The following is a 57671-nucleotide window of genomic DNA, read 5'->3' on the forward strand; positions in this document are numbered from 1 at the left end:
AAACAAACCCATATTAATCGCTGGCTCATTACGCGAAGCTACAAAACTCGGTGATAAAGGCACATTACCGACTGCCATTAAAGGGATTTTTGATCAGATTGGCGCGTTAGTGGTCGTGATTCGCGTCAAAGAAGAAAGCGAGGAAGCTAAGCAAATCAGTGCATTAGTCGGTAATGGTCAGAGTGATCCACCCACTGGCATTTATGCCTTAACGGTGGCCAAATCCGTGGTGGGTGTGCAACCCCGTTTACTGATTGCACCCGGTTACAGTCAATTAGAGCCGGTGGGTAAAGCGCTGGACATGATCGCCAACCAACTCAATGGTATAGCCATCATTGATGGTCCTAATACCACCGGTGCAGAAGCCATTCAGTATAAAAACAAATACGACAGCCGTTATGCGTATTTAATTGATCCCTGGGTGCAGGTCTGGGATACCCAAACCCATCAAGCTGTAGATAGACCTCCGTCGTCGTATGTCGCCGGACTGATGGCTAAGGTGGATAACGATAAAGGCTTTTGGCATTCACCGTCGAATAAACAGATTAATGGCATTATCGGTACCAGCCGCCCCATTGATTTCACGTTGGGGGATGCCAATTGCCGGGCTAATTTACTGAACGAAAGCCATATCACCACCATTATTCAGGAAAATGGTTATCGACTCTGGGGTAACCGCACCACCTGTATTTCAGATCCGAAATGGGCCTTTGTTAATGTGGTGAGGACCAAGGCGATTATCGAAGATTCATTATTGCGTGCTCACCTGTGGGCGGTGGATCGGAATATTACCAAAACCTATTTTGCTGATGTGTCGGAAGGCGTGAATCGTTATTTGCGCACATTAACCGCGTTGGGTGCGATTTTAGGCGGTGAGTGCTACCCCAACGAAGAATTAAATACACCGGATAATTTAGCGGCGGGTAAAGTGTATTTTGATTTTGACTTTACCCCACCGGCACCGGCGGAACACGTTATTTTTAGGTCGTCGATGACCGATCGCTATTATCAAAACTTACTGGGGAATTAATCATGATAGCAGGCTATCAACTCCATAATGGCTGTCTGTGGCTGGATGGTGTCAGTATGCGTGGGGTGATTGAAGAAATTACACCACCGAAATTAACCGCAAAAACGGAAGACTTTTATGCGGGTGGCATGGATGGCCCAGTGCCCATTATAGTGGGCATGGAAGGATTCGAGCTCAGTTTTAGTATTAAGGATATGAATACCGCCGTGTTGGAAAACTTTGGCTTACAACAGGGTAATGACGGCTTGCCGGTAAAAATCAAAGGGGGCTTACAAAAAGGCAATAGCCACGAGGTGAAGCCGTTTGAAGTCATCGGTACTGGGTTAGTCACCGAAGTCGATATGGGTTCGTTAAAACCTGGAGAAATAAGCACCATGAGTGTCACCCTGAAACTCAATTACTACAAGTTAAGTATTGATAATAGTGTTAAGGCTGAGATTGATTTAATCAATATGAAGCGGGTGATTAACGGGGTGGATCAATTAAAACAAATGCGCGATGCGTTGGGTTTTTAAAACAAAATACTTACCATTAAATTAAATAATTTTTTTTTGGATGAATTGAATAAAAGGTAAAACTATGAGTGAATTAATACCCTTGAATTATCCCATTAACGTCAATGGCGAAACTATTTCAGAAATTAAATTACGCCGACCTACCGTCAAAGATATGAAGAATATCGACAAACAAGGTGGTACCGAGTTAGAACAAGCCATTGCCATGATGGCAGGTTTATCCGGCTTAAGTCAGCAGGATATTGAAAAAATAGACGGGGCTGATTTTAGTCAAATCAGTGAGGTGATCGCCGATAAATTTTTTCGTCATTAATTATCGACACTGTCAAACCATCGTCTTTGCCTTAGCCGCCCGCCTCCCTGGAACCCCACTGTCTGAATTTATCAACATGCCACTGGATGAATTAGTGGACTGGTTTGATGCTGCCCCGAAAGAGCCGATTCTATGAGTAAACTTGCCTTAAATATCGCTATTGGTGCGTTTTTAGATAAATCGTTGGGTAAATCCATTAAGAAAAGCCAGGCCTCGGCGGCGAAGTTGGGGAAGGCTTATCGTGAAACTAATAAACAATTAGCCGCTGTTAAAGAACTCAATAAATACAAAGCCAAACTTGCTGAGCTGAAAGGCAAACAAACCACGACGCGTCAATCCGCCCACCGCTTAGCCGAGCGAATTAAATCCGTTGAATTGCAGTATAAATCGGCGACACGCGCCGTTAAAAAGTATGGTATTGCCCTAGATAAATCAGCCAAGGCACAAAAGAAACTACAACGCAAAGCCGCCTTGCAGAAGTTCGGCACTAAGCTGATGCCGGGTGTGGGTAAAGTGGCAACCGGTATTAAACGGGGTGCAGGGGTATTGGCCGGTGGCGCAACTGCGGCGTTTGGCTTATCCGCCTGGACGGCCAAAAGATTAGACCCGATCGCTAAAACAGCGGATAAATTAGGGTTTGGTATTGAAGCCCTGCAGGAATTTCAATATGCCGCCGAGCGTTCAGGGGTATCGGTACAGCAGTTTAATTTGGGCACGCAACGAATGGTAAGACGCGTTGCAGAAGCCGCCAAAGGCACAGGTGAAGCAAAAAATGCCCTCGCCGAATTAGGGCTTAATGCACAATGGCTTGGGAAATTAAAACCTGAACAGCAGTATGAACAAATTGCGGAAGCAATGAGCCAGGTAAAAAACCAGAATGACCGTGTCCGTCTCGCCATGAAGTTATTCGACAGTAAAGGGGTTGATCTGGTGAATATGCTAAAAGGTGGTCGTAAAGGTTTGCAGGAATTACGAGTGGATGCCCGTGCCACCGGTAATGTCCTTGGCGAACAAGCTGCACGGGATGCGGAGAATTTTAATGATGCCTTGCTGAATGCACAGATGGCCTTGGGCGGTGTAAAGAACACCATTGGTGCAGCGATGATGCCCGCCTTCACTGAATTAATGAAACACTTTAAAGCTTGGGTGGTGAATTTCCAACCGCAAATACAAGCCTTTGCTAAAAATATCAGCAGCCGCTTTAAAATCTGGGCAAAAAATGTCTATGCCCTGGGTCAGGGCTTTTTTAGTGTCACCAGTGTGATTAGTGATTTTATTTCCACGACCATTGGCTGGAAAAACGTCGGTTATATTTTAGCGGGTTTAATGGGCGTTAAATTGGTTTCCTCAGTGTTCACGTTTGGTAAAGTGGTCTGGAGTTTAATTCCGATTATTAAAGCGGTCGGTACCGCCTTTTTAATGAATCCTATCGGTTTAGTCATCACCGCCATTGCGGGTAGTGCAGCATTAATTATTACTTACTGGGAACCGATCAAATCTTTTTTTAGTGAGCTATGGAGCACGGTAAAAGGGTATTTTAATCAGTTCTGGGACTGGGCAAAAAATATCTTTTTTAGTTATTCCCCGCTAGGGATTTTAATTAAAAACTGGGCACCGGTATCTAATTTTTTTAGTGAAACCTGGGATAACATTAAAGGACTATTTACGGGAGCGTGGGATTTAATTAAAGGTATTTTTAACAAATCCCCCATTGGCATGTTGCTCAAACACTGGAAACCGGGCTTTGAATGGCTGGCGTCCAAATTCAGTTGGATTAAGGACATCATCAGTAGTGTCTTTAACTGGTTTGGCGATGATGATGAGAAAGAGGAGAAAAACAATAAGCAAAAAACGAAGCCTAAACCCAAGCCCAAGCCCAAGCCATCATCGTATATTGCCCCACAACACCGAGGGCGGAGCCGAGGTATTCACTATGGAGTGAAACCTTATGCCATGGCGAATCGCCGTTACAACTATCAACACAAAACCAAAACACGAAACCCTGTAAAAGAGTCAGGACGTGTTATTTCCATTGCCAAAGCGCGTAATAATGAGAAGATACAGGACCAATTACAGGCTAAACGTAACCAACACATTAAAATACAAAACCAGTCGCGTACCAATATTAACGCCCCGATTACCATTCATGCGCAAGCAGGTCAGAACAGTGAAGAAATCGCTAAACGGGTAAGGGAAGAACTCAAACGGCGAGAATTTGAGGCAGAATCGGATCGTCGTGCATCACTTTATGATCAGGAAGGTTTGACGTATGGCTATTAGCACCTTACTGAAATTAGGGCCGTTTACCTTTTCCATTGAGACGGCAGCGTTTAATCAACTGCAACGTGCCTGGTCGTTTACCTGGTCCGAGCAAAAGCGCTTGGGCACTATCCCGCAATTGCAGTATACCGGCGAAGGTCAACAAACCATTAACCTGTCAGGCAGTGTGTTTCCAGGCCAATATGGTGCCGTCGATACCGTTGAGCAGATGGCAACACTAGGCAGGCAAGGTAAGCCATTATTACTGGTAGCCGGTACCGGCGATTTACTCGACTACTGGAGTATTACCAGCGTGGAGCAGACCAACAGTTACTTGGATCAACAAGGCCAACCCCGAAAAATCGACTTTAGCTTATCCATGAGTTACTACGGTGAAAACGATGCAGTATCGGACCAAACAAAACGACAGTCTTGATGCGATATGCTGGTACTATTATGATAAACCTCGTGAGGTCGGTTACTACGTCCAAAATGTATTAGCCGCAAACCCGGGCCTGGCTGAGCTGGGCCCGGTGCTTCCTGCCGGATTAACCCTCGACTTACCCGAAATTCCTCCCCCTGCCAATCCTACTGATAAGCTTTGGGATTAATATGCAACCTACTTTCAGTATTCACTTGGGTGACACTAACCTAACGCCGACCATTGATCCGTTACTCATTAGCCTAGAACTCACTGATGAAGCAGGTTGGAAGTCGGACAGTTTAACTCTCACCCTGGTCGATGATGGCTCGTTAGCCATCCCAAAAAAAGGTGTTCAATTATCCTGTGCCTTGGGCTATGTAGAAACCGGCTTAGTACCTATGGGCAACTATACGGTGGATGAGGTATTACTCTCAGGACCACCCAACCAAATGCAAATCAAAGCCCGTGGTGCGGATTTAAAAGGGCCTATCCGTGCGCCGCGTAGCCAAAGTTGGCATCAGGTGAAATTGACGGATATTGTTGGGAGTATTGCTCAACGCCATGGTTTAAATCCAAAAGTGGCCGAAAAATTCACTGACTTAATCATTCAGCATATTGATCAAACCGAAGAAAGTGACCTGCACTTTTTAAGTCGTATTGCCAACCAATATGATGCCATTGCCAAACCAGCGGGTGAACATCTGTTATTTGTGGAGCGTAATCAGGGAAAGACGGCTAGTGGTAAACCTCTGGAAAAAATTCACTTGTTGGCTAAAGATATCACCAGTTATCGAGGGAGCTTGCCCGAACGTTCAGGCTATAAACGCGTGATCGCAAAATACCACAACAGTAGTACAAGCCAAACTGAATCAATAACAGTAGGGCAGGGCGAGCCGGCTCGAACCTTAAGTATGCAATACCCCACACGCGAAGCCGCTCAAGCAGCTGCAAATGCTGCCATTAAAGGTGCTGAGCGCTCTAAATTCAGTTTGGAAATTACCTTGCCTGGTGATCCAAAGTTGGTGGCTGAAAGGCCTGTGATTATTTCAGGGTTACGGGCTGGTTTGGATGGTCAGTGGCTGATTAAAACAGCTAGACACCGGGTGAGTGGGGAGGGCTATGGGGTGTCAGTGAAGCTGGAGAAGTAAAAAGCCCACAGAGTGGGCTTAGCAAGAAAAATGTTTAGTATTTATTTTGGAGTGGTAATACCATTTAGTATTGCTTTGACTGTTTGTAGGTTTGAATTATCGAGCTTTAGGGTTTTAGACTCTGATAATTTAATGCCACCATAATTATCAACATAAATAATGTCATTTTTAGGTAAAATAATTTTTACCCTTAATTTATTACCTTCAAATTGACCACTAGAAGAAGATTTAAGAATTCTCATCAGTTTCTTAAAGCGAGGATCTGATAAGTTAGTCATGCCTAGATGCGTCGCTAACTCTTCAATATTATTTGGAGTCATTGCTCCGTAAGTTGCCACGCCAATGGGAATATAGTAAATCTTAACTTTATCTAATGCCTCACCTTTTCCAAAGCATGTGGTGGATAATATTGCTGTTAGCAAAATTAATAGTATTTTCATTTAATATTTAGTCCTGTTTATTATGAGTTATATAAATTTCTCTAAAATTCCCATTTTCTTGACGATATATTCTCAGTTTATTAATAATGCAGCCAAACCACCAAGAGCCACAAACTATCCAGTAAGTGTCCTCTTTCACCTCTGCAACCAAAAGTAATTGCACTGAAGAAATTCTAACTCCTCGCCTCGGTATCCGAAAAATTTTTGGATGTATTGTTGCCGCATTTAGACCTGAATCTTTAAGTCTCTTTTTTGCTGTTTTTTCAAAGTGCCGAACCTTTGGCATTATAAATGTCTGAGGAACTAATATAAATATGAATATCAGGAAAAAAGTGATATTGAATCCAATATTGTAGTTAAATATAGCTATAACCTTTCCTATAAAAATAGCAGCTATAGCTAGTATAATTGTTCGCATATCTAAACTTCATTAGCCATGGAGATAAGGTATCAATTTTATATGAAAGTCAGTAAATAGTTAAATGGATATTAATAATCTATACTGATCAAGATATTAATAGTGTTGGGCTATGTATGTGTGGACAATTTGCCCTTGGATCAGGGTTTGATTGGAGTGGCTTTTGTATTCGTCTGGATATTCGTGACTTAGTTTATGAAGAAGATAAATTACATTTTAGTGAAGGATTCAAACCTAGCCAGAAAATATCCATTGTTATTCAGCAGGATAAAGGCTATCAGTTATGCAATGCTACGTGGTCATTATTGCTTGAAGAGATAGATGATGGATTTAAATCTCATGCTAAATACGCAACATTCAACTCAAAGTCGTCGCGTTTAACGGAAAGTCCTGTTAGTAAGAAAGCGTTTAAGCTGTCTCGTTGTATCGTTCCTGCAAGCTCATTTGTAGAAGGGGATGGACCTAAAGGTCATCGATACTACCATCAGCTTACACCTACATCAGGCATGATAGCGTTTGGTGGGCTTTATCGAGAAGTAAAACAGGTGAGCTGTTTTATTCGACATCAATCATTACATTAGCAGGTCATCCTAAACTTAAGGATGTACATCAGAAGTCAATGCCTCTAATGCTACCACTAGATGAACCTACTTTAGCTCATGACTGGCTAAATCCTTCATTACAAGCGACTGAGCGTTTTAATGATTTATTGGTTCCTACATTATTTGATTCATTTGAGATCCTTCCAATTGATCGTCCTGGGAAAAGGTTACCCATTAGGGATAGATATTTTATTGAAAAGGATTAATGCTAATTAAAAAAAGAAGTCATAAGTCTCATGGTTTATTTTTACTAAGCATTCTCAGGAAGTTTAACCAATAGAAAGAATTACATCGCTTCTTTTATTCATGAGATCTGGGATTTCCTTTAATAGCCTATTTATCCTTGTTGAGATACTTTGATAAAGCACTGGATCGGTATTTTCTTCAGCCCAAGAAAGTACTTGTTTAAGCTCACTTAAAAATTGATCAACGTTATTTTTATCTACGACTAAGCAAATTGAAATATGTTCAACTAATGGTAGATTGTATTCTATTGCAGCAGCATGCCATACTTGCTTAAAAATACGCTCTGCAGCGATAGGTATTATATAAGTTGCTTCTTCGTCGTTAGCTGGATTATCAATGGATAGTTCTACAGACATTTTTAAGCTCAACCTGATTTTGAAGGCAAAACAGTCAGTTTTATATAGCTTTAACCACACGCAATTATACAAATAGCCGACAAACCTTGATGGAGTGATATATTTAATAAATTTTTTTCCAGTGGTCTTGTTCTTGATTATTTAACCACTCAGCTAAAGCTGGAAAGGGGTTTACTTCTCTAAACCAATACTCACCTGCTTCTTTTTCCCAAACTTCAATAAGATACTCATCAACTCGATAAGTTGTTATGGCAGGGCAGAAATTAAGAAGTTGTTGTTCCCAATCCTCAAGTTTATCTAGAATCGATGGCGTTCGCAGAATTGATGAATAAACCCATGGAGTCCATATTATTGTAACATTTCCTGTAAGCTCTCCAATTAAGTCAACAGTTGTATTTGGTAGTGTAAACTCAAAGCCACTATCATAAGTTTTACAATCCTCTAACTCTGTACTTGTTGCAGATTCATTGCCTGGAAGTTGTTGGTTAAATTTTTCACCAGGTATGTCTAGAATATATTCTACACTGTGTGCCATTAATATCGATTTCTAACTGAAATAAAGGAAACATATCTATGTACTAGATTAATGTCAGTGATAAAAATTAAGTTAGTCAAACTCTACACCAGTGGTAATAGCTTGTTTGAAATTAGTATTTTTAAGTAAACACTCTTCAAAAATGGCATATGCTAAGTCAGCATGGTTAAAGTTTGTATCACTTATTTCGGCATCGATAAACTCAGCTTGTGATAAATTTGCTCCTTCAAAATTACAGTTGCTGAATTTTGCTTTATAAAATGAAGACTTTATGAGAGTTGCTTTTTTAAAGTTACAATCACTAAATTTACTTTTACTAAAGTTGGCTGCGTATAGATCAGAGTTATTAAACGTGCAATTAACGAAAGTAGAATGTATTGCATTAATTTCCGAGATGTCTATCCCGCTAAAGTCATAATCTTCAATCATCGTCTCACTAAAGTCTGCAGCTTCTCCTTGAGTGCCATGACTAGAAATATACTGTTTATGTTGTTCCAGAATCTTTTTTACGCTTGATGAATCTAAGTGATTTTTATTCTGATGCATAATTTTTCTAACTATATCGATAAACTCTTATGGCTTTTTTAATTTATATAGATGCTTTTGCTAGAAGAAAAAGAATACACCAGTAGATTTACTGATAGCCAGCTCTAACTGTTTAGCTAATGCATTGACAATGGGGGTATTTATATAATGCTTATTATGTTGGGTAATGATCAGAGCTTGTTCTAGCTTTTCTCCAGTAATACTTTCGTCTTCGAAGTCATCAATTAATAGATCTAATTCCTCATTCAAATCATCTAGTACACCACTACTCCATAGTACTGAAAACTCTGAATCACTGAGTGTTAGCTCTTTTAGATCACCTTCAAGTGACTGATCAAGATCAAGTCTATGCATCGCTTCTTGAGTTAAGGGCACTGAAATAATTTTCATTCTTTTTCCTCAATTTTGAAGTGAGTGACTTCATTATATTCACTTTGGCTACGTCCTGCTTGTTTTCCATTTTCGAGAGTCTTATTGTTAGGAGTGTTACCATCCATATCTAGATAAGTACGTTTACCTGTTTTGCTAGGATCATAGATTCTAAAATACTTTCCATTAATGTCTTCTACTACCTGAACTCCTGTATTAGGGTTAGTGTAAATTTTTTTTCCTTTATCTGTTGTAGTTATTACTGGGTTGGATCCAGCAAATTTGTTAATTGCAGTTTTCAAGCTGGCTCTAGGCCAGTTGGAGGAAAATTTTGCAGCTCTAGCGGCTCCACCTTTAGGTTTTGTCTCTTTATTACTTGATGTTTTTTGTGTTTTAGCTTTAGTTTTAGACTTTACTGTCGTTTTTGTTTTTCCTTTACCCCCCAAAGGATTCATATAAAACACAGTGCCTTTTGGTAACCCTTCTCTGTTTAGACGCCGCCAGGCTCTTACTGACTGAGCGAGGATAACGCCTTCCAGTACTAGATCGGGATGCTCTTGCAAAAAACGGATAGGGTCAGATTTAATTTTGTTTTGAAGGATAAGTTGTTCAGTAACAGGCTCTATATGTTTTAGTGTCCAGTACAGAATATTGTCTTCATCCATACCGTTCTCACGGGTCATCGCTACATCTTTTAAGGGGAATATGCTGCCTGAACTGTTAATCTCATAAAGGTATTTATCAGGGCCTAGCTTGATGAGTGGACTTAGTGGAAACGACTCTGCTTGTGTATCTGTTTTAGTTAGATATTGGCTTGTCCAAATATCAATATCTGTGCGCATGTTTTGTAGTAATGCCAGATACTTACGATCCTGTGTGCTCAAATTGCCATTATGAAAAGGCTCTGAGATTCCCAAATGACGTTTAAGCGCTTTGACCACAGTAAGCATCTTTGCTCGATCTTCTACTATCCAAGCCGCTTTATGTTCTCTTGCTAAGCGTCTGGCATAGTCGTCATTACTTTCTCCACCTTGCTTTTTGTAGGGGGCTAGCTCTGGCTCTTCTGGGTCGGGGTGATCAGGGTAGAGTACGCGGACTTGTTCAATATTTTCTTCTAGTTCAATAAAGGCTTTCCCTTTAGCATCCAGCTGGCCTTTTTTGATCTGGGCTTCGGTATCCTGATCATACAACTCATAACTTGCATTAGGGACAGGAGCACCATCTTCAGTGACTAGCTCAAGTCTTACCCAGTTTTTAGCTTGTTCTTCTTCTTTTTGCTCTGCAGGTTTAGCTGCTTCAGTAAAGGACTGTGTCAGTGTCTCGGGGGTGGTATCAGGCGCAAACCCTGCGGACTGTAGTTGCTTAGGTTGGATTGCACTGCCTGTCCCCGTTCCTATTTGAAAACCTGTAGTGACTTTGGAGCTGCATGGACTGACGATGACATTACCATTACTAACCTGGCTACCGACAATAGCAGCAGGCTTACCATCTACCATGATTGTGGGATTACCCGTGGTGATAACACTTCCATCACTTAGCTTGTCACCCACACGAGCGACAGGTAGGCCCTGATCTTTCATGTTAGGGCTACCTTCAATGATGGTATTTCCTCGGTTGTCTTTATCACCCACTCGTGCCAGACGAAACACGATAGTACTCCAAATGTTGTCTACACAGTCAGTGTAGACGGAATGACAAGCGTGTTACGGAAATTAGTTTCGTCTTGGCTGTGTTATTGATGTATTGCTTCACAAGCTAAATAGCACGCCTCATTTAAATAGTGGATAAGAAATTAAATGCAGCGGTTGAATAACGCTTTATATAAAACACCATGTTTTTAAGTTCACTGAATTCTTCTTGGGGAATAACAACATTTTTATCCCTTAATGAAGTAGTCCTGATGATCAGAGTGGGCGGGGGTGAAAAATAAGTTGGATGAATATCAAAATTCTTTTTTGGGTCATTTAATTCTAGCGTGCTGCAATTTTCGTTTGGTTGATACTGCTCCCAAGGTTTTGTTCTAAACACCATAATCACTTCCTTACGACTTAATGTTTTGTACCAACGTCCTAGTCATAAAAGTGAAAATACGCGTAATTATTTGGGATGTAAATCTCAGTTTTCTGTGCAATAAATAAACATTTGGTATTTTTCTAAATAGCATTGGGATTCAGGACTACTTTTTTGTCATTTCTCTAAAAACGGGCATGATATTCATAGTAAATATTCATGCTACGTTCATAATTAAAGGACTATGAACAGAAGTATCAGAAGTAAACAGGAACGAAAAGCGATTGGACTTCGCTTGCGACAAGTCATCAATGACCACTCCCTGTCAGTAGAAGAGATTAGCCAGCAGACAGGTTTAACCGCTGCGCAAATTTATGATCGTATGAAATTGGGTAACCTGCGATTGAGTGAAGCCGCTGAGTTATGTTACGTACTTGAAATTGATTTGCAGTGGTTAGCAACCGGGTATGAACCTATTCCCTATATAGAAGGCTTAGCTCATAAACTATCAGAATTAAGCAAAACCAAGCCTGAGTTCGTGAATTGCCTTTTGCTGGCCATCGATCGGCTTTGGCATGAGGAAAGGGTAGGGAAACAACTGTAGGTTTTGGGTATAAGAAGGTTGCGCTATATAAATGAAAGTGGTTAAAAATGCACCACTCTTGTGCAGCTATGAATGGGTAAAAGGGTTTCTTGTGTGATTTTCGTGTGAATTGATACCCTAATTCTGCACATACATACACACCCCAAAACTTTAAGGTTTGCGTTTATGTGGTTGAAAACACTAGGAATTTTTTTGATTTTGGGAAGGGTGAAAGTGGTGGAGGCGGCGGGATTTGAACCCGCGTCCGCCAGTCCTCTGCTTTCGGCTCTACATGCTTAGCTTCCGTCTATTGGGTTAACCTTAGTCGGCCCGACGGCCAGGGCGAATAAGGCGAGCCTGCGAAAAGTTTAGCCAAGTTGATGCAGACAGTCTTCTCAGCGAGCTTACTAAATATGACAGTTACCACCACCCCGTAAGCTGGCTAGTGGAACTGCTAGCTGGGATTAAGCAGCTAGAGCGTAGTTTTCGTCGTTTGCGACTATTAATTTGCAGCTTTGGATTTACGAGATTGGCTGCCATCTCGACATGCACCAGAAAGGTTCGTAACCGTCGTCGAATCCAGATCGCCCCCGGTAGAAACCTCGTCTCTTCTTTAACTATGACCTAAATATAGGGTTCAGGTCAACCTAATTCAAGTACTTACTTTGCTAATTTTGGTCAATTTTATTTAGTTATATTATTATTTTTATACAACTACTGGCGCATTAAGCGTTGTTTTTGCCTTTGCCAGTCTCGCTCTTTTTGGGTTGCGCGTTTATCAAACTCTTTTTTACCTCGGGCAATGGCTATTTCACATTTTACCATATGCTTTTTCCAGTAAAGCGCAGTACAAATACAGGTTTGGCCTTTTTGCTGCACGGCGGAAAAAAGTTTGGATAGCTCTTTGCGGTGCAAGAGTAGCTTCCTATCTCGCAGTGGATCTGCGACGATATGTGTGGAAACTGTGGTGAGTGGTTGTATTTGTGAGCCAACTAACCATGCTTCGCCATCTTTTAAGAGAACGTAACTATCGACCAGTTGGGCTTTGCCTGCGCGCAGGCTTTTTACTTCCCATCCGGTTAAAGCGACGCCTGCCTCGAATTTTTCATCAATATGAAAGTCGTGGCGAGCCTTTTTGTTAAGAATAATTGTGCCGGACTGCTGGCCGGTGCCTTTCTGTTTTTTAGCCATGCGGGCTATTATAAATTTTTATAACAGTTTGTGCTATGACTATGTGCTACATGTTCTTGTGAGAAATTTACAGTTGGTTAAAATGTAACCTTTGCGCCAAATTAGAACAAGAAAAGAGGTAATAACAACATGGCAGAATCAACTGCATCAACGAGCGCTACCTGGGCCACGAGGTGGACATTTATTTTGGCCGCTACCGGGTCTGCTGTTGGGTTAGGAAACATTTGGAAATTTCCATTTATTACTGGGGAGTATGGGGGAGGAGCTTTTGTATTAGTTTATTTGTTATGTGTGGCATTTATTGGATTACCGATTTTAATGTCTGAGGCGCTTATTGGACGACATGCGCGGTGTAATCCAATAACTGCCATGAGTAATCTTGCCGCAGAGTCGGGTAAAACTCGAGCTTGGGGATTAGTCGGTTGGATGGGGGTATTAGCTGGCTTTTTTATCTTATCTTTTTATAGTGTTGTTGCGGGTTGGGCTTTGGACTATACCCTGGAAATTGGTCGGGGCACATTTAATAATGTTGCTTCTGGATCAACAGGGAAAATGTTTGAAGATCTAATTGGTGATCCCAAGCGCCTTATGATTTGGCATACCCTATTTATGGTTATTACTGCATTTATTATTGCACGGGGTATTCATAAAGGACTGGAAAACAGTGTGCGTATTATGATGCCTACATTGTTTATACTGTTGGTGGTAATGGTTGTTTATGCTGTTTTTAAGACTGATAAGTTCGCAGAGGGACTAAAGTTTTTATTTGCGTTTGATATGGAAAAAACCTTTTTTACTTATGAGAAGGTAGTAGATGGCGCAGTAACAGCTTGTAAATGGGCTGAAACAGGCTGTGACAGAGTATTTACCTCTAAACCCCTTATTGCAGCAATGGGGCATGCCTTTTTTACACTGAGCTTGGGCATGGGAGCGATAATGGCGTATGGTGCTTATATGCCTAAGCAAGCCAATATAGCCAGTACAGCAATAACGATTGTGTTTTTTGATACCGTTGTCGCGCTGTTGGCAGGTATGGCTATTTTCCCCATTGTTTTTGCTAATGGTATGGAACCATCTTCTGGTCCTGGCCTGCTATTTATTTCCTTACCACAAGCATTTGGTAATATGCCTTTTGGTCAAATCTTTGGTTGCTTGTTTTTCTTCCTGGTCACTATTGCAGCTTTAAGCTCAGCTATTTCGCTTATTGAGCCAGCCGTAGCCTATTTGACGCAGCGATTTTCTGTCGGTAGGGTAACAGCTACAATTGGTTTTAGCTTTTTAGTGTGGTTTTTAGGTATTGGCTCTGTTCTGTCCTTCAATGAGTGGGCAGATGTGAAACCATTTTTTGGCAAAACAGTGTTTGATTTTCTGGATTATTTGACAGCAAATATTATGTTGCCTCTTGGTGGAATGTTAATTGCTATATATGCAGGCTGGGCGTTAAAACGTTCTCTGGTTTTGAATGAATTAGCGTTGAAGAATCTGCTTTATTTCAATTTATGGCGTGCGACTTCAAGAGTCATTGCTCCTGTAGCGGTGTTTGTTGTATTCATAGTGACGCTTATTCAGTCTTTATAAGGTAAAGCATCAGTTAATGGCAGTGATAAATCGTTCAGCTCTGGTCATGTATTCGGCCAGAGCGATGTTTGACCTCATCAATGACATTGAGTCTTATCCTCATTTTTTGCCTTGGTGTGTTGGAGCAAAGGTTCATTCCAGGCGTTCCGATATGGTGGAAGCGAGCCTAGATGTTGCAAAAGGTGGTATCAAGCATTCGTTTACGACTCGAAATCATTTGTCGGAATGTGAATCCATAGAAATGGAACTGGTTCAAGGGCCATTCTCTAAGCTCAAAGGTAAGTGGCACTTTAAGGCGCTTGCAGATAATGCGTGTAAGGTGGAATTGGATATAGCTTTTACCTTCTCTGGTAAAATGCTAGAAAAGACACTTGGTGCTTTATTGGTGTCAGCAACCAGTTCAATGGTGGATGCTTTTTGTCAACGCGCAAAGGAAGTTTATGGCTGATATTGCAGAAGAACAAATCAAAGTTGAAGTAGCCTATGCTCTGGCAAATAAGCAAAAAGTAGTTGTACTTAATGTGCCAAAAGGCTCTTCTGTTTATGAGGCTGCAATTGCTTCAAAGCTTGATCAGGAGTTTAAGGGAATTGACTGGGATACAGCCAAAATGGGTATTTTTGGCAAGTTGGTCCCTAAACCCAAGGAGCGAGTGTTAGATGAGGGGGAGCGAGTAGAAATTTACCGACCACTCATTGCTGACCCCAAAGAAGTTCGTAAACGACGTGCTGAAAAGGCGAAGCTTGCTAAGCAGGCAGAGTCTCCTGATTAATCCAAGCGTAGCTAGCCCTTTAAATTTGTAATACTAAGCCTTGAGTAACCATTAATCTGGCTACTCAAGGTTTGTTTGAGCGCACTTCATCTTAGAAATCTTCTGCTGGAACGTCTTCTAATAGCTCACTATCACTTGATACATCTGTACTTGTTTCATCTTCTGGTATAGGCATCCCCGCTTCTTCCATGATAGCTTTGGGATCTGGGCGAAAATCTCCCGAAAAGTGACTCAGCTTGTCATCTTTGAAGAAAATACTGAGAGTTTCTTGGGAGCGACCTTCTCCACCAGGCTGAAAACTGTAGACATAATCCCAGCGCTCTTGGTTAAAGCTATCTACCAAAAGAGGGGAACCTAAAATAAAGCGTACCTGTTGTTTGGTCATACCTGGGCGTAGTTGGTTTACCATATCTTGACTGATGATATTACCTTGCTGAATATCAATCTTATACACACCAGGAAAGCTAACCGTACGATGGTCGCTATCTGAGAAAAATGAACAGCCACTAATGCATATTAAAAGTGACGCGAGAAAAGTGAATTTTGTTAAGGTGTTTTGCATCTTATAAAGACTTCCACTATCTTGGGTCAAAGTGAGATAATACCTTACTTCTTGGCGTCTGCTAAGGGTTCGATTTATAAAGGATAGTGTTGTGGAAAATCAAGAGTTAAGAAAAGCGGGTCTGAAAGTAACTTTGCCCAGAATTAAGATACTGCAAATTTTAGAAAATGCAGACCATCGCCATATGAGTGCTGAAGATGTTTATAAAGCCTTAATGGATGCTGATGAAGATGTTGGTTTGGCAACAGTTTACCGTGTATTAACTCAGTTCGAAAATGCAGGCTTAGTAGTTCGGCATAACTTTGATGGTGGACACTCTGTATTTGAGTTGGCCCAAGGTAATCATCATGACCATATGGTATGTGTGGAATCAGGCCGTATTGTTGAGTTTTGTGATGAAGAAATTGAAAAACTACAAAAACAAATAGCAGAAAAACACGGCTATGATTTGGTTGACCATAGTCTCGTACTTTATGTGAAACCTAAGGCACAAAAAAAATAATTTTTTGTGACATGGTTTGTTATTAATCTAGCCCATACTGATTAAGTTATTACTGATGTGTAGAGCTAAGCTCTCAAAAAATATGGCACAAGTAAGCTTTAAAACAGGTGATGTGGTTAGTGTAAATTTGCTTGTGTATTAAAAAGGGTGCAGCTCAAATAGGTCATCTTTGGTCTATTTGAGCCCAGGTTAAAAGTTGTGATTATACGTATAAAATTAGTTTTTACTTTAGCAGTGAGAGTAGTTTAATTGGTTTTAATTTGCTGAGAGTTAAACAGATAAATATTGGGTGAATTATTTTTTACATTTATCTGTTTAGTAAGATGACCGGTTATTCAACGGCAGTAATCATTTCTTTTGCGTGTGCCAATGTATGTTCAGTAATATTAAGTCCACCAAGTAAGCGGGCAATTTCAGTGACCTTTTCCTCAGCACTTAATGTCGCAATATTAGTGTGAGTAGTATCAGTTTTAACCTGCTTATGAACGAAAAAGTGCTGATGGCCTTGTGAAGCAACTTGAGGTAAGTGGGTAACGCACAATACCTGTCCTTTGCTACCTATCTTTCTTAGTAACTGACCTACTGTTTCTGCAACACCACCACTTATCCCTACATCAACCTCATCAAATACCAGAGTTGGGGTGGTTGATAGCTGGGCTGCAATAACTTGGATAGCTAAACTAATACGAGAGAGTTCTCCGCCAGAAGCGACTTTTTGCAGCGGTTTGGCGGGTTGACCTGGGTTAGTACTGACTAGAAATTCAACTTCTTCCATGCCAAATGGTTCTGGTGTATGAGTAGGCAAATGCGTTAACTGCACCTGGAAATAGCCGTTTGGCATGCCAATTTGTTGTATTTGCTCAGAGACTGTTTGGCTGAGCGTTTTGGCAGATACTGCTCTTTGCTTGGAAAGCATCTTGGTTTTCGCAAAATATTCTTGTTCTAACTGAGCTATTTCATGAGTAAGGGCTTCAAGAGATTCATCAGAGGACTCTAGTTCTTGCAGATTTTTTTCTAAGGCTTGTTGTTTTATGCAGAGCTCTTCTGGCGGCACTTTATGCTTACGTGCTAGGTCATAAATGGCACTTAATCGTTGTTCTACTTCTTGAAGTCGATTAGGGTCAGCATCAAAGTGGTCTGTAAATCGATTAAGTTCTGCTACAGCTTCTTCGACTTGGATTTGCGCACTCGCCAGCAGTTGTAGTGCATCATTAATGAATGTGTTATCCGGTTGAATTTTACTTAAGGCATGCTGAGTAATATTTAAATGGTGGAGAATGCTGCTGTTATCACTGTCACTACAGAGCATTACGGCTTGTTGGCAATAATGCATCGAAGATTCGGCATTAGCCAGCATTTTTTGCTCTTGTTCCAGTGCTTCTACTTCACCTTCCTGAAGGTCCAATAACTGAAGTTCATGTACTTGATAACTTAGTAATTGTACTTTATCAGCCACTTCTTCATGTTGTTGGCTAAGTATATTTAGCTTGGTTGTGCTTTTTTTCCAGCGCTGATAAGTCTGATTAACGTTATCACATAGTGTTGAGGTTTGGGCAAAGGCATCGAGTAATTTACGATGGGTTTCTTTTTTGAGCAGAGACTGATGTTCATGCTGGCTGTGAATATCAATCAGCATATCCCCTAGCATACGCAATTGCTGGAGAGTTGAGGGGGTGCCATTAATATAACCTCGAGAACGGCCTTCTCGAGTAACTACTCTGCGAAAAATGCATTCATTACCATTTTGCAAATCATGATCTGCTAGCCATTTTTGAGCATCTGGCAAGTGTTGTATATCAAAGCTGGCGATAACCTCTGCTTTGTCAGCACCAGTACGAATCATATCAACTTCAGCTCGATCGCCTAAAGCAAGCCCAAGTGCATCAAGCATAATGGATTTACCCGCACCGGTTTCACCAGTAATCACTGTCATACCAGAGGGAATATCCAACTCTAGTGAGTCAACAATGGCAAAATTGCTGATAGATAAGTGAAGCAGCATGTACCCACTCCAGCCCTAAACATTGATGAGGGAAAAAATAAGCTATCAAAATAGCTGTTTGTTTATACAGTAAACTAGCAGTATTCAGTCGCCAGGTCTAGCCTATAGCATCGGAATAAATGCATACAACATTACAGTTGTAGTACTCAGACAGTTATCTATACATAGTTAACGATTAAAGCGTAAATGCTGTTAATTTGTACAGTAGCCTTTTTTTGTATCAAATAATAATGAATACCTAAAAGTCAAGCCTTGAAAGACGGCGGTTTACCCCCATATTGCTGGAAAAATAACCATTTGTACGGTTGCCCTGAATAGCTATAGCAATTAACGGAGAGACTGGGATGACTGATAAAAAGTCTACACCTGAGGTTGAAGAAGTCGTAGCGAGTGATCAACAGACTGAAACTGAAGATACCAGCATAGAATTATCAGAAGTGGAAGTAGATCAAACTGAAATTGAAGATACAGCGGCTGACAAGCAGGCTATTGAGTCTCTACAAACAGAAGTTAACTCGCTGCAGAATGCCTTGGTGGAGGCTCAGGAACAAGCTTTACGTGCTCAAGCTGATGCGCAGAATGTTAAGCGTCGTTCACTACAAGATGTCGAAAAAGCCCATAAATTTGCACTGGAAGGTTTTAGTAAATCACTGTTGCCTGTCATTGATAGCTTAGAGCGTGGTTTAGAAACGGCTAATCGTGATGAGCCAGGGCAGAAGGCTATGTGCGAAGGGATTGAGCTAACGTTAAAGATGTTTATTGATGTATTGCAAAAACATAATGTTGAACAGCTTGATCCTGTCGGAGAACCATTTGACCCTCAATACCATGAAGCAATGTCTATGCAGGAAAGTCCAGATGCAGAACCAGGCACTGTACTTGCTGCGTTACAAAAAGGATATACCCTGAGTGGACGGTTGATTCGTCCAGCCATGGTTATTGTGGCTAAGCCTAGTGAAACAAAAATCGATGAGAAGGCTTGAAATTGCTAGAACAGGACGCATATAGCAAAGCAAATAGAGTGATCACTGGCAATCTCCTATATATGCGGACAGCGGTTGACTCAACATTTTCAAATTAGGGTTATTGACGAATTAGCTACTCTACGTGGGTAGAGTATGGAGAGATAAAAAATGGGTAAAATCATCGGTATAGACCTGGGTACAACCAACTCATGTGTTGCGCTTTTGGATGGTGACAAGCCAAAAGTGATTGAAAATGCGGAAGGTACGCGTACAACACCTTCTATCATTGCTTTCACTGATGATGGTGAAACACTTGTAGGCCAGCCAGCAAAACGTCAGGCGGTAACAAACCCCAACAACACATTGTTTGCAATTAAGCGGTTGATAGGTCGTCGTTTTGCTGATGATGTGGTGCAAAAAGATATTAAAATGGTTCCTTACAAGATCGTCGAAGCTAAAAATGGCGATGCTTGGGTTGAAGTAAAAGGGGATCAAAAAGCACCACCCCAAATCTCTGCTGAAGTTCTGAAAAAAATGAAGAAAACGGCTGAAGACTACCTTGGCGAAACAGTGACTGAGGCCGTTATTACTGTACCTGCTTATTTTAACGACTCACAGCGTCAGGCAACAAAAGATGCTGGTCGTATTGCTGGTTTGGAAGTTAAGCGGATCATCAATGAGCCTACAGCAGCAGCTTTGGCCTATGGCCTAGATAAAAAGCGTGGTGATTCTACCATTGCTGTATATGACTTGGGTGGTGGTACATTTGATATCTCCATCATTGAAATTGCTGAAGTTGATGGTGAGCACCAGTTTGAGGTATTAGCAACTAACGGTGATACCTTCCTGGGTGGTGAAGACTTTGACTTACGTTTGATTGACTATCTGGCAGATGAGTTCAAAAAAGAGCAAGGCATTGACTTGCACAATGACCCATTAGCGTTGCAAAGACTTAAAGAAGCTGCAGAAAAAGCCAAAATTGAGCTTTCTTCTAGCCAACAAACAGATGTAAATCTGCCTTATATTACTGCTGATGCGACTGGACCTAAGCACCTTAATGTTAAAGTGACACGTGCTAAGTTAGAGTCTTTGGTTGAAGAATTGGTTACACGTTCAATTGAACCATGTCGTATTGCGTTAAAAGATGCTGGGCTGGATATTTCTGAAATCAATGAAGTTATCCTGGTGGGTGGTCAAACCCGTATGCCTATGGTTCAGCAAAAAGTTAAAGATTTCTTTAACAAAGAGCCACGTAAAGACGTTAACCCTGACGAAGCGGTTGCAATGGGTGCTGCAATTCAGGGTGCGGTACTGTCTGGTGACGTGAAAGATGTGTTATTGCTTGACGTTACACCACTCACGTTGGGTATTGAAACAATGGGTGGCGTTATGACTCCATTGATAGAGAAAAATACGACAATTCCAACGAAGAAGTCACAGGTTTTCTCTACAGCGGAAGATAGCCAAACAGCTGTAACTATTCATGTATGCCAAGGTGAGCGTAAGCGTGCTGGTGATAATAAGTCTCTTGGTCGATTTGACTTGGCAGATATTCCTCCTGCACCACGTGGTGTGCCTCAAATTGAAGTAACGTTTGATATTGATGCGAATGGTATCTTGAACGTTTCGGCGAAAGACAAGGCGACAGGTAAAGAGCAATCTATTGTTATCAAAGCATCCAGTGGCTTGTCTGATGATGAAATTGATTCAATGGTACGTGATGCAGAAGCGCATGCTGATGAAGATCGTAAGTTCGAAGAACTGGCAAGTGCTCGCAATGCGGCTGATGGCTTGATCCATGCTACGAAGAAAACAGTAGAAGAAGCAAAAGATAAAGTTTCTGCTGAAGAGAAGGAAAATATAGAAAAAGCCATTGAAGAGCTGGAAAAAGCACTCAAAGGTGACAACAAAGAAGAAATAGAAGCTAAAACTAAAGCATTAACAGAAGCGTCTTCTGCCCTGGCGCAACGCATGTATGCCGAGCAATCACAACAAGGTGAAGCTGGCCAAGCTCAACCTGAAGGTGAGAGTGCAAACAAATCTGCTGATGATGCTGTTGATGCAGAGTTTGAAGAAGTAAAGGATGAGAAAAAGTAACCTTTTGCTAAAGAGGGTATTCTTCTCAACAGGGTGACAACCCTAACGGTATAACGCGGGAGTGCTTCCCGCGTTGTCGTTTGTGTCTATAACTGTCTTGTGCCGAAACAGCAATTGTTTTTCGGGGTAATAAGCTCGCAGGTTTCCTAAAGCTATGGCCAAAAGAGATTACTATGAAATTCTGGGTGTTTCCCGGGATGTTTCTGAAAAAGACTTGAAAAAAGCCTACCGCCGTATGGCCATGAAATATCACCCTGACCGAAATCCAGGGGATAAAGCGGCAGAAGATCAGTTTAAAGAGGTTAATGAAGCATTTGAGGTGCTTTCTGATTCTCAAAAGAGAGCGGCTTATGATCAGTTTGGTCATGCTGGTGTGGATGGTCAGGCTGGTGCTGGTGGCTTTGGCGCAGGTAGCTTTAGTGATGTTTTTGGCGATATTTTTGGTGATATCTTCGGAACGGCAGCAGGCGCTGGGCGTGGACGTAGCAGTGTGCAGCGGGGTGCTGACTTACGCTACTCTATGGAGTTAGAGCTTGAAGAAGCTGTAAAAGGTGTTGAAAAGAAAATTCGTATTCCGACACAAGTAGAGTGTCGAACCTGTGATGGCTCTGGAGCACGGAAAGGTTCTTCACCTGAAACATGTAGTACATGTGGTGGTGTTGGCCAGGTTCGTATGCAACAGGGTTTTTTCTCAGTACAACAAACCTGCCCTGCATGTCATGGTACAGGTAAGGTCATTAAGGATCCATGCAGAGACTGTCATGGTGAAGGTCGTGTTGAAGAATACAAAACCCTTTCCATTAAGATTCCAGCAGGTGTAGATACGGGGGATCGTATTCGCCTGGCAGGTGAAGGGGAGGCAGGACTGAATGGTGGGCCTGCAGGTGATTTATATGTTCAAGTCGCGGTACGAGACCATAAGATATTCCAGCGAGATGGCAAGCATCTTTACTGTGAAGTCCCCATTACAATTTGTGATGCTGTCTTAGGTGGCGAATTAGAAGTCCCAACACTGGATGGCAAAGTAAAATTAAAAATTCCACCTGAAACTCAAACAGGTAAACTTTTCCGAGTCCGAGGAAAAGGTGTGGCACCAGTTCGTGGTGGAGCACAGGGTGATTTATTGTGTCGCGTAATTATTGAAACACCAGTCAGTCTGACAAAGCGTCAGCGTGAATTATTTGAAGAGTTACAAGCTACATTTGAAGGTGAAGGTGGTCATAGGCAGTCACCTCGTAAAACATCTTGGTTTGAAGGTGTAAAAAACTTTTTTGAAAATATGTAGCGTTAGTTTTTTTGCGGTACTTACACATAAATAGTGTAAACAGGCTTTTGACAATACATCCTTATAAATTTGGCCAGATGATGATTAAATATTAATCGTTTTCTGGCCAAATTTGCATGGGCTTACAGATTTTATAAATTGGCCCGGTTCAGTAGGCTAGGGTGCTTTAAATACAGCAATAAGAAAGTGACTCAACCTCAAATAGCATGTTAAAAGTAATTCACCATTCTTTTTTTATTTAGCAAAAATTATAAAGTTGAGGGGTATATGATTCGCATAGCCGTTGTCGGAGCCGCAGGCAGAATGGGACGAACACTCATTCAAGCCATTACTGAAAGCAGTGACTGCCAATTAACGGTGGCTACTGATCGACCTGATAGTTCGTTAGTAGGAGCGGATGTAGGCGAGCTGGCAGGGTTGGGAAAAATGAATATTGCCCTTTCAGCAAGCTTGGATAACTGTTTAGATCAGTTTGATGTGGTTGTCGATTTTACCCGCCCAGAACATACCTTGCACAATGTAGCCCTTTGCCAACAATCGAATAAAGCAATTGTTATTGGCACTACTGGTTTTAGTAATGAGCAAAAACAGCAGTTACAAGAAGCGGCCAAAACAACCTCTATTGTTTTCGCACCGAATATGAGTGTGGGTGTTAATTTGTGTTTTAAGCTGCTGGAATTGGCGGCAAAAGTAATGGGTGATGATGTCGATATTGAAGTGATAGAAGCTCATCATCGACATAAAGTTGATGCGCCATCAGGTACGGCACTCCGGATGGGAGAGGTTGTCGCTGATGCACTAGGTCGTGATCTTAAGACGTGTGCAGTCTATGGGCGTGAAGGTCTCACTGGAGAACGGGATCGTAAAACCATTGGTTTTGAAACCATTCGTGCGGGTGACATTGTTGGAGATCATACGGTGATGTTTGCTGCTGAGGGTGAGCGTGTTGAGATTACTCACAAGGCCAGTAGTCGTATGACATTTGCACAAGGTGCTGTACGAGCAGCCAAGTGGTTAGCGAAGAAAGAGCCTGGTCTTTATGATATGCAGGATGTGTTAGGCTTACGTTAATACAAGATTTAGTTCTCAACGTAATTTTTTGTAAGCGACCTCAATTTTCCAATAGACGCCGGGCATGGTTTTATTTTAAAATTCCAGAAATTTGTGCCAAGAAAAGGGGTTTGGTTTACAAATGTCCGGCTATCAGAAAAAAGCAAGATGTAGCAGATAACAACTGCAGGCATCTTGCTTTTTTTTTGCCTATGAAAAAATGCATCCGAAAATGTGAGGGAGTTAGCTTTGTCAACACCAGCAATATTAGCCCTTGAAGATGGTTCGATATTCTCAGGAGTGTCGATCGGCGCTGATGGGCAAACAGCAGGAGAAGTGGTTTTTAACACTGCTATTACAGGTTATCAGGAAATTCTGACAGACCCTTCTTATGCTCGTCAGCTTGTCACTTTAACGTATCCACATATTGGTAACACAGGTATTAATCAGCAAGATAATGAGTCTGCTCAGGTATGGGCAAGTGGTTTAATTATTCGTGAATTATCACCTGTTGTGAGTAATTGGCGTAGTCAACAATCGTTATCTGAATTTTTAAAAGAAAAGGGTATTGTTGCGATTGCTGAGATTGATACACGCCGATTGACGCGTATTCTTCGCGAAAAAGGTGCCCTATCTGGCTGTATTATGACTGGAACATCAATCTCAGAAACTGAGGCTTTTGCTCAAGCTGAATCATTTCCTGGATTAAAAGGAATGGATTTAGCGTCTGTTGTGACCACAGATAAAATTTATGAATGGAACGAAGGTGAATGGCAGCCATCAAGTAATGATTTTTCAGCGTTAAGCGATAAACCTTTTCATGTTGTAGCCTATGACTTTGGTGTTAAGCATAATATTTTAAGAATGTTAGCCCAAAGAGGTTGTCGTATTACTGTTGTGCCAGCCACTACACCTGCTAATGAAGTGTTAGCGTTACAGCCTGATGGGGTATTTCTCTCAAATGGTCCTGGTGATCCTGAGCCTTGTACTTATGCTATTGAAGCTATTCGCGCGTTACTCGAAGTTAATATGCCATTATTCGGTATTTGTTTAGGTCACCAATTATTAGCATTAGCTTCAGGTGCTCAAACAGAGAAAATGAAGTTTGGACATCATGGTGCCAATCATCCTGTACAAGACCTTAATACCCGTAATGTGATGATTACCAGCCAAAACCATGGTTTTGCTGTGAGTGAGGCATCATTGCCTGAAAATGTTGAAGTCATTCATAAGTCGCTTTTTGATCAGTCGTTACAGGGTATTCGTTTAGCAGATAAACCTGCATTTAGCTTCCAAGGCCACCCTGAAGCAAGCCCTGGTCCCCACGATGTAGCCCCCCTCTTTGATCTCTTTATCGATTCAATTCGATCTCGACGCTGATTAGCCCTTACAGCAAATCGCCTCTGCATAAACGTAAACACAAAATAGTTGTAACAAATTTACCGTCAGTGAAGAGAAACCATGCCTAAACGTCACGATATCAAAAGTATTCTAATTCTCGGTGCAGGCCCTATTGTTATTGGTCAGGCTTGTGAGTTTGATTATTCTGGAGCACAAGCATGTAAAGCGCTTCGAGAAGAAGGTTTTCGCGTTATTCTTGTGAACTCCAATCCTGCCACCATTATGACTGACCCCGTGATGGCTGATGCAACTTATATTGAGCCTGTACGCTGGGAAACCGTTGCTAAGATTATTGAAAAAGAGAGGCCTGATGCCTTGTTGCCTACCATGGGCGGGCAGACTGCACTGAATTGTGCGCTGGATTTATATAAGCATGGTGTTCTGGAAAAATATGGCGTAGAAATGATTGGAGCGAATCATGATGCCATTGATAAAGCAGAGGATCGACAACGTTTTGATATAGCTATGAAAGCAATTGGCCTGGAAACACCAAGGTCGGGTATTGCTCATACGCTTGAAGAAGCACTGCAAGTACTCAATGACGTAGGCTTTCCTTGTATTATTCGCCCTTCATTTACGATGGGAGGAACCGGTGGCGGGATCGCCTATAACCGCGAAGAATTTCTAGAAATCTGTGAGCGTGGTTTAGACCTTTCTCCAACCCATGAACTATTGATTGATGAGTCACTGATTGGTTGGAAAGAGTTTGAAATGGAGGTTGTGCGGGATAAGAAAGACAACTGTATTATTGTCTGTTCTATTGAAAATATAGACCCAATGGGTGTCCATACTGGGGACTCAATTACGGTTGCACCTGCACAAACACTCACCGATAAAGAATACCAATTGATGCGAAATGCATCTGTTGCTGTATTGCGGGAAATTGGTGTGGAAACGGGAGGCTCAAATGTTCAGTTTGCACTGAATCCTGCGAATGGTCGACTGGTAGTGATTGAGATGAACCCAAGGGTTTCTCGTTCTTCAGCTTTAGCCTCAAAAGCAACGGGATTCCCCATTGCCAAAGTCGCAGCCAAGCTGGCTGTCGGTTATACCCTTGATGAGTTGCAGAATGAAATAACGGGTGGTAGTACACCTGCTTCATTTGAGCCTACCATTGACTACGTTGTGACTAAGATTCCCCGTTTTGCCTTTGAAAAATTCCCAGATGCAGACAGTCGTCTTACAACACAGATGAAGTCTGTGGGAGAGGTTATGGCGATTGGTCGTAATTTTCAGGAGTCATTTTTAAAAGCACTGCGTGGTTTGGAAGTCGGTGTGACAGGTCTGGATGCTAAGCTGAACTTAAACCTGGATGGTGCTTTGGAGCAGCTGAAGGCTGAGTTAATCACTCCCCGAGCTGAGCGGATATGGTATGTGGGAGATGCCTTTAGAGCCTCAATGACTGTAGAAGAAGTGTATCAACTGACGCATATCGACCCCTGGTTTTTGACATATATCGAAGACATCGTAAAAACAGAACAGCAGGTGAAATCGGGAGGCGGTTTAAACAGTCTTGGAAAACAAGCGCTTTGGCAGTTAAAGCGTAAGGGATTTTCTGATGCTTGTTTAGCCAAGTTACTCAGTGTAAGTGAAAAAGCCGTGCGAGAATACAGGCAAAAACTGGGGGTGCATCCAGTTTATAAGCGAGTGGATACCTGTGCGGCAGAGTTTGCAACAAGTACAGCTTATATGTACTCAACTTATGATGAAGAGTGTGAGGCATTGCCGACAGCACGTGAAAAAATGATGGTGTTGGGCGGTGGACCAAACCGAATAGGTCAGGGTATTGAGTTCGACTACTGTTGTGTTCATGCGGCATTGGCGCTTAGGGAAGAAGGTTATGAAACCATTATGGTTAACTGTAACCCGGAAACCGTATCAACAGATTATGATACGTCAGATCGTCTCTATTTTGAGCCTGTTACCCTAGAAGATGTGCTGGAAATTGTTGCTATTGAGCAACCAAAAGGGGTGATTGTTCAGTATGGAGGCCAAACACCGCTTAAGCTTGCTAGAGCTTTAGAAGCGGCTGGTGTACCTATTATTGGTACATCGCCAGAAGCGATTGACCGAGCAGAAGATCGTGAACGTTTTCAACAAATGATTCAGCGTTTGGGGTTGCTCCAACCAGAAAATGCCACAGCAAGAAGCAGTGAAGAAGCAATCAAAAAAGCGGAAGATATTGGTTATCCATTGGTTGTTCGGCCATCTTATGTGCTTGGTGGGCGAGCGATGGAGATTGTTAGTCAAGAGTCAGAATTAGTGCGCTATATGCGTGAAGCAGTTCAGGTTTCGAATGAAAGTCCTGTGTTATTGGACTCATTCCTCAACCGTGCGATTGAGGTTGATGTGGATGCAGTTTGTGATGGCGAAACAGTGGTGATCGGTGCTATCATGCAGCATATAGAGCAAGCTGGTGTCCATTCGGGCGATTCTGCTTGTTCCCTGCCTCCTTACAGTTTAAGCCAAGAAATACAGCAAACCATTCGTGATCAAGTGGCATGTATGGCACTTGAACTTGGTGTTATTGGCTTGTTAAATGTGCAGTTGGCAGTGCAGGATGACAGGGTTTTTGTTATCGAAGTTAATCCTCGTGCATCACGTACAGTACCTTTTGTGTCCAAGTGTATAGGCCAGTCTCTGGCCAAAATAGCAGCCAAAGTTATGGCAGGGCAGTCACTTGAAGACGTTGGATTTACCTCTGAGGTTATTCCGCATTATTGGTGTGTAAAAGAATCAGTGTTCCCCTTTAATAAATTTCCTGGGGTTGACCCTATTTTGGGGCCAGAGATGAAGTCTACAGGAGAAGTGATGGGGGTGGGTGATAGCTTTGCCGAAGCTTTTGCGAAGGGGCATGCTGCCACTAATTTACCTAATTCAGGGAAGGTGATTATTAGTGTACGTGATGAGGATAAACCACGTGCAGTGAATGTTGGAAAGTTGCTTATTTCACTGGGCTTTGAGCTTTATGCGACAGAAGGCACAGCACATGCCTTTGACGCAGCAGGTGTTCCTGTAACTAAAGTCAATAAAGTCAGTGAAGGTCGTCCGCACTTGGTTGATATGATTAAGAACGATGAAATTAGTTTGATGATCAATACCACGGAAGGACGGCAGGCAATTGCTGACTCTTATATTATTCGCGGCTCGGCCTTACAGCACAAAGTTCCTAATGCGACAACTATTGCAGGTGCTGAGGCAGTTGCCGAAGCGATCCGTTTTGGACCCGAAAAAACGGTTAGACGCTTACAAGATTTACATAAAGGTGTGACTGGATGAATAGAATACCAATGACAGTCAGTGGTGAGGTAGCACTTAGAGAAGAGCTTAAACACCTTAAGACTGTAGAGCGTCCTCGGATTATTCAAGCAATAGCTGAGGCTCGAGAGCATGGAGACTTAAAAGAAAACGCTGAGTATCACGCAGCGCGTGAGCAGCAAGGCTTTACTGAAGGCCGTATTAAAGAAATTGAAGGTAAACTTTCTTCTGCTCATATTATTGATGTCACAAAAATTACTAAAACAGGTAAAGTAATTTTTGGTGTGACCGTTGAACTGCTCAACTTAAACACCGACGAAGAAGTGGAGTACAAGATTGTTGGTGATGATGAAGCGGATATTAAAGAAGGGAAAATATCTGTGAACTCCCCGATTGCGCGTGCTCTGATTGGCAAGGAGGAAGGGGATGTTGCTCTTGTCAGAACACCAAGTGGTGAAGTGGAGTATGAAATAGAGGAAGTTAAGCACCTCTAGGTACGCAAGAACTTTTATGTTGTTGTGAGTAGCTGTGAACCCCTCGTTCTATTGGGAGCGAGGGGTTTGTTATATTCGGTCAGAAGGAAGTTACAGCGGTTAATGCCTGTGTAAATTTGAGAGTTGCAGGTTGGGTTCTTCTGCTGGACGATAAATCAAAGCAATATTACCAATTGTTTGGACCAGTTCGGCTTGGCATTCATTACACAGTGCTTGAATTAACTGCTGTTTAACCTCGCGATCACCCACTTGAAATTTCACTTTTATGAGTTCGTGATCATTGAGTGCTCTTAGGGTTTCTTCAACAATGCTACTGGAAACGCCTTTTCCAGCTACAGTTACAATAGGTTTAAGGTTGTGCCCAATGGCACGAAATTGCTTTTTCTGACTGGCAGACAACGACATTATTTATAAATCCACTGTGAAAACATAAAATACTCACGGATAACAATACCCGAGTTGGAATAATTTTAGCCTATGAGTACGCTTGGTAACTATTTTACAGGCTATTTTTCTAACAATGAATGCTTGCTTTAGTAAGCCAGATTACAGAGTTGTACGGTATGGGTAAGTCGAAAAGTAGTCATCGCTGGCTGCAGGAACATTTTTCTGACCAGTATGTAAAAAAATCTCAGCAGGACGGTTATCGTTCCAGAGCGAGTTATAAATTACTGGAAATCCAGCAAAAAGATAAAATTTTGCGGCCAGGAATGACGGTAGTTGATTTAGGTGCTGCGCCTGGAGGGTGGTCTCAAGTTGCTGTTAGTCTGGTTGGAGATCAAGGGAAAGTTGTAGCGTCAGATATTTTGCCAATGGACCCCATTGCTGGTGTTGATTTTATCCAAGGTGACTTTACTGAAGATGAAGTTCTACAAGAAATTCTTGCTGTTATCGGTGATACACCAATAGACCTTGTAATTTCTGATATGGCCCCCAATATGAGTGGGGTACTTGCTGTTGATCAGCCTAAAGCAATGTATTTGGCAGAACTGGCTGTTGATTTGGCACAGCAGGTGCTTAAACCAGGAGGGAGCTTTTTAACGAAAGTGTTTCAAGGGGAAGGCTTTGATGCTTATCTTAAAGTATTGCGTCAGCATTTTAAGCAGGTGCAAACTCGAAAACCATCATCATCAAGGTCCAGGTCCCGTGAAGTTTATCTGCTTGCCCGTGGTCTAAAGCGTTGAGATAGAGACGAGTGGGTAATCAATCTTACGATGAGCTTTAAATGAGAAACTGTTGCAAATAGATAATCTGTAGTATCGTATGGATTATTCCTTGAACGCTTCTCCAATAAATCGTGATGAAGCTGGTATGGTTACCAGTTAGAAATCTGGTCAGGCAGACTGAGTGACTGTCAACTTTGTTCACTCTATAGAGGATAGCCCTTTGAATGACATGGCAAAAAATCTGGTGTTGTGGCTAATAATAGCTTTGGTGTTGCTCACAGTGTTTAAAAACTTTGGCAACATGCAGTCTTCAACCAAAGAAATTAGTTATTCCGATTTTGTCACGTACATTGAAAACAAACAGGTGAGTAAAGTTGAAATTGATGGCTCTAAAGTCAATGGGCGCTTTACTGATAATCAAACATTTGAAACTAACCTTCCTCTGGCGGTTCGCGACGACAAACTAATGGATGATTTGTTGCGCAACCAAGTTGAGGTCGTAGTTAAGCCTATCGAAAAGCAAAGCATCTGGACTCAGTTGCTGGTAGCAAGTTTCCCCATTCTTGTCATTATTGCTGTTTTCATGTTTTTTATGCGTCAAATGCAAGGAGGTGGAAGTGGCCGTGGTGGTCCCATGAGCTTTGGTAAGAGTAAAGCCAGACTGCTCAGCGAAGACCAAATTAAAACAACTTTTGCAGATGTTGCAGGTGTAGAAGAAGCAAAAGACGATGTTCAAGAGCTTGTAGAGTTTCTCCGCGACCCAGGTAAGTTTCAGCGCTTAGGCGGGCGTATCCCACGTGGTGTACTTATGGTGGGTTCACCTGGTACGGGTAAAACTTTGCTTGCTAAAGCGATTGCTGGTGAGGCACGAGTACCCTTTTTTACTATCTCTGGTTCTGATTTTGTAGAGATGTTTGTGGGGGTTGGTGCTTCTCGGGTTCGTGATATGTTTGACCAGGCTAAAAAGCAATCCCCTTGTATTATTTTTATTGATGAGATTGATGCAGTAGGCCGTCATCGTGGTGCAGGCTTAGGTGGTGGTCATGATGAACGTGAGCAAACCTTAAACCAATTGTTGGTAGAGATGGATGGTTTTGAGGGGAATGAGGGGGTCATTGTTATAGCGGCTACTAACCGTCCAGATGTACTTGATCCCGCATTATTGCGTCCAGGCCGATTTGATCGACAGGTTGTTGTTCCTCTGCCTGATGTACGTGGTCGTGAGCAAATTCTTAAAGTACACATGCGTAAAGTACCCATTTCAGAAGATGTGAAACCTGCTGTTATTGCTCGTGGCACGCCAGGTTTTTCTGGTGCTGACTTGGCCAATCTCGTTAATGAGGCTGCTTTATTTGCTGCTCGTGGTAATCGTCGTGTTGTGGGTATGGACGAGTTTGATAAAGCAAAAGATAAAATCATGATGGGTGCTGAACGTAAATCCATGGTGATGAGTGAAAAAGATAAGGAAATGACGGCTTATCATGAAGCAGGTCACGCGATTGTTGGCTTAAAAATGCCAGAGCATGACCCTGTTTATAAGGTAACTATTATTCCTCGAGGTCGTGCACTTGGTGTCACAATGTACTTACCAGAGGAAGATAAAGTCTCTTATAGTAAGCGTTATTTACTAGGACGAATTGCCTCTGCTTATGGTGGTCGTATTGCTGAAGAATTAATTTATGGGGCTGATGGCGTGTCAACGGGAGCCCAAAATGATATTCAGCAGGCTACTCAAATGGCCAGAAATATGGTTACCAAGTGGGGATTGTCTGAAAAGGCTGGTCCCTTACTTTATGGCGAAGAAGATGGTGAAGTTTTCTTAGGAAAGTCTCAGGGGGCTCACCATTTAAATGTAAGTCCTGAAACAGCAAAACTCATTGATGAAGAAGTTAAGCATATCATTGATAACTGCTATATAACGGCAAAAAGGCTTATTGAGGAAAACAGAGATAAGCTGGAATTGATGAAAGATGCATTAATGGAGTATGAAACAATAGATGCTGACCAGTTGAGCGATATTATGGCTGGTAAGAAGCCTAAGCCACCCGCAGATTGGCCTGAAGATGGGACAAATGGGGGCGCAAAAGTTGAAGATGTCAGTGTTAGTAAAGAAAGTAGCACTTCTGATTCAAAAGAAGCATCTAAAAAACCCTCTATTGGAGGACCTGCAGGTGAGCATTAAGCTCACCTTGCACTTTTTAACCTGCCTTAATTAAGTTTCTTACTCTTCGGTTATGACAACATCTACTTTGATGCTGGACTGTGGTGATAAAGTATTAGACTTATCTACACCACAGGTGATGGGTATTTTGAATGTAACTCCTGATTCATTTTCGGATGGTGGTCAGTATTGCCGTTTGGATAAGGCGCTTCAGCATGCAGAAAGAATGATTGATGCTGGTGCTTCAATTATTGATATAGGTGGTGAATCCACTCGTCCTGGTGCGGATTCTGTAACTGTGCAAGCTGAGCTTGATAGAGTGTTACCTGTTTTGTCTGCGTTGAAACAGCGTTTTGATATTGTTGTTTCAGTCGATACGAGTACACCTGAAGTGATGCGTGAGGCTGCACAGTTAGGTGCAGGGCTGATTAATGATGTTAGGGCATTAAATAGAGACAGTGCGTTAACAGTTGCTGCAGATCTAACTATTCCTATTTGTCTAATGCACATGCTTGGTGAGCCTGCTACTATGCAGCAGTTTGCCAGATATGACGATGTTGTTGATGAGGTAATCGCTTATCTACAGCAACGAGTAGATATATGTATTGAACATGGCATTAAGAAACAGCGTTTACTGATAGACCCTGGTTTTGGTTTCAGTAAAACGCTAGATCATAATTTGCTGTTACTTAAACATTTGAGTAAGTTGCAGCAGCTTGAATTGCCCTTACTTGTTGGTTTATCACGAAAGCGCATGATTGGTGATGTGCTTGGTAAGCCAGTATCAGAGAGGCTATTTGGTAGTCTCGCCTTAGCTGCTTGGTCAGTACTTCATGGGGCTCATATTGTGCGAGTCCATGATGTAGCAGAGACTGTTGACGTGATTCGTATGCTAAATGCTATACAGGATTAACAGTCTGGCTTTGGGGTTAATAAGGGCGTTTGTTGGAGACAATTTAAGTATGGAAAAAAAGTTCTTTGGTACTGATGGTATACGTGGAACAGTAGGTGAGTTTCCAATTACACCCGATTTTATGCTTAAGCTTGGGTGGGCTGCAGGTCGAGTCTTTGCGGGGAAACAGCAAAGCAAAATAATAATTGGCAAAGACACCCGAATTTCGGGATATATGTTTGAGTCTGCCTTAGAAGCGGGTCTTTCTGCTGCAGGTGTCAATGTTGATTTGCTGGGTCCTATGCCTACACCTGCTGTAGCTTATCTTACCAGAACTTTTCGAGCGCAAGCTGGAATTGTAATTAGTGCATCACATAATCCCTACCAGGACAATGGTATTAAGTTCTTTTCTGGAAAAGGACTAAAACTTGATGATGACATTGAGCTTCAGATTGAGCAAATGTTAGATCAAGATATGACTGTTGTTGGGTCTGATGCGATTGGCAAAGTAACCCGTATTAATGATGCGGCAGGTCGCTATATTGAATACTGTAAAAGTACCGTTAATGGTAGTGTTAGTTTAAAGGGGCTAAAAATTGTTGTTGATGCTGCCAATGGCGCAACCTACCATGTTGGACCTGCTGTATTTAGGGAGTTAGGTGCTGAGGTGATTGCTATTGGTGTATCTCCCAATGGCATGAATATTAACAAAAATGTGGGCTCAACTTCTCTAGGCTCTTTGCAACAAGCTGTAATGGACCAGCAAGCGGATCTCGGTATTGCCTTTGATGGTGATGGTGACCGTGTGCTAATGGTAGACCACAAAGGCTGTGTAGTTGATGGGGATGAGCTACTTTATATTATTGCACGACATCAGCAGCAGCATAAGGCGTTGCAAGGTGGTGTTGTAGGGACTCTGATGACCAACTTAGGGGTAGAAAAAGCACTTGAGTCTGCTTCAATTCCCTTTATTAGAGCAAAAGTTGGTGATCGCTATGTGAATGAGCAACTTATTTCAAATAATTGGTGTCTTGGTGGAGAGTCTTCCGGGCATATTATTTGTCGCCATGTAACCACGACAGGTGATGGCATTGTTTCAGCTTTACAAGTATTGAAAGCCATGTTTTGTGCTGAGCAGAATTTGTACGAATTAAGGCAAGGCGTTCAAAAATATCCACAAATCATGATCAATGTCAAAATGAAACAGCAGCTGAATATTTCTAATAATGCAGCTGTTCAACAGGCCGTAGCGCATGCAGAAAATCGTTTAGCTGACAAAGGTCGTGTATTATTACGTCCTTCAGGAACAGAACCTGTAATACGTGTCATGGTTGAAGGTGAAAATGAACAATTGGTTTCTCAGTTAGCCAATGAGTTGGCTGGGGTTGTACAACAGGCTGCGTCAAATTAGTTAGTAGGTCGGTAGGTTGTATATTACTGGCTACTACGCTAACATGGCCGGCCTCAAGTGACTAGGCGAGGTTTTTATGCGTAAGCCCTTGGTGGTAGGAAACTGGAAAATGCACGGTAATTCTGCTGAAAATGCAGCATTACTTGAAGGTTTGCTGAACACTGAGTTAGGAACAGCTGATGTGGCCGTTTGCCCTCCCAGCATTTATGTTGCACAAGTAGCTGAAAAACTAAAGGCGAGTGCAATGGGTTGGGGTGTTCAGAATATTTCTGCAGTAGAAAAAGGTGCATATACTGGAGAAATTAGTGCTCCTATGGCTAAGGACTTGGAGTGTAAGTTTGCCATTATTGGTCACTCAGAGCGCAGAACACTGTTCGGTGAAGTAGATAAAGATGTTGCAGATAAATTTGTTGCAGCCCAACAGGCGGGATTAACGCCTATTGTTTGTGTTGGAGAAAATCTGGCAGAACGTGAAGCTGGGGAAACACTGACAGTTGTTGGTCGACAATTAGGCGCTATATTAGCTGCTTTATCTGCAGGACAGGTTGATGGTTTTGTTATTGCTTATGAGCCTGTTTGGGCAATAGGCACTGGTAGAACTGCAACACCTGATCAGGCGCAAGAAGTACATAAGTTTATTCGTGATCAACTTGCAGCAATATCAGCTGAATTAGCTGAGAATATTCAGATACTCTATGGTGGGAGTGTTAAAGCTGATAATGCAGAAGCCTTATTTGCAAATCCTGATATCGATGGTGGATTAGTAGGTGGTGCTTCATTACTGGTTGATCAGTTTGTAGCGATTTGTCGTGCAGCAGGTTGATGACTGAATGGATACGATCATACTGATTATTCATGTACTTGCAGCGCTAGCCCTCATCGGGCTAGTGCTATTACAGCAAGGTAAAGGTGCTGAAGCTGGAGCCTCATTTGGAGGTGGTGCTTCACAAACAGTATTCGGTAGTCAGGGTAGTGGTAATTTCCTTACTAAATTGACCACTGTTTTGGCTACAGCATTCTTTGTTACAAGTTTTACTCTCGCAATGCTTGGTAAGCATAGCTCAAGTGTAGTATCTGAGTCTGCAGTACCTCAAATTGAGAAAGTTGAGCAGTCTACTGGTGATGCACCTGTTGTTAATGATGCTGAAGATTCTGCTAATGATGCACCAGGGGTTGACGAAGTGGGGCAAAATGAAGCAAAATCTGCACCCGCTTCAGAAGCTAATGTAAAGCAAGCTAGTCAATCAGTTGTGGAAGAAAATACAACTGTTGATGATCAAGCTGATATACAACTTAATAGTGAAGCTTCTGAAGATATACAACAAGCTACGTCTGTTGAAAGTAGCGCAGATGTAGAGAGTGAAGAAGTAAAGACTGAAAATCAAAATTCATCTGCTGATCAAGAAAGTACAGATCAGTAGGTATTTGATAAAACAATGTAAAGCCGAAGTGGTGAAATTGGTAGACACGCTATCTTGAGGGGGTAGTGGCGTAAGCCGTGCCGGTTCAAGTCCGGCCTTCGGCACCATTTGTTTATTAAGTTGACCGTGTAGATAATGCTGAATATAATCTAAGCGCCTTTTTGATGCGGGGTGGAGCAGTCTGGTAGCTCGTCGGGCTCATAACCCGAAGGTCGTTGGTTCAAATCCAGCCCCCGCTACCACTAGATTAAGAAAAACCCCTTAAATAAGGGGTTTTTTATTAGCTGAATTTTTTCAGTGAATGTTTGTGACAAGGAGTAGCCTTCACTGTAAATGTGATATTCAAGCTACTATTGATTTCAGGAGTGGGCGCTATGCCCACTTTTTGTTTGTAAAAAAATTATTTGGGTTGAGGCCAGTGACTTGTGGCAAGTAAACACCAGACACTTGAACAATTGATTGTGCCCACCGTAGAGGCATTAGGCTTTGTTGTGTGGGGTATTGAGCTTTTTTCTCAAGGGAAGCACTCAAAGCTGCAAGTTTTTATTGATTCTCCAGAGGGAATTAATCTAGACGATTGCGAAAAAGTTAGCCGGCAAATTAGCAGTATTTTAGATGTAGAAGATCCAATTTCTGGCGAATATACACTAGAGGTATCTTCACCAGGTATGGATCGCCCATTATTTACTTTGGCGCATTATGAAGCGTTTAAAGGGCATCAAGTCCAGTTGAAGTTACGCTCACCTTATGAAGGCCGAAGAAAATTCAAAGGCGTTATCACTGGCGTGGAAAATGACGAAGTCGTGGTTCAGGTTGAAGACCATGAATATTTGTTCGCTATCGATCTTATCGAGAAAGCTAACATAATACCTCAGTTTTAAGGGCTCTCTGGGCTTTTGGGCAGGTTAAGTAACAGGCGAGGCGTAGCATGAGCAAAGAAATTTTACTAGTCGTTGACTCAGTATCAAATGAAAAGGGTGTGCCGCCCGATGTTATCTTTGAAGCAATTGAAATTGCTTTGGCAACTGCAACTAAAAAAAGATATGAAGAAGATATCGATGTTCGTGTAGCCATTGATCGTAGAACAGGAAATTACGATACTTTTCGGCGTTGGAAAGTTGTTGCTGATGAAGATTATGAAAATCCTGCTGGACATATAGTCATTGAAGAAGTCGATGAAAAAGACCCTAACCTGCAGATTGGGGATTATTGGGAAGAGCAAATAGAGTCTGTTGAGTTTGGTCGTATTGCCGCTCAAACAGCAAAACAAGTTATTGTTCAAAAAGTTCGTGAAGCAGAACGCGCTCAGGTAGTTGAAGCATATAAAGAAAAGTTAGGCGAACTTGTTAGCGGTACAGTTAAAAAAGTAACGCGCGATAATATTATTGTTGATCTTGGAAATAATGCAGAAGCAGTATTACCTAGAGACCAAATGATTCCACGAGAATCTTTTCGGGTTGGAACGCGGGTAAGAGCACTCCTTTTGGATATTCGTAAAGATGGACGTGGTCCTCAGCTAGTACTTAGCCGAGCCTGCCCGCAAATGTTGATCGAGCTATTTAAGATTGAAGTGCCAGAAATAGCTGAAGAAGTTATTGAAGTTAAAGGCGCTGCTCGAGATCCAGGTTCAAGAGCCAAGATTGCAGTAAAAACCAATGATGGTCGAATTGATCCTGTCGGGGCTTGTGTAGGGATGCGTGGATCTCGTGTACAAGCCGTATCTGGAGAGCTGGGAAATGAGCGAATTGATATTGTCCTCTGGGATGATAATCCTGCCCAGTTAGTTATTAATGCAATGTCCCCTGCTGAAGTAGCTTCAATTGTCGTGGATGAAGATGCCGATACTATGGATATTGCGGTTGCAGAGGATAACCTTGCGCAAGCAATCGGTCGTAATGGTCAAAATGTCAGGCTAGCCAGTGAGCTAACTGGCTGGACACTCAATGTGATGACTGAAGAAGATGCGCTAGCCAAGCAAGCGCGTGAAGTGGATGACATTGTAAATCGCTTCCGTGAGCAGCTTGAAGTTGATGAGGACCTTGCACAGTTGTTAGTTGATGAAGGCTTTACTTCCCTTGAAGAAATAGCCTATGTACCTCTGGAAGAAATGCTGGAAATTGAAGGCTTTGATGAAGGCTTGGTAAATGAGTTGCGTCAGCGAGCCAAAGACAATCTGTTAACACTTGCGATTGCTTCAGAAGAGCAGTTGGAAGAAGCCCAGCCAGCAGATGATCTGCTGACCATGGAGGGGATGGATAAGCACCTGGCATTTTTGTTTGCCAGTAAAGGCATCATAACCATGGAGGACCTAGCAGAGCAGTCAATTGACGACTTGCTTGATATTGAAGGCATTGATGAAGAACGTGCTGGACAACTCATCATGACTGCGCGAGCACCATGGTTCGAAGATGGGCAGCAAGGGTAACCACGGAGAGAGGAGATTTGTTGATGGCAGATGTAACAGTAGAACAACTCGCCCAAGTGGTTGGTGCGCCTGTTGAACGATTACTGCAGCAAATGAAAGATGCGGGCTTACCGCAAACAAAGGCCAACCAGGCTGTTTCTGACTCAGAAAAACAAGTTCTGTTGGCTTATTTAAAGCAAAGTCATGGTGGCTCTGCAGCAGATCCAGGTCGTATAACGCTTAAGCGTAAAACCGTTAGCCAGCTTAAGGTGAGTGGCGGTCAAGGGAAGAGTAAGACGGTTAATGTTGAAGTACGTAAAAAACGTACTTACGTTAAACGCAACGAAGCGGAAGCTGAAAAAGCTGAGAAGAAACGTCAAGCTGAAGAAAAAGCACGTGTGTTAGAGAAGCGTCGTAAGGAAGCTAAGGAAGATGCAAAACGAGTTAAAGACCAGGAAGAGCGGGCACGTATCGAGGCTGAAGCACGTAAGCAGTTAGAAGCTGAGCAGTCTCAAAAAGAAAAGCCAGCCGATAAGGATAAAAGCTCACCTAAACGCAAAGCCCGTGAAAAGAGTCGTTTTGACCGTGACGATGATGGCGATGACCGTCGTAAGAAGCGTCGCTCAGTAGATAAAGGTGATGCAAAGCCTGGGCGTGGTGGAAAAAATACGCGACGTGGGAGATCTGCTCCTCAAAAAACACAATTGCATGGCTTTGAAAAACCAACAAAACCCATTATTCGGGAAGTGAGTATTCCTGAAACGATTACACTGGCTGAATTAGCTCAGAAGATGTCTGTGAAAGCAGCTGAAGTTATTAAAGCCATGTTTAAGCTAGGCACAATGGTGACAATTAACCAAGTCATCGATCAGGAAACAGCCGCAATTCTGGTTGAAGAAATGGGGCATAAAGTCAAACTGATAAAAGCTGATGCGCTTGAAGATAGTTTGGCTGCAGAGCTTAATATCGTTGAAGGTGATCAAGTTTCTCGTGCACCTGTAGTGACTGTTATGGGTCACGTAGACCATGGTAAAACGTCACTACTTGACTATATCCGAAAAGCAAAAGTTCAGGCAGGTGAAGCGGGTGGAATCACTCAGCATATCGGTGCTTATCATGTAAATACTGACCGCGGTATGATCAGCTTTCTGGATACACCAGGTCACGCAGCATTTACAGCGATGCGTGCACGTGGTGCCAAGGTAACTGACATCGTTATTTTGGTGGTGGCTGCGGATGATGGTGTAATGCCTCAGACTGAGGAAGCTATTCAACATGCTAAGGCTGCAGAAGTACCTATTGTTGTAGCGGTTAATAAGATAGATAAACCTGAAGCTGATCCTGACCGAGTTAAAAATGAGTTGGCTCAGCGCGATGTTATTCCAGAAGAATGGGGTGGAGATACCCAGTTTGTTAATGTTTCAGCACATAGTGGTGAAGGTATTGATGAACTACTAGAAGCATTGTTGTTACAGGCTGAACTGCTTGAGTTAAAAGCTGTTCCTGTATCTCCCGCTCGCGGTATTGTGATTGAGTCTTCTTTGGACAAGCGTCGTGGTGCTGTGGCTACAGTCTTAGTACAAAATGGTACGCTTTCTCAAGGTGATAATGTGCTTGTTGGCCAATTCTATGGCCGTGTCCGTGCAATGCTGGACGAAAATGGAAAACCTATTAAAGAAGCTGGTCCATCAATTCCAGTGGAGATCCTTGGGTTGGATGGAACACCTGATGCGGGTGATGAGGTTTTTGCAGTTCAGGATGAGAAGAAAGCACGCGAAATTGCACTATTCCGTCAAGGCAAATACCGTGAAGTGAAACTGGCACGTCAACAAGCTGCTAAGCTTGAGAATGTTTTCGAGAACATGAAACAAGATGAGAAGAAAACACTCAACATTGTTTTAAAAGCGGATGTTCGTGGTTCTCTAGAAGCGTTAACACAAGCTTTGAATGATCTTGGTAATGAAGAAGTTCAAGTAAAAGTGGTTTCAGGTGGTGTTGGTGGTATCACTGAGACTGACGCAAACCTTGCATTAGCTTCCAGTGCAGTCATTTTTGGCTTTAATGTGCGTGCTGATGCTACAGCAAGAAAGATTGTTGAAACCGAAGGCCTCGATTTACGCTACTACAGTGTGATTTACGACATCATTGATGATGTTAAGAAAGCACTCAGTGGTATGTTGAAAGCTGAATTTAGAGAAGAAATTGTGGGCGTGGCTGAAGTTCGTGACGTCTTCAAATCACCTAAATTTGGTCTTATTGCCGGTTGTATGGTGGTTGAGGGCATGGTTTACCGTAATGAGCGTATTCGTGTGCTTCGCGATAACGTGGTTATTTACGAAGGTGAACTTGAGTCTCTGCGCCGTTTCAAAGATGACGTCAATGAAGTACGAAGCAACATGGAATGTGGTATTGGTGTGAAAAACTACAATGACGTACGTGTAGGCGACAAGATTGAGGTTTATAAGTCAATTCAGGTCGAGCGTAGCTTGTAAGTTTGACTGATAAATTAAATTGAATGTGAGAATACATGGCTAAAGAATTTAGTCGAACACAACGTATAGCGGATCAGATTCAAAAAGAATTAGCAGTGCTAATTCAGTTAGAAATCAAAGATCCGCGATTAGGAATGGTGACAGTAAGTAGTGTCGAGGTAAGTCGAGACTTAGCTTATGCGAATATTTATGTCACTTTTTTGGGGAAAGAAGATCAGGTCAGTAATGACGAGCAAGTTGCTGTATTAAATAAAGCAGCTGGCTTTTTAAGGTCAATGCTAGCAAAAAGATTAACTGTTAGAACAACACCTCAACTGCGCTTTTTTTTCGATGAAAGTATTCAGCGTGGCCAATATCTATCAAAGTTGATTGATGACGCTGTCAGTAAAGATCGTAATCACCACGATAAAGATGTTGAGGAAGAGTAAAACGTGGCAAGACGTCGTCGTCAGCGTGGTCGCCCTGTGCATGGTATTCTGGTGCTCGATAAACGCCAGGGTGTTACCTCAAATAAAGTATTGCAGGAAATTAAAAGCATGTTTGGTGCTGCAAAAGCAGGCCATACAGGTAGCCTTGATCCATTAGCAACAGGGGTTTTACCTATTTGCTTTGGTGAGGCAACAAAATTTTCTCAATATCTGCTTGATGCAGATAAAGGTTATCAAGCAGGTGTTCGGTTTGGTATTCGCACAGCGACAGGGGATGCTGAAGGAGAAGTCATTGAGCAGCGTCCAGTTACCTTTTCTGAACAAGAACTGCTGACAACGCTAGAGCAGTTTACAGGTGAAATATCTCAAGTTCCTTCAATGTATTCAGCGATTAAAGTTGATGGTCAGCCACTTTATAAGTTGGCAAGAGAGGGAATTGAGGTTGAGCGAAAAGCTAGAAATATAGTGATTCGTGAATTGTCTTTAACATCATTTTGCCAAGAGACTGCTGAGATACAGGTGGCCTGCAGTAAAGGGACTTATATTCGTACACTTGTAGAAGATATTGGTGAAGCATTAGGCTGTGGTGCCTATGTTACTTCTCTGCGTCGTACATCTGCTGGTCCTTTTACCTTAGATAATGCCTATACTATCGAGCAGTTAGACGAGGTATGCCAGCAAGGTGGGCATGAGGCTTTGGACAAGTTGCTCCAGCCTACAGATATGGCCCTTAAACTATTACCTCAAGTTATTCTTGGTGAAACGACGGCTTATTATCTAATCCAGGGACAACCCGTGTTGGTTCCTCGAGCACCAACGGCTGGTTTTGTAAGGCTTTACCAAGAAGGTGATCAGCCTGTTTTTCTGGGGATAGGTGAGATTTTAGATGATGGTCGTGTTGCTCCACGACGATTGGTTAGAATTTACTCGTAATTACGGGTAGAATGTGCAAGCTTGCTAAGCAGTGTTAGCACTTAATCACTGCTTGGATTGCGAGGATGGCTGTAAATATGCACGGTCATACCTTCAGTTTGCTTAGTCTGGTTGCTTCAAGCTGCTTTGACTACATCAATAAGTGCATATTATTTAGGAGAATTAATTATGGCACTGAGTGCTGAAAAAAAAGCTGAGATCATTAAAAGCTTCCAAACTGTTGAAGGTGATACTGGTTCACCAGAGGTTCAAGTAGCATTGTTGTCTGCTAACATTGAAAGTTTGCAAGGACACTTTAAATCTCATATTCATGATCACCACTCTCGTCGTGGTTTAATTAGAATGGTTAATCAGCGTCGTAAGCTGCTGGACTATCTGAAGCGTAAGGATGTAGGTCGCTACAGTAACCTGATTTCTCGTTTAGGCTTACGTCGCTAATTAGGTTAGCGATGAAGGTTCGCCAGCTAGACTTCATAAATGTCTTAATGCTGGTAATCGGTACACCGCTAAGATCAGTGGTAGGTCTTCCTACCAGTGTTTAGCGGTGTTTTTATTTGTATAAAAAATATACCAATAGGCCTGTTATCTCTCGCATTCAGTTGCCGCCAGTCCAGCGCCTCCTTGAATATATAGACACTGTAAGGTATGGACTAACTCTGTAGAGTTGGTGCTGCTAGCATAAAATCAGTGCAAGATGAATATTTTCAGGCAAGATTATTGAAAGATTTGAAAGAAGGATAACATTGTGAATCCGGTAAGAAAGACTTTTCAGTTCGGTGATCAGACCGTAACACTGGAGACCGGGCGCGTTGCACGGCAGGCTACAGGTGCGGTATTAGTAACTATGGGTGGCGTAACTGTTTTAGTTGCTGCAGTAGGTGCTAAACAAGCAGTGGAAGGCGCTGATTTTTTCCCTTTATCAGTTCATTATCAAGAAAAAACATACGCTGCTGGTCGTATACCTGGAGGCTTTTACAAGCGTGAGGGACGTCCATCAGAAAAAGAAACACTCACATCTCGTTTAATTGACCGCCCAATTCGCCCATTATTTCCCAAGGGCTTCATGAATGAAGTTCAAATCCTCTGTACAGTAGTTTCTACTGATAAAAAGCATGATCCAGATATTGCTGCATTGATTGGTACTTCAGCGGCTTTGGCTATTTCTGGTATTCCTTTTGATGGTCCGATAGGGGCTGCTCGAGTTGGTTTTATTGATGAGCGTGGTTATGTTCTCAACCCTAGCTATGCAGACTTAGAACAGTCTGAATTAGATATGGTGGTTGCAGGTACTAAAAATGCCGTACTTATGGTTGAGTCTGAAGCCGATGAGTTGACAGAAGATGAAATGTTAGGTGCTGTATTATTTGCGCATCAAGAGTACCAAGTTGTTGTTGATGCTATTACAGAATTTGCAGCTGAAGCTGGCAAGCCTCGTTGGGAGTGGGAAGCGCCTGCTATCAATGAAGCATTGATGACGACGGTTGAGAATGCATTTGCATCAGATATACGTGCAGCTTACCAAATTTCAGACAAAATGGAGCGCTATACTCGGCTTGGTCAAATCCGTGAACAGGCAGTCAATGAATTAGCCAATGAGGAAGGGCAGCCCAGTACAGCAGAAGTAAGCAGTCTGTTCAGTAAGCTTGAAAAAAGTATTGTTCGGCAGAATGTTGTGGATGGTAACCCACGTATTGATGGCCGAGATACAAAAACAGTAAGACCTATTCATGTCGAAGTAGGTGTTTTACCTGCAGCGCATGGATCAGCCTTATTTACTCGTGGTGAAACACAAGCGCTTGTGGTATCGACTTTAGGTACAGCACGTGATGCACAGCTAGTTGATCAGCTTGAAGGTGAGCAGCGTGAATCCTTTATGTTGCACTATAACTTCCCTCCATATTCAGTAGGTGAGTGTGGTCGTATAGGTGCGACTGGCCGTAGAGAAATTGGCCATGGTCGTCTGGCGAAGCGTGGTGTTCAGGCTGTACTACCACAAGAAGACTCATTCCCTTACAGCATGAGGGTGGTTTCAGAAATTACTGAATCTAATGGCTCAAGCTCCATGGCTTCTGTTTGTGGTGCTTCTTTAGCATTGATGGATGCTGGAGTACCACTAAGAGCTCCTGTTGCTGGTATCGCAATGGGCTTGGTTAAAGAAGGTGAAAAATTTGCCGTTTTGACGGACATTCTGGGTGATGAAGACCACTTAGGTGATATGGATTTTAAAGTAGCTGGTACCAATGAGGGGGTTACTGCCCTACAAATGGATATCAAAATTCAGGGCATCACTGAAGAAATCATGGAAATTGCCTTGGAGCAAGCGCGTGAAGCTCGTTTGCATATTCTAGGTGAAATGGGCAAAGTCTTAGCTGCATCTCGTCCTGAGCTAGCGGATAATGCTCCTACCATGCAAATGCTGAAGATTGATCCAGATAAAATCCGTGATGTTATTGGTAAAGGTGGAACAACCGTTCGCGCTATTTGCGACGAAACAGGTGCTGCCATCGATATTGATGACAATGGCAATGTTAAAGTGTATGCAGATGATAAAGCTTCTGCTGCTTTAGCTGTTCAGCGTATTGAAGAAATTACTGCAGAAGCTGAGATTGGCCGGGTTTATGACGGTAAAGTACAACGTATTGTTGACTTTGGAGCATTTGTGAATATCCTTCCTGGTAAAGAAGGTTTGGTTCATATATCTCAGATTTCAACGAAACGAATTCAAAAAGTCTCTGACGTTTTGCAGGAAGGCCAACAAGTTAAGGTTGTCGTAACGGATATTGATAATCGTGGCCGCATCAAGCTGAGTATGAAAGATATTGCTCAGGACTAACAGTCAGTGGACAGGATATGTTAAGAAGGGCCGTTAGGCCCTTTTTTTTTTACAGATTTGAACATCGTGATAATGTTGATTTGAAAACAGGGTACTGATTTTATGACTATGGTAAAGAGAAGAACCTTGTTTGGCTTAGTCTATTATTGGGAAGACAAACCTTTTTGATGGAGAAAGTAGCCTTAGCTACTTGTTGGAAAGGAAAAAGTGACTTTTATACCCTTTGATTTTGGGTATAGCTTACAGTAGCCGGATTTGCTAGATACGATTATGGGAACGTGTAAATACCATCAAGACCAGCCCGCCACATGGCAGTGTAAAAAGTGTAACCATTTTTATGGTGACTGTTGTGTGCCCATCCCCGTAGATTCAACACGAAAGATAAAGTGTTCATTGTGTACTGAACCTCTCACTTATCTAGGTGGGACTTATTCAGCAGAGCCTTTCTGGAAGAAAACTCATGATTTTTTTGTATATCCTTTTCAGAGTAATGCGTTAGCTTTTTTAGGAATTATTACTTTAATCCAGACAGGTGTTTATTTTGTTTTTGGTGACGTTACTTCTCTTGGAGGACTTATTTTATACATCGCAGCGATGATTGTTGTGGGAGGAATTCAGATTAACTATTTTTTTACGGTAATTAATTATATTGCTGAAGGTGAAAAGGAAGCTCCACCAGCTGCAATAGCTTTTTCATTAGAAGGCGTATCTTTACTTTTTAAACAAATAGCGTTAATTGTTATCGCAGTAATTTGTGGGGTAGCCGCGTTTAAAACCTCTATTGTCATAGGTATTATTGTTTCTGCTCTGCTTTATCTCTTTATTCCTGCCAGTATTATGATACTAGCGCGAGAGCACTCGCTTGGGGAGGCTATGAACCCCAGCCGTATTATTGAAATTATTAGGGGAATGGGTTGGCCTTATTTACTTCTCTTTGTATTTTTATACATTCTTACAATGGGGCCAAATATTGCGACAGAAATAATGCTGAAATTTGTTAATGAGTTTTTTGTCATTCCAATAGATGCTTTTTTTAGCGCTTATTTTCATTGTGTTTCAGTTGCAATTTTGGGGTATTGTATATATCAATATCAAGTAGCCTTTGGTTTTGTCAGTGAGCAAGATGAAACAAAAGCACTCAATGAAGTTGACTATGAAACGAAACTAGCGCTCTGTGAATCAGAAATTTTTATGAAGGAAGGTAGGCGTGAGCAGGCTGGAGAAGTTATTCGCAATGCAGTTAACAAATACCAGAAAAGTCTTGAGTTGAATAGGCGGTATCATCACTACTTAAAAACATTTGGTCAAAATGAGTTACTGACACGGCATAGCCTTCATTTTATTAATTTATTACTTGAGCAAAATATGGACCGTGAAGCTGCTCAGGTTTATATGACATGTAAAGAAAAAAAAGTGGCGCTGACATTCAAGGTTGCTGAAATGTGTCATCGTTTAGGGGCTGCTCTTGCAAATAGCCATCGCTATAAAGAAGCTATCTTTTTACTGAAAAATCTCCATAAGCTTTTTCCACAATATCGTGGTATTCCTGATGCTTACTTCGTTATGGCAAAAGCATTTTCTGAGGGGTTACATCAAGACGAACAAGCAATGAAGCTATTAAACTTTATTATTCAAAAGTACCCCAATGCGATGGTGACAAAGGAAGTAAAAGATTATCAAAATGTAATACAGGGTATGAAGAAATCATAAACTAGCTGGGTTGAATAAGATTATCCTCAGCGAAGCTGAGGATAATAGTAAGACAACTGAATTGCATACTGGTATTAGTGTTTTTTCAACAGTTTAGCCTGTTGTGAGTCTGGGTAGTGATGTACTAGATAACTGAGGTAGCGCTGGTAACTCGCTTGATCTTTATCTTTTGCACAAGCCTTGGCTACCAAAAATAGAAGGGTGGGTAAGCTTGTATATTTGGCATCGAGTTTTAACAAGCGTTTTAGTAGTATCTCCGCATCAGTCCGATAACCATGTTTTGAAAAATGTTCTGTGAGAAAAGCAAGTACTTTAGGTGAGTTAAGTGATGAAGCATTATTTTGTTGAGAGTATTTTTTGAAAATTTTATGAACGAAGCCCACATGTTGAGGGTTTTTAGCCAATTGAAATATTTTTAATGCTGCTTGATGAAAGTTTTTGTCTGCAGGATTATGACTAGTAATTGCATAATATTTTTCAAGAAGCTGGTGATTTTCAGGGTATTCATTCATAGCGTTCAGACATACCCGCTGTGCAGCATCTAAGTTAAAGTTTGATATATAGTTATCAGCCTGATTAATGGCTCGTATAATAGGCTCATTAGGGTCGTTTTTTTCTATGTAATCAACATCTACTTTAACTAGCCAGTTTTTAGTCAGGTAAAGCAAGCCAAAGCCGCTGATTAAACCGCCAATATGTGCCCAGTAATTAATATGGTCAAAAGTAAAAAATGCACCATAAAGTTCTTTCCCTAACCAAATTGGGAAAATGGCAATGGCTGGTGCGCGAAAGTAATTGAAATAGAAACCTATCCAATAAAAGAATTTTATTTTTCGTAGTCCATAAAGTGCTAAATACATTCCCATTAAGCCAGCAATAGCACCTGATGCACCAATTCCAGGTATAAAGCTTTGTGGTTCGAGGACGACGAAAAGAGCATTTGCCGCTAAGCCTGTGATTAAATACAGAACAGTAAAGATAATTCTGCCAATGGCAATTTCCAATGAAAAACCAAAGATAAAGAGAAAAATCATGTTTCCCAGCAAGTGATCCCCACTGCCATGTAAAAACATGGATCCGAAGTAGCCACTAGCTGTAGGCTTCGCGGGGATAATCCCGAATCGGATAGAGCTAACTTCATCCCGCTGATCTGTAGCTACTTTTCTCGATTGGAGCCACTGTTCTTTATCTTCATCGTCTTTAATTTTTTCTTTAAGAAACTGGTCAAAACCAACACTGATTAGTATTTGATTAGCTACGAATCTATTGTAACCCGCTTTATCAAGACGATAAATTTCATTGTATAGCTCATATTCTTTATCTATGTACTGGTAATAGAGCGGCTTTTCTTTTTCATATAAGCCACTGTTTATATAGTAGGTGACGGCATGGTCAATTTTTTGCTCGTCATTACCTTGGTAGCCCCAATAAATAATACAGTTAATAATGATGAGTAAGAGTGTTAAGATTGGTGGTTTAGACCAGTCTAATTTTTGTTCTGCTGGAACGATTAACATTGTAAATCCATACTCTTATGTAATGAATATTAAAGTATGTTCGACTCAATATTGAATGTATATAAATGTCGTTACTGATTATAATGCAGGCTTTATGTATCTGACAGAAGAAATTGGAAATCAACAAGTTAGACTGATACTGTCAACTATTTTGCTTACTCTGATCTGGATCATGAATGGTTTTGCTGATTTGCAAGTTACTGTGATCCGCTTTGATCTAGGGAGTACAGTTAATCACTTTTAAGAAGACCTTTCATATGAGTGTGTCCTGAGAAACAAAGTTAGTAATCAATAACGTATAGTTAAAAAAAAAAACGGGTTGAGGGACATCATACTCGGGCATTCAGGCTTTAAAAGCACAAATGGCGGCAACTATCCGGATATAAGGCGCTTTACAAACATCGGTTGTAATAGAGCTGGTATATAACTCATTGTATTGAGCTGTCCTTGTCGTTATTGGTTTAATCTTAAGTTTGAATGCAATGTGCTGTTTATATTCTTTACTTTTCCTTTAACCATAAAATGGTGCAAATTTCTAATCATAATTCAATAAAAAATTATTATTTCTAAAGGAAATAAATAGTTTAATTTAACTGTCATATACGTAAAAATACAAAGTGACTTAATTCATAAAAAGAACAATAGTTCATAAGTATAGGTTATTTTGCTGATCAGTTTATATTAATGTAAATAATGAACTTTGCTCAAATTCGTCAAAATTTCCGCATATCAATGAAAAACACTATTGTAATGAGATTGCTGTCACAGAATGAGTGGCGTTTTTGTCACGAAAGTGTGAATTCTAGTCGTAGTAAGTTATAAAAGTGACAATTTTGTCAACACGCTCTAAATCCGTATGATCCCTGTTCAAATAATAGGCGCAAGTAAATATTTTCAGCAAAACGCCTGGCTTAATGGTTGTAAGCCAAACAGGGAAACGTATGAAGACAAGCACTATTTCACGTATATTTTCTATTTTCGTTGGTTTAACCTCCTTTGTTGTAGTATCTCAAGAGATACCATCAGCAATTACCCCTGGCGGCGCAGAGCCTGAATTGAATCAAGGGTTTTCTATACCTGCTATTCAAGAAGAAATTTTTCCAATTCCACCTGCAATAGAAAGACCTCTAGATGTTGATAGTGGACCAAAAATAGTTGTAAAAAATATCAATCTTGTTGGTTTTAATGATCATGACGAAAATGATATTTTTGTTAATGAATTAATAAAAATAGCTACTGAAGAAATTTCCAATTATCAAAGTAACCGAGAAATGGCACAGTTGACTATTGGCCAATTGCAACTTATTGCAGATAAGCTGACATTATATTATCGCTCTCATGGACTGGTACTTGCTCAAGTATATATTCCTGCTCAGGAAGTAAAAAATAATGCTGTGACATTTAATGTACTTGAAGGAAAGTTAGGGAAAGTTTTTGCTAATGATAATACACATTATAGTGATGAGCAGATTTTAAAACCTTTCGATCAACTATTAAATAAGCCTGTTTCTTCTGAAGAAATTGAGGAGGCACTTTTATTATTAAATGATTATCCAGGGTTAACGGTTGGAGGTATGTTTACTACTGGGCAGCAAGTGGGCACTGCAGATTTAAAAGCAATGACACTAGAGGAAAAGTGGTATAGTGGACGTTTATTGTTTGATTCCTCTGGTTCGAAGTATACTGGAAAAGACCGTTATTTGACTGAATTAAATTTTTATAACCTAGCTGGCTTAGTTGATACGTTAAGTCTCCAGTTATTACAAACAGATAGGCCCAGTAACTCATTGTATTGGTCTTTTAAATATGAGTTGCAGGCGTTTAACCCGCGTAATTATGTAGGAATAAGCAGCTCAAAAAATAAATTTGATGTAGGCAGTGAATTACAAGCGCTAGGATTGGAAGGCTACAGTACACAACATGAAGTGTACTGGCGTCATGTATTTAAACGCAGTAGAAACCTAAATATTTATGGACGTTTAGGATTAGCTCTCAAAGAGTCAGAAACAAAAACAAAAACAGATTTTACCTTAGGTACTGATAAACTGACTGTATTAACAGCACAATTGAGCTTTGATCATGTTGATAAAAAGTATGGCGGTATCAATTTAGGTTCAATAAGTTATTCTCAGGGATTTGATAACTTATTAGGTGCTATGGATGAAAAAACATTATCAAGTGATGGAGAGCATTCAAGCCGAAGAAGAAGTAACGGTGATTATGTCGGTGGTAAGTTTTCAAAGTGGAATATTGAATTAGCGCGTGTACAAGCATTGAATGAGGACCAAACATTGACCTTTAATTTTAAAGGCCAATATTCAGATGATTCATTAGTTTCTTTAGAGCAGTTTAGCATGGGCGGACCTAATAGTGTTCGCGCTTACCCCGCATCTGAATTTCTTGTGGATAAAGGCTACTTTACATCTTTGGAATGGAATGTTGGCTTTCCATTTATAGGTGATAACGAAACATATAATGGCAAGCGCTGGAAAGATATGATCAATTTCTCAGTATTTGTTGATCATGCTGTAGGACGGCTTAACGATCCTCTGGATAATGAAGAAGAGAAAAAATCATTATCGGGTGTTGGGGTCGGTATGTATTTTACGGATATTAATGGCCTTGATGGTCGGTTTTATGTTGCGAAGCCTTTTTCAAGTCATGAGGCCAGTAACGATAGAGATTACCAAGTCTTTTTTGAAGTTAGTTATAAATTTTGATGGTTAGGCAAAAGGAATCAAAAAATGATTAATGAAGTTAGAGTAAAACCTTTAGTTGCCTCAATTCGTCAAAGCATGCTAGCGGCAACCCTTGTGGTTCCAACCTTAGTAATGGCTGCTCCACAAAATGGTACTGTCACACATGGAAATGCTACAATCACTCAATCTGGTACAACAACTACGATTAATCAAGTATCAGATAGAGCTGTGATTGATTGGCAGTCGTTTAACGTAAATAAAAATGAAAAAGTACATTTTGATCAACCAGGTATTTCTGCGGCCACATTAAATAGAATTAATGATCAAAATCCTTCGCAGATACATGGACAAATCACTGCTAGTGGGAAAGTCTACCTTGTTAATCCTAATGGTATTATTTTTGGTAAAGATGCGTCAGTAAATGTGGGTGGGTTTGTTGCATCAGGCATGAACGTATCAGATGAGCATGCTGAAAGCTTTTTGAATGATGATAAGCTGATTTTTTCAGGTAATAGTAATAGTAAAATAGAAAATAATGGACTGATTAATGCTTCATCAGGTAGCGTTGCATTAATAGGAAAACAAGTCGTTAATAACGGTACTATTACTGCAAAGCTTAATGCATCATTAATTGGTTCTGATAAAGCCTCACTGGATTTTGATGGTGATGGTCTCATGTCTATTGAAATAGATAGGGAGCTTATCATAAATGATAGTGATTCTAGAAAAGTAATTAATAATGGCGAAATTAACGCGCAATATATCAAACTTTCGGCAGAAGCAACAAATAATGCCATAAATAGCTTAGTCAATAATGACGGTATTATTCAGGCTAAAGCGACTACGATTGAAAATGGTAAGATCACTCTTTCTGGTAAGAAAGTTGTTAACAGCGGAGAGCTTAAAGTCCTTAGTCATATTGGGGCAGAAACAGGTGGAACCATTGAGCTAGCCGGTGATGAAGTTGACTTATCAGGGAAGGTTAATACATTTAAAAGATCCGAGTGGAATAAACAGAAAGCAAATATCAAGGTTGAAGCAAAAGATGTCACCTTGGCAATGTCTGAGTCAACTAAGATTAACGATTTAACAGTTAAAGCAGAAAAGACAAAATTTAACCCATCCCTTAAAAATATAAATGTTAATAACCTTAGGTTAGAGGGTAATGTTACGTTTGCTGAAAATACTGCAGTAACTGCTAGCAGTGTAGATTTAGGTCATGCACAAGTTGTTGGTGATCAGCGTATAACGATTAATGCAAATAATGAGGTTATATTGGGTGATATTAATCAATCAATATCTCCACTTAACGAGTTAACGATTAGTTCAAAATCACTTGCCTTAGCAGGTGATATTTGGACAGATACCTTAGTGTTGAAGAATCAAAATAATATCACGTTAAGTACTGATGCTTTAATTAGTACAAAGAGTGATTTGACACTACCGATTGTACAAGGTGACTACACATTAGCATTAAAAACACCCGGTTATATTTACTTTAAAGATTCTGTCGATGCTGCTAGTTTAAGTCTTGATGCTGATCAGCTTTACCTTGCTGGTGATCTTAGTTTGAATGGTATTTTTGATGTTGAAAATGTAAGCGATATTATTTTTTATAGTAATTCACCCATAAGTATTTCCAACCAGGGTGGGGATATCAGAATCGATAAGTATGATATTGATAACAACAGCAAGCAGTTAAAGCTTTCTGCACCTGGTCACACGATAGCGCTTGGCAAAGTAAGCTTAAACGAACTTGAAATATTTGGAAACACACCCTCTAATTTAATATTGTCTGATAATATTTACACTAGAAAAGCAATTGATTTTAGTAATGTTGGAAAAATTACGTTAGTTGGAAATGTTGAGTTAGAAACAGGTAACTACTGGTCTGAAATAAAGCTAGCCAAGCTGGTAACTGGAGATCACAATCTCAAGATACAAAGTCGTGCTGGAAACGTTCTATTACAGGATGTTGATATTGAAGGTGTGCTTGATGCTGATACACAAGCGAGACTTCAGTTAAAAGGGGATATTCGTGCTAATAAAGGAATTAACTTAGCTGCAGACTATGACCTTACTCTACAAAATGATGTGTCAATGGTATCAGACCGTGGAGATATTATTGTTAATAACAATGTTACTGGAGATTACGCATTAGACCTATTAGCTAAAGAGGCTTACTTGAAAAGGTTAGATGTAGGGTCACTTGCAATGAAAGACGGTAACTACCTTTCGGTTGAAGGTAATATTATCGCTGATAGAGATATTGTACTTAATAATATTAATAAGATTAGTCTTTCTAGCTCTCCTAAGGTTTACTCTGCATCAGGATCAATTGATCTTCGTGGCTCTCATCTAATTAATGCAAAAACGTTAGACTTAAATGCAAGGAATATCAAACTTGGCCAAATTGGTAACCAAGGAGATCGCTTTAATACTGTTAAATTAACAAATGCAGATGAGGTAGTCTTAGCTGGGGATATCTATGTTTATAATGCAATTGATTTTAATCATATTGGAAAGTTATCCCTTGAAACTGATACTACAATTAATGTTGATAGATGGCACTCATCATTAGACTTAACCCATACCGAAGTCAGAGGTATAGGAGATCTTTCTTTTAACCTTAACCAAGGTAATCTTTCAACTGGATTGATTAATCTTGATGGTGATTTTACTTCTAATAATGTTTATTTAACGGATATTAATAGTGATATAACGTCAAATAGTGGAAAAATACAATTAAATAGCGATTTTGTGTATTTGAATCAAGATGCAGTGATCAGTGCTCATGAAGGTATTGACTTATCCTCAGTTGATAGTGTTTATGGACAACGTAATTTATCTCTTATAAGTCGTCATGGAGATATCAAGCTTTCTAGCATTGGAGCTAATACCAGTATTGGTGATTTAAATATTTCTGCAAAAGATGTATTTCTTAATGATTCGGTGAATGCTAAGAATGTTATATTTAACAATACAGACCGTATTCACATCCAAAATGATCTTCAGTTGAAGGATTTAAGCAGTGGTTTAAATTTAGCTGATACTATAATTTCGGGTAACTATCAATTAGATATTTCTGGCAATGGAGATATCCATTTCGGTTCCGTCAATTTAGGTGCAGGAAAACTGACAGTTAGTACTGTTGGAGATATTTCACTCGTTGATGATATAACGGCTGATAATGGCATTTACTTCAAAGGGCATGGCTCTGTTACCTTGATGGATGATATTGTTATAAATAGTAAACGGTCTAATTTAGATTTATCAACGAACACATTATCTGGTAATTATGGGTTAACACTAAATGCAGAAAATATAACACTAGGTAAACTGGATACTTCTAACCCACTTAAAACATTGACGATCAACCGTGCTCAAAATGTAATACTCAATGATGATATTGTTGTCTCAGAGAGAGTTGATTTAACAGGCAATGGCCGAATATCGCTAGATCAACCAATTAAAATTCATGCATTGCAAGGTGATGTGCAATTAGAAAACAGCAAGTTGTATGGCTCTGAGTTAAATATTGATGCTAAAAATATTACATTAGGCTCACTGGAAGTAGATAAATTAGGTCTGAAGGCACAATCTTTAACCCTCACAGATAACATCATTACACAGTCGGCTTTTACTACAGAAGGTATTGATACAGTTGAGCTCATTGGACATTCTGTTATTGATACTCACCTTGGTCATGGCGTTGTCAATTTACAAGATAGCGTGGTGAAAGGAGATAGCCTTTTTATTAGGTCTGGACAAGGTAATGTGTTGTTAGGAAATATGGCAATCAATGAACTTGCTGTAGACAATATGGGATTATTATCTACAGTCGGCAATATTTATGCTGAAAATGGTGTTTATTTCGAAGGTGTTGGAAACTGGCATCTTGCTAGCGATACAAATATTAATGTTAAAAATGGTTCGATATTTGTTGATGATAAAAAGATATCAGGCAGTTATGGTTTAAACTTGTCGGCTGACCGAGGCGATATTTATTTAGCTGATGCTGATGTGGCCAATTTCATGACATCCTCTCGTACTGTTTATTTACAGGGTGATATTGAGGTCGATAATGGCTCGCTAGATTTAACACGTGTAGGCGTTTTGGATATTGACGGTAATCGTTCACTGATAGTAGAAAATGTTATTCCTTCACACACAGCTATTGATCTAAAAAATACCTTTGTCCAAGGTGATGGAAGCTTAGATCTCATTAATGAGAGAGGGGATATTAACCTTGGGCAGCTAAATATTGATGGTCATCTCATTGTTGGAAGTACTCAGGCTCATTCAGGAGACATTAATTTATATGCCAGCCTAACAGCTAACAAGGGATTTGATTTTAGCAATGAAGGCAATATTGTACTGAAGCAGGATGTGCTATTAAGTTCACCTAATTATGAGTTGGATTTATCAAATAAAACACTTGCAGGAAGTTATGCGTTAAACATAAATGCAAATACTGTAAGATTGGGGAAATTTTCTAAAAATTCTCTTATTAATACATTAACGATAAATAATGCAGGTTCAGTTGATATTTACCATGATATTACAACTCAACGCGGTATATATTTTAATAATGATAAACTGATTAACCTGTATCATGATACCCTCCTAAATTCTCCTGGTGGGCAAGTGTTAATCAATAAGTCTGCAATAAATGGTAATGTCACATTAACAGGCAATACTGTTTCGTTAGAAAATGCCTCAGCACATATGTTTAATGTAAAAGCACAAAAACTAAATTTGGCCGGAAATATTAATACTTATGGTGACTTAAATGCTGTAGGTACTGATCTGATTGCTTTGCAAGATAATGTTTTTGTGTCAACCCAGCGTGGTGCTGTTAACTTTTCTAATACTCAGGTTAAGGGTAATGGCTTAACAATAAATGCCCATGGGGGCGATGTAAGCTTATCTGATGTTTCTGTAAATGATCTTACAGTTTTGAATACTGGATCATTAATCACGGATGGAAAAATACAAGCATTTAATGATGTACGTTTTAATGGTTCAGGGTTGTGGCAGCTAGCTAATGATACGTCAGTTGTTTCTAGTGCTGGCAATATTTTAGCTGTGGATAAATATGTGCGCGGTAATTATGCATTATCACTTACGGCACCTAATGGCATGATCAACTTAACATCTGCCCATATTGGTTCACTTGGTATTACTGCTCCACGAGTCGAGTTAGAAGGCGATATAAGTGTTAAACAAGGTGGCTTGGATTTTAGTCACGTTGGCACGTTAGCTATCGCTAAGCATGTTAGTTTGCAGACGCAACAGAGTGCAGGAAACATTAACTTGTCTCAAACACTGGTTGAGGGTGCGGGTAACCTGGCACTATACAGTGGTTTTGGAAAGACAATCCTTGGACGGGTGTCAATTGATGGTCGGTTAATTTCTGAAAATCAACGTGGTGTAGATATTTTTCAACCAGTATCAGCAAAAAGAGGTATTAGTCTAGAAAAAACACCCACAGTTTACCTGCATAGCAATGGAGTTTTTTATAGTGATCAAGGAGGTATCCTACTACCTAACGTTGTTGGCAATGGTTATAGCTTTTTAGCAAAAGCGGCAGGGAATGTTAATGCTCGTTCGCTTACGGCGGCAAATGTGAATATTCGCAGTGGTAAGAGGGCGGTGTTTGGAAATGTGAGTACCAACTTTTTAAATATACTGGCACAGCAAGATATTAACCTAGATGGAAATGTTAACGCGCAGAATGCATCCATCATAAGTAAAAAGGGACAGGTTAATATGTTTAGCAACCGCACATTGAATACTGTAGGAAACGCAGTGCTCAATGGCTATTCTGGTGTAAATATTTCACATATTAAAGCTGATGATGTTCGTATCACTTCTAAGATAGGCAATATTCATACGTTACCCACATCAAATAAGCACAATATTATTGCACGTAGGGCCGAATTAAATACACGCGGTGAAATTGGCAGTAACTATCAGCCGGTTAACTTACTCGTGAGCAAAGACTTGTTAATTTATAACGCCCGTAAGGCGGTATTGACGGGATTATTCAATAAACCAACGTTAGTAAATACGTCTGAAACGACAACGGTTATGTTGCCTAAAGTCTCTAAGGATGCGGCTAAAACAGCGCTAATAACGCTTGAGGATACACGTTATTTTGATAGTAGTATCTTTCTTGATGGGGTAACACTATTTAGTTATAGCGATGAAGATCTGCTTCAAGTGGAAAGATTGGAGTCAATGACTACTATGAAGGAATAAATAGTATGATGTTGTAAGCAGATGAACACGAACAACGCGTTTTATAAACATATTGTACCGCTCAGCATGGAAGACCATGCTGAGTATAAAATTCTCGAAAATGCTAACTATAAATTCGCTGCTGATATCAGCGCTGTTTATTTAACTTCCACAGAGTTTAGTCAGGCTTCAAAAGTTTTTCCTATAGTCTTTGTTGAACAAGATGATCAAATTCAACCTGCGGCAGTACTTGGGTTAGAAAAACATCATAATGTATTTGTGACTGACAGAGGAAGTTGGACAGCTAAATATATTCCTGCCTATATAAGACGATATCCGTTCATACTGGCCGAAGTTCAACAGCCTGAACAAGACTGGATTGTCTGCATTGATGAACAATCATCCGTATTAA

49 protein-coding genes, 2 tRNA genes, 1 other RNA gene and 1 pseudogene (2 of these 53 cut by a window edge) are annotated in these 57671 nt (G+C 40.9%); 39 read left to right on the plus strand and 14 right to left on the minus strand.

All coding sequences use genetic code 11. From position 1 onward, the window contains the following. From ACQ96U_RS16055 to ACQ96U_RS16085, 7 genes are all read left to right on the plus strand, one after another. A protein-coding gene (locus tag ACQ96U_RS16055; protein WP_431722273.1) for a phage tail sheath subtilisin-like domain-containing protein crosses the window boundary here: on the plus strand, nucleotides 1-1030 show its 3' portion. The gene continues 134 nt to the left of window position 1, outside the view; 1030 of the gene's 1164 nt are visible here — the last part of the coding sequence; its start codon lies beyond the left edge, outside the window; the stop codon is at nucleotides 1028-1030. 2 nt (nucleotides 1031-1032) lie between these two features. Then, a complete protein-coding gene (locus ACQ96U_RS16060; RefSeq protein WP_431722274.1) occupies nucleotides 1033-1545 on the plus strand; it encodes a phage major tail tube protein in 513 nt (170 codons plus the stop codon). Nucleotides 1546-1609: 64 nt separating this feature from the next. Further along, complete coding sequence (locus ACQ96U_RS16065; RefSeq protein WP_431722275.1) at nucleotides 1610-1858, plus strand: phage tail assembly protein; 249 nt, start codon at nucleotides 1610-1612, stop codon at nucleotides 1856-1858. Between the two features lie 132 nt (nucleotides 1859-1990). Next, on the plus strand, nucleotides 1991-4138 hold the full coding sequence (locus tag ACQ96U_RS16070; RefSeq protein WP_431722276.1) for a hypothetical protein: 2148 nt from the start codon (nucleotides 1991-1993) through the stop codon (nucleotides 4136-4138). Then, the gene (locus ACQ96U_RS16075) at nucleotides 4128-4553 is read left to right on the plus strand and encodes a phage tail protein (protein ID WP_431722277.1); all 426 of its coding nucleotides are present in this window, start codon (nucleotides 4128-4130) and stop codon (nucleotides 4551-4553) included. The genes ACQ96U_RS16070 and ACQ96U_RS16075 overlap by 11 nt, the downstream gene beginning before the upstream one ends. After that, entirely contained in the window at nucleotides 4519-4728 is a 210-nt protein-coding gene (locus ACQ96U_RS16080) for a tail protein X (RefSeq protein WP_431722278.1), read from the plus strand. Before ACQ96U_RS16075 ends, ACQ96U_RS16080 begins: the two co-directional genes overlap by 35 nt. A gap of 1 nt (nucleotide 4729) precedes the next feature. Next, on the plus strand, nucleotides 4730-5689 hold the full coding sequence (locus ACQ96U_RS16085) for a contractile injection system protein, VgrG/Pvc8 family (protein ID WP_431722279.1): 960 nt from the start codon (nucleotides 4730-4732) through the stop codon (nucleotides 5687-5689). A gap of 41 nt (nucleotides 5690-5730) precedes the next feature. Here the strand turns inward: ACQ96U_RS16085 and ACQ96U_RS16090 are convergent, their stop codons facing one another. Further along, on the minus strand, nucleotides 5731-6129 hold the full coding sequence (locus ACQ96U_RS16090) for a hypothetical protein (RefSeq protein ID WP_431722280.1): 399 nt from the start codon (nucleotides 6127-6129) through the stop codon (nucleotides 5731-5733). Between the two features lie 7 nt (nucleotides 6130-6136). Continuing rightward, the gene (locus tag ACQ96U_RS16095) at nucleotides 6137-6547 is read right to left on the minus strand and encodes a hypothetical protein (protein ID WP_431722281.1); all 411 of its coding nucleotides are present in this window, start codon (nucleotides 6545-6547) and stop codon (nucleotides 6137-6139) included. A gap of 116 nt (nucleotides 6548-6663) precedes the next feature. Here ACQ96U_RS16095 and ACQ96U_RS16100 point away from each other — a divergent pair. Beyond that, nucleotides 6664-7355: pseudogene (locus ACQ96U_RS16100) on the plus strand (SOS response-associated peptidase family protein). Nucleotides 7356-7418: 63 nt separating this feature from the next. Here the strand turns inward: ACQ96U_RS16100 and ACQ96U_RS16105 are convergent. The 6 genes from ACQ96U_RS16105 to ACQ96U_RS16130 form a co-directional block, all read right to left on the minus strand. Continuing rightward, on the minus strand, nucleotides 7419-7751 hold the full coding sequence (locus ACQ96U_RS16105) for a hypothetical protein (protein ID WP_431722282.1): 333 nt from the start codon (nucleotides 7749-7751) through the stop codon (nucleotides 7419-7421). 103 nt (nucleotides 7752-7854) lie between these two features. Beyond that, entirely contained in the window at nucleotides 7855-8286 is a 432-nt protein-coding gene (locus tag ACQ96U_RS16110; protein ID WP_431722283.1) for a hypothetical protein, read from the minus strand. Between the two features lie 72 nt (nucleotides 8287-8358). Next, on the minus strand, nucleotides 8359-8832 hold the full coding sequence (locus tag ACQ96U_RS16115) for a pentapeptide repeat-containing protein (protein ID WP_431722284.1): 474 nt from the start codon (nucleotides 8830-8832) through the stop codon (nucleotides 8359-8361). 60 nt (nucleotides 8833-8892) lie between these two features. Next, nucleotides 8893-9222 (minus strand): hypothetical protein, encoded by a 330-nt coding sequence (locus tag ACQ96U_RS16120; protein WP_431722285.1) that lies wholly within the window; start codon nucleotides 9220-9222, stop codon nucleotides 8893-8895. Beyond that, complete coding sequence (locus tag ACQ96U_RS16125; protein ID WP_431722286.1) at nucleotides 9219-10850, minus strand: PAAR domain-containing protein; 1632 nt, start codon at nucleotides 10848-10850, stop codon at nucleotides 9219-9221. The genes ACQ96U_RS16120 and ACQ96U_RS16125 overlap by 4 nt, the downstream gene beginning before the upstream one ends. A 124-nt stretch (nucleotides 10851-10974) precedes the next feature. Further along, the gene (locus tag ACQ96U_RS16130) at nucleotides 10975-11232 is read right to left on the minus strand and encodes a hypothetical protein (RefSeq protein ID WP_431722287.1); all 258 of its coding nucleotides are present in this window, start codon (nucleotides 11230-11232) and stop codon (nucleotides 10975-10977) included. A gap of 223 nt (nucleotides 11233-11455) precedes the next feature. On the opposite strand from ACQ96U_RS16130, the gene ACQ96U_RS16135 reads away from it, so the two are divergent. Beyond that, entirely contained in the window at nucleotides 11456-11815 is a 360-nt protein-coding gene (locus ACQ96U_RS16135) for a helix-turn-helix domain-containing protein (protein WP_431722288.1), read from the plus strand. Between the two features lie 214 nt (nucleotides 11816-12029). Here the strand turns inward: ACQ96U_RS16135 and ssrA are convergent. Together ssrA and smpB are read right to left on the minus strand one after the other, a co-directional pair. Next, nucleotides 12030-12386: a transfer-messenger RNA gene (ssrA, locus tag ACQ96U_RS16140) on the minus strand. 122 nt (nucleotides 12387-12508) lie between these two features. Further along, nucleotides 12509-12985 (minus strand): SsrA-binding protein SmpB, encoded by a 477-nt coding sequence (smpB, locus tag ACQ96U_RS16145; protein ID WP_431722289.1) that lies wholly within the window; start codon nucleotides 12983-12985, stop codon nucleotides 12509-12511. A gap of 129 nt (nucleotides 12986-13114) precedes the next feature. On the opposite strand from smpB, the gene ACQ96U_RS16150 reads away from it, so the two are divergent. From ACQ96U_RS16150 to ACQ96U_RS16160, 3 genes are read left to right on the plus strand one after another with little or no spacing between them, the layout of a single operon-like run. Continuing rightward, nucleotides 13115-14563, plus strand: a complete 1449-nt coding sequence (locus ACQ96U_RS16150) for a sodium-dependent transporter (protein WP_431722290.1) — start codon at nucleotides 13115-13117, stop codon at nucleotides 14561-14563. 16 nt (nucleotides 14564-14579) lie between these two features. Continuing rightward, entirely contained in the window at nucleotides 14580-15011 is a 432-nt protein-coding gene (locus ACQ96U_RS16155) for a type II toxin-antitoxin system RatA family toxin (protein WP_431722291.1), read from the plus strand. After that, the gene (locus tag ACQ96U_RS16160; protein ID WP_431722292.1) at nucleotides 15004-15333 is read left to right on the plus strand and encodes an RnfH family protein; all 330 of its coding nucleotides are present in this window, start codon (nucleotides 15004-15006) and stop codon (nucleotides 15331-15333) included. Before ACQ96U_RS16155 ends, ACQ96U_RS16160 begins: the two co-directional genes overlap by 8 nt. A 91-nt stretch (nucleotides 15334-15424) precedes the next feature. On the opposite strand, the gene ACQ96U_RS16165 is transcribed toward ACQ96U_RS16160, so the two are convergent. Further along, complete coding sequence (locus ACQ96U_RS16165; RefSeq protein ID WP_431722293.1) at nucleotides 15425-15895, minus strand: outer membrane protein assembly factor BamE; 471 nt, start codon at nucleotides 15893-15895, stop codon at nucleotides 15425-15427. Nucleotides 15896-15986: 91 nt separating this feature from the next. Between ACQ96U_RS16165 and fur the strand changes: the two genes are divergently transcribed. After that, nucleotides 15987-16397 carry a ferric iron uptake transcriptional regulator gene (fur, locus tag ACQ96U_RS16170; protein WP_431722294.1) on the plus strand — a complete coding sequence of 137 codons (411 nt, stop codon included), beginning with the start codon at nucleotides 15987-15989 and terminating at the stop codon, nucleotides 16395-16397. 331 nt (nucleotides 16398-16728) lie between these two features. Here fur and recN read toward each other — a convergent pair whose 3' ends face one another. Beyond that, nucleotides 16729-18399, minus strand: coding sequence for a DNA repair protein RecN (recN, locus tag ACQ96U_RS16175; protein ID WP_431722295.1), 1671 nt, complete (start codon nucleotides 18397-18399; stop codon nucleotides 16729-16731). Between the two features lie 344 nt (nucleotides 18400-18743). Here recN and grpE point away from each other — a divergent pair, with 344 nt between their 5' ends. The 7 genes from grpE (at nucleotide 18744) to greA (ending at nucleotide 28949) form a co-directional block, all read left to right on the plus strand. Beyond that, nucleotides 18744-19382, plus strand: a complete 639-nt coding sequence (grpE, locus tag ACQ96U_RS16180) for a nucleotide exchange factor GrpE (RefSeq protein WP_431722296.1) — start codon at nucleotides 18744-18746, stop codon at nucleotides 19380-19382. Nucleotides 19383-19532: 150 nt separating this feature from the next. Continuing rightward, nucleotides 19533-21461 (plus strand): molecular chaperone DnaK, encoded by a 1929-nt coding sequence (gene dnaK, locus ACQ96U_RS16185; RefSeq protein ID WP_431722297.1) that lies wholly within the window; start codon nucleotides 19533-19535, stop codon nucleotides 21459-21461. Nucleotides 21462-21615: 154 nt separating this feature from the next. After that, complete coding sequence (gene dnaJ / locus ACQ96U_RS16190; RefSeq protein WP_431722298.1) at nucleotides 21616-22746, plus strand: molecular chaperone DnaJ; 1131 nt, start codon at nucleotides 21616-21618, stop codon at nucleotides 22744-22746. Nucleotides 22747-23013: 267 nt separating this feature from the next. Then, nucleotides 23014-23817 (plus strand): 4-hydroxy-tetrahydrodipicolinate reductase, encoded by an 804-nt coding sequence (gene dapB / locus ACQ96U_RS16195; protein WP_431722299.1) that lies wholly within the window; start codon nucleotides 23014-23016, stop codon nucleotides 23815-23817. Nucleotides 23818-24045: 228 nt separating this feature from the next. After that, nucleotides 24046-25176: a glutamine-hydrolyzing carbamoyl-phosphate synthase small subunit gene (gene carA / locus ACQ96U_RS16200; RefSeq protein WP_431722300.1), complete on the plus strand. Its 1131-nt coding sequence runs from the start codon at nucleotides 24046-24048 to the stop codon at nucleotides 25174-25176. 81 nt (nucleotides 25177-25257) lie between these two features. After that, nucleotides 25258-28476 (plus strand): carbamoyl-phosphate synthase large subunit, encoded by a 3219-nt coding sequence (gene carB, locus ACQ96U_RS16205; protein WP_431722301.1) that lies wholly within the window; start codon nucleotides 25258-25260, stop codon nucleotides 28474-28476. Continuing rightward, complete coding sequence (gene greA, locus ACQ96U_RS16210) at nucleotides 28473-28949, plus strand: transcription elongation factor GreA (protein ID WP_431722302.1); 477 nt, start codon at nucleotides 28473-28475, stop codon at nucleotides 28947-28949. Before carB ends, greA begins: the two co-directional genes overlap by 4 nt. A 99-nt stretch (nucleotides 28950-29048) precedes the next feature. Here greA and yhbY read toward each other — a convergent pair whose 3' ends face one another. Continuing rightward, nucleotides 29049-29354 (minus strand): ribosome assembly RNA-binding protein YhbY, encoded by a 306-nt coding sequence (gene yhbY, locus ACQ96U_RS16215; protein WP_027707248.1) that lies wholly within the window; start codon nucleotides 29352-29354, stop codon nucleotides 29049-29051. Nucleotides 29355-29512: 158 nt separating this feature from the next. On the opposite strand from yhbY, the gene rlmE reads away from it, so the two are divergent. The 16 genes from rlmE (at nucleotide 29513) to ACQ96U_RS16295 (ending at nucleotide 46800) form a co-directional block, all read left to right on the plus strand. Next, a complete protein-coding gene (gene rlmE / locus ACQ96U_RS16220; protein WP_431722303.1) occupies nucleotides 29513-30133 on the plus strand; it encodes a 23S rRNA (uridine(2552)-2'-O)-methyltransferase RlmE in 621 nt (206 codons plus the stop codon). A gap of 211 nt (nucleotides 30134-30344) precedes the next feature. Beyond that, nucleotides 30345-32297, plus strand: coding sequence for an ATP-dependent zinc metalloprotease FtsH (ftsH, locus tag ACQ96U_RS16225; protein WP_431722385.1), 1953 nt, complete (start codon nucleotides 30345-30347; stop codon nucleotides 32295-32297). A 52-nt stretch (nucleotides 32298-32349) separates the two neighbouring features. Then, nucleotides 32350-33189, plus strand: coding sequence for a dihydropteroate synthase (gene folP, locus ACQ96U_RS16230; RefSeq protein ID WP_431722304.1), 840 nt, complete (start codon nucleotides 32350-32352; stop codon nucleotides 33187-33189). Nucleotides 33190-33238: 49 nt separating this feature from the next. Then, nucleotides 33239-34579: a phosphoglucosamine mutase gene (gene glmM, locus ACQ96U_RS16235; protein ID WP_431722305.1), complete on the plus strand. Its 1341-nt coding sequence runs from the start codon at nucleotides 33239-33241 to the stop codon at nucleotides 34577-34579. 76 nt (nucleotides 34580-34655) lie between these two features. Continuing rightward, entirely contained in the window at nucleotides 34656-35402 is a 747-nt protein-coding gene (tpiA, locus tag ACQ96U_RS16240; protein ID WP_431722306.1) for a triose-phosphate isomerase, read from the plus strand. A gap of 7 nt (nucleotides 35403-35409) precedes the next feature. Beyond that, nucleotides 35410-36000 carry a preprotein translocase subunit SecG gene (secG, locus tag ACQ96U_RS16245; protein ID WP_431722307.1) on the plus strand — a complete coding sequence of 197 codons (591 nt, stop codon included), beginning with the start codon at nucleotides 35410-35412 and terminating at the stop codon, nucleotides 35998-36000. Nucleotides 36001-36022: 22 nt separating this feature from the next. Next, a tRNA-Leu gene (locus tag ACQ96U_RS16250) sits at nucleotides 36023-36107 on the plus strand. Nucleotides 36108-36165: 58 nt separating this feature from the next. Continuing rightward, a tRNA-Met gene (locus ACQ96U_RS16255) sits at nucleotides 36166-36242 on the plus strand. A gap of 183 nt (nucleotides 36243-36425) precedes the next feature. Continuing rightward, complete coding sequence (gene rimP / locus ACQ96U_RS16260) at nucleotides 36426-36881, plus strand: ribosome maturation factor RimP (RefSeq protein ID WP_431722308.1); 456 nt, start codon at nucleotides 36426-36428, stop codon at nucleotides 36879-36881. A 47-nt stretch (nucleotides 36882-36928) separates the two neighbouring features. Further along, nucleotides 36929-38425, plus strand: coding sequence for a transcription termination factor NusA (gene nusA / locus ACQ96U_RS16265; protein WP_431722309.1), 1497 nt, complete (start codon nucleotides 36929-36931; stop codon nucleotides 38423-38425). 23 nt (nucleotides 38426-38448) lie between these two features. Further along, nucleotides 38449-40896, plus strand: coding sequence for a translation initiation factor IF-2 (gene infB / locus ACQ96U_RS16270; protein WP_431722310.1), 2448 nt, complete (start codon nucleotides 38449-38451; stop codon nucleotides 40894-40896). A gap of 35 nt (nucleotides 40897-40931) precedes the next feature. Then, nucleotides 40932-41324: a 30S ribosome-binding factor RbfA gene (rbfA, locus tag ACQ96U_RS16275; RefSeq protein ID WP_431722311.1), complete on the plus strand. Its 393-nt coding sequence runs from the start codon at nucleotides 40932-40934 to the stop codon at nucleotides 41322-41324. 3 nt (nucleotides 41325-41327) lie between these two features. Then, nucleotides 41328-42257, plus strand: coding sequence for a tRNA pseudouridine(55) synthase TruB (truB, locus tag ACQ96U_RS16280; protein WP_431722312.1), 930 nt, complete (start codon nucleotides 41328-41330; stop codon nucleotides 42255-42257). Between the two features lie 168 nt (nucleotides 42258-42425). After that, nucleotides 42426-42695 carry a 30S ribosomal protein S15 gene (gene rpsO, locus ACQ96U_RS16285; RefSeq protein ID WP_431722313.1) on the plus strand — a complete coding sequence of 90 codons (270 nt, stop codon included), beginning with the start codon at nucleotides 42426-42428 and terminating at the stop codon, nucleotides 42693-42695. A gap of 307 nt (nucleotides 42696-43002) precedes the next feature. Next, nucleotides 43003-45090 (plus strand): polyribonucleotide nucleotidyltransferase, encoded by a 2088-nt coding sequence (gene pnp, locus ACQ96U_RS16290; RefSeq protein ID WP_431722314.1) that lies wholly within the window; start codon nucleotides 43003-43005, stop codon nucleotides 45088-45090. A 270-nt stretch (nucleotides 45091-45360) separates the two neighbouring features. Further along, complete coding sequence (locus ACQ96U_RS16295) at nucleotides 45361-46800, plus strand: hypothetical protein (RefSeq protein ID WP_431722315.1); 1440 nt, start codon at nucleotides 45361-45363, stop codon at nucleotides 46798-46800. A 74-nt stretch (nucleotides 46801-46874) separates the two neighbouring features. Here ACQ96U_RS16295 and ACQ96U_RS16300 read toward each other — a convergent pair whose 3' ends face one another. Next, nucleotides 46875-48317, minus strand: coding sequence for a rhomboid family intramembrane serine protease (locus ACQ96U_RS16300; protein WP_431722316.1), 1443 nt, complete (start codon nucleotides 48315-48317; stop codon nucleotides 46875-46877). 941 nt (nucleotides 48318-49258) lie between these two features. On the opposite strand from ACQ96U_RS16300, the gene ACQ96U_RS16305 reads away from it, so the two are divergent. From ACQ96U_RS16305 to ACQ96U_RS16315, 3 genes are all read left to right on the plus strand, one after another. Continuing rightward, on the plus strand, nucleotides 49259-51037 hold the full coding sequence (locus ACQ96U_RS16305; protein WP_431722317.1) for a ShlB/FhaC/HecB family hemolysin secretion/activation protein: 1779 nt from the start codon (nucleotides 49259-49261) through the stop codon (nucleotides 51035-51037). Nucleotides 51038-51061: 24 nt separating this feature from the next. Continuing rightward, complete coding sequence (locus ACQ96U_RS16310) at nucleotides 51062-57280, plus strand: filamentous hemagglutinin N-terminal domain-containing protein (protein WP_431722318.1); 6219 nt, start codon at nucleotides 51062-51064, stop codon at nucleotides 57278-57280. Nucleotides 57281-57346: 66 nt separating this feature from the next. Further along, nucleotides 57347-57671 carry the 5' end (the start) of a SapC family protein gene (locus ACQ96U_RS16315; RefSeq protein WP_431722319.1) on the plus strand. The gene runs 380 nt beyond the window's last position, so 325 of the gene's 705 nt are visible here — the first part of the coding sequence; its start codon is at nucleotides 57347-57349; its stop codon lies off the right edge, out of view.

The sequence above is a fragment of the Zooshikella sp. RANM57 genome (assembly GCF_050749885.1).
GTDB lineage: Bacteria > Pseudomonadota > Gammaproteobacteria > Pseudomonadales > Zooshikellaceae > Zooshikella.

What these genes read in the sequence shown, in the direction of transcription:
- ACQ96U_RS16060 (WP_431722274.1), top strand. Translation starts at nt 1,033, where the DNA reads ATGATAGCAGGCTATCAACTCCATAATGGCTGTCTGTGGCTGGATGGT.
- ACQ96U_RS16065 (WP_431722275.1), top strand. Translation starts at nt 1,610, where the DNA reads ATGAGTGAATTAATACCCTTGAATTATCCCATTAACGTCAATGGCGAA.
- ACQ96U_RS16070 (WP_431722276.1), top strand. Translation starts at nt 1,991, where the DNA reads ATGAGTAAACTTGCCTTAAATATCGCTATTGGTGCGTTTTTAGATAAA.
- ACQ96U_RS16075 (WP_431722277.1), top strand. Translation starts at nt 4,128, where the DNA reads ATGGCTATTAGCACCTTACTGAAATTAGGGCCGTTTACCTTTTCCATT.
- ACQ96U_RS16080 (WP_431722278.1), top strand. Translation starts at nt 4,519, where the DNA reads ATGCAGTATCGGACCAAACAAAACGACAGTCTTGATGCGATATGCTGG.
- ACQ96U_RS16085 (WP_431722279.1), top strand. Translation starts at nt 4,730, where the DNA reads ATGCAACCTACTTTCAGTATTCACTTGGGTGACACTAACCTAACGCCG.
- ACQ96U_RS16090 (WP_431722280.1), bottom strand. Translation starts at nt 6,129, where the DNA reads ATGAAAATACTATTAATTTTGCTAACAGCAATATTATCCACCACATGC.
- ACQ96U_RS16095 (WP_431722281.1), bottom strand. Translation starts at nt 6,547, where the DNA reads ATGCGAACAATTATACTAGCTATAGCTGCTATTTTTATAGGAAAGGTT.
- ACQ96U_RS16105 (WP_431722282.1), bottom strand. Translation starts at nt 7,751, where the DNA reads ATGTCTGTAGAACTATCCATTGATAATCCAGCTAACGACGAAGAAGCA.
- ACQ96U_RS16110 (WP_431722283.1), bottom strand. Translation starts at nt 8,286, where the DNA reads ATGGCACACAGTGTAGAATATATTCTAGACATACCTGGTGAAAAATTT.
- ACQ96U_RS16115 (WP_431722284.1), bottom strand. Translation starts at nt 8,832, where the DNA reads ATGCATCAGAATAAAAATCACTTAGATTCATCAAGCGTAAAAAAGATT.
- ACQ96U_RS16120 (WP_431722285.1), bottom strand. Translation starts at nt 9,222, where the DNA reads ATGAAAATTATTTCAGTGCCCTTAACTCAAGAAGCGATGCATAGACTT.
- ACQ96U_RS16130 (WP_431722287.1), bottom strand. Translation starts at nt 11,232, where the DNA reads ATGGTGTTTAGAACAAAACCTTGGGAGCAGTATCAACCAAACGAAAAT.
- ACQ96U_RS16135 (WP_431722288.1), top strand. Translation starts at nt 11,456, where the DNA reads ATGAACAGAAGTATCAGAAGTAAACAGGAACGAAAAGCGATTGGACTT.
- smpB (WP_431722289.1), bottom strand. Translation starts at nt 12,985, where the DNA reads ATGGCTAAAAAACAGAAAGGCACCGGCCAGCAGTCCGGCACAATTATT.
- ACQ96U_RS16150 (WP_431722290.1), top strand. Translation starts at nt 13,115, where the DNA reads ATGGCAGAATCAACTGCATCAACGAGCGCTACCTGGGCCACGAGGTGG.
- ACQ96U_RS16155 (WP_431722291.1), top strand. Translation starts at nt 14,580, where the DNA reads ATGGCAGTGATAAATCGTTCAGCTCTGGTCATGTATTCGGCCAGAGCG.
- ACQ96U_RS16160 (WP_431722292.1), top strand. Translation starts at nt 15,004, where the DNA reads ATGGCTGATATTGCAGAAGAACAAATCAAAGTTGAAGTAGCCTATGCT.
- ACQ96U_RS16165 (WP_431722293.1), bottom strand. Translation starts at nt 15,895, where the DNA reads ATGCAAAACACCTTAACAAAATTCACTTTTCTCGCGTCACTTTTAATA.
- recN (WP_431722295.1), bottom strand. Translation starts at nt 18,399, where the DNA reads ATGCTGCTTCACTTATCTATCAGCAATTTTGCCATTGTTGACTCACTA.
- grpE (WP_431722296.1), top strand. Translation starts at nt 18,744, where the DNA reads ATGACTGATAAAAAGTCTACACCTGAGGTTGAAGAAGTCGTAGCGAGT.
- dnaK (WP_431722297.1), top strand. Translation starts at nt 19,533, where the DNA reads ATGGGTAAAATCATCGGTATAGACCTGGGTACAACCAACTCATGTGTT.
- dnaJ (WP_431722298.1), top strand. Translation starts at nt 21,616, where the DNA reads ATGGCCAAAAGAGATTACTATGAAATTCTGGGTGTTTCCCGGGATGTT.
- dapB (WP_431722299.1), top strand. Translation starts at nt 23,014, where the DNA reads ATGATTCGCATAGCCGTTGTCGGAGCCGCAGGCAGAATGGGACGAACA.
- carB (WP_431722301.1), top strand. Translation starts at nt 25,258, where the DNA reads ATGCCTAAACGTCACGATATCAAAAGTATTCTAATTCTCGGTGCAGGC.
- greA (WP_431722302.1), top strand. Translation starts at nt 28,473, where the DNA reads ATGAATAGAATACCAATGACAGTCAGTGGTGAGGTAGCACTTAGAGAA.
- yhbY (WP_027707248.1), bottom strand. Translation starts at nt 29,354, where the DNA reads ATGTCGTTGTCTGCCAGTCAGAAAAAGCAATTTCGTGCCATTGGGCAC.
- rlmE (WP_431722303.1), top strand. Translation starts at nt 29,513, where the DNA reads ATGGGTAAGTCGAAAAGTAGTCATCGCTGGCTGCAGGAACATTTTTCT.
- ftsH (WP_431722385.1), top strand. Translation starts at nt 30,345, where the DNA reads ATGGCAAAAAATCTGGTGTTGTGGCTAATAATAGCTTTGGTGTTGCTC.
- folP (WP_431722304.1), top strand. Translation starts at nt 32,350, where the DNA reads ATGACAACATCTACTTTGATGCTGGACTGTGGTGATAAAGTATTAGAC.
- glmM (WP_431722305.1), top strand. Translation starts at nt 33,239, where the DNA reads ATGGAAAAAAAGTTCTTTGGTACTGATGGTATACGTGGAACAGTAGGT.
- tpiA (WP_431722306.1), top strand. Translation starts at nt 34,656, where the DNA reads ATGCGTAAGCCCTTGGTGGTAGGAAACTGGAAAATGCACGGTAATTCT.
- secG (WP_431722307.1), top strand. Translation starts at nt 35,410, where the DNA reads ATGGATACGATCATACTGATTATTCATGTACTTGCAGCGCTAGCCCTC.
- nusA (WP_431722309.1), top strand. Translation starts at nt 36,929, where the DNA reads ATGAGCAAAGAAATTTTACTAGTCGTTGACTCAGTATCAAATGAAAAG.
- infB (WP_431722310.1), top strand. Translation starts at nt 38,449, where the DNA reads ATGGCAGATGTAACAGTAGAACAACTCGCCCAAGTGGTTGGTGCGCCT.
- rbfA (WP_431722311.1), top strand. Translation starts at nt 40,932, where the DNA reads ATGGCTAAAGAATTTAGTCGAACACAACGTATAGCGGATCAGATTCAA.
- rpsO (WP_431722313.1), top strand. Translation starts at nt 42,426, where the DNA reads ATGGCACTGAGTGCTGAAAAAAAAGCTGAGATCATTAAAAGCTTCCAA.
- ACQ96U_RS16295 (WP_431722315.1), top strand. Translation starts at nt 45,361, where the DNA reads ATGGGAACGTGTAAATACCATCAAGACCAGCCCGCCACATGGCAGTGT.
- ACQ96U_RS16300 (WP_431722316.1), bottom strand. Translation starts at nt 48,317, where the DNA reads ATGTTAATCGTTCCAGCAGAACAAAAATTAGACTGGTCTAAACCACCA.
- ACQ96U_RS16305 (WP_431722317.1), top strand. Translation starts at nt 49,259, where the DNA reads ATGAAGACAAGCACTATTTCACGTATATTTTCTATTTTCGTTGGTTTA.
- ACQ96U_RS16310 (WP_431722318.1), top strand. Translation starts at nt 51,062, where the DNA reads ATGATTAATGAAGTTAGAGTAAAACCTTTAGTTGCCTCAATTCGTCAA.